Here is a 57,671-nt window from a genome sequence, read left to right on the forward strand (position 1 = left end):
TTAGCCGCAATTATAAATATGCGGGGGATTATGGGGTAGGCAGCCGCAATATCATTTCCATCCGAGATAATATAAAGCCCGGACGTGTTCAGTTCTATATCCACCTGGAAGAAAAGAACTCGCAGTGCAGTGGTGAACTGAAGGGAGAAGCCAATATTACCTCAGACAATACAATCATTTATAAAAAGCCGGGAGATCCCTGTGCCCTGCAGTTTGAGTTTGATAAAAACGGTGTAACACTGAAGGAGCTGGAGGGATGCGGATCGCGCATGGGTGCGTTGGATTGCACTTTCAACGGAAAATACCCTAAAAAGAAAGCTTCTAAAAAATAGAACTTATTGCCTTTGAAAATCTTTGGATAAGGCCTCTACGTCTGATGCGGGCATGTCTTTTGATGCTATGGAAATGCGGTATTTGAAAGTTACCGACCCATGTGGTTGGAGGGTGTAATTAAGCGTTTCTTTCCCGTTGCTAAAAACTTTTCTACCCAGCGGATTAGCAGCAAACAAACCGTAGCCGCGTGCATGCCAGTACGTAGGATACCCCGTGTTGCGGGGATGATCAAAAATGGCAATTGTAATATCTTTATTATCCTTAGTACCCTTCAACATAGCCCAGGGCGCTTTACTACTCCAGACACTGTCGCCTTTTACACCATGGCTGTTATAATACATGCCCGAGATATTCGCACCTGACGAAGGGTCTACTTTTGTTTTGTTGCCATGTGCGTCAACAAAAACACCTGGCTCTTTAGAGGGCATTTCCAGTTCTCTCGCTACACGTATGGCAATAAAACCATCTTTTACATCTTTAAAAACAACGGGCTCACCTAAAGCGGTAAGGGTGGTTGTCCTGTCGATGATCACAACATTGTTTTGAACCTTAAAATCGTAAATCGTTCTTTCTTTCAGGAAATGAGCGCCCTGGTTATTGAACCAGTTGGCGGTAGCTATAAGTTGTGCGTTGTTGATAGATTTTTTGGTTTTTTCTACTTTTTCATGCCTGATCGTACCATAAAGGTTCTTCTTATCGGCTGCGATTGCAGTAGAGTTGTTCCAGAAATCAATACCATTTACCGATTCATAATTTAACCAGATGCCCACATGATGCGGATGATCGGTTCTTTCACCTGTTCGCGGAGCAATAGGGTAACCCCTGGTTACCGTGACACCGTCGACTGTATTTACAGGGTAAAGAAAAGGTTTGGCAATAGAATCATAATAGCAGTAAGAAGTTATTAATTGACCGTTGTAAATAATGTCAGCACGCTTCTCGCCGGGTTTCGAGATAATATTAAAACCATTCTGGGCATCAAGCAGGGAAGTGCAGAGCAAAAGGTAAATCGCTGTGATCGTATGTTTCATGGCAATGATTTGAATTCTGTTTTTGAAGCTTTCAAGATAACCCTTTATGGCCTGATCAGCAAATTGGGTATGCCGGAACATAAAAAAAGCCGGGTATTTTGATACCCGGCTTCATTGAATAAGAAGATATATTAGCTATTAGCTGTTTCGGCTTTTGCCGCTGATGTATCATTTTTGGGTTTATCCTTACGGATACCACCTTTCAGATCTACCAGTACCGGTGCCGCAACAAATACGGTTGAGTAAATACCGGTAACCACACCAATCAGCATCGCAAATGCAAAGCCGCGTGTTACTTCACCGCCGAAGATGAACAGGATCAGGATGGTTAAGAATACCGTTAAGGTGGTCATGATGGTACGGCTTAATGTTTCGTTGATCGCTTTATTAACCAGGGTTTTCTGATCCAGGGTAGGATGCAGCTTCATGTCTTCACGAATCCTGTCAAAGATTACCACCGTATCGTTCATGGAGAAACCAATAACCGTCAATATCGCAGCAATAAAGTGCTGGTCAATTTCAAGTGGGAATGGAACGATTTCTCTTGCGAAAGAGAACACGATCAATGTAACCAGGGTATCGTGTATCAGCGCAAATATAGTACCCAGTGAAAACCTCCAGTCGCGGAAACGAATAAAGATATACAGGAAGATGGCGATCATTGCGAACAAGGTAGCTTTTAAGGCACCCTTCTTCAGGTCATCAGATATGGTAGGCAATACTTTCTTGCTTTCTTTCTTATGGAATGACTCAAACTGGTTGTAGGTAGTATTTGCAGGTAAATGCTTCTTCAAACCTTCAAAAAGTTTGTGTTCTACGATCGAATCTGCCATTTCAGTTTTTGGCTCCCTGATCAGGTAAGATGTAGTAATATCCAGGCTGCTTCCATCACCCACCGTTTTGATGATCGGGTTCTCATCATCAAAAGTAGCTTTCAGATCATCCCTGATGGCTTCTACATTTGCTTTTGAACCAAAGTCGATTTTATAGCTACGTCCACCATCAAATTCAACACCATAATCGAAACCATTAAAGATGGTTGCAACACCTAATATCAGGATGATCACTGAAATAACATAAGCTCTTTTTCTGAACTCGATAAATTTAAATTTAGATTTTTTCTCTATCGCGTTGCTTATTTTACTAAAGTAGTTCAGGTGTTTGTTTTTATTGGTAAACCAGTCACTCACCCAACGGCTTACTAAAATACCGCAGAACAGAGACAGGAACAGACCCAGGATTTGCGTAGTAGCAAAACCTTTAACCGGCCCTAACCCGAAGTAATACAATATAAAGGCAGTAAGCAAAGTGGTAACGTGACCATCCAATACCGGGGCTAACGAACGGTTATAACCGTCATTAATCGCAGGCAGGTAGGCTTTCCCTTTTCTCAGCTCTTCTTTTATTCTTTCATAAATAATTACGTTGGTATCAACCGCCATACCAATGGTTAACACCAGACCCGCAATACCCGGAGCGGTTAAAGTGGCGCCCAAACCAGCTAATACACCAATAGTGAATAGTAAGTTTAAGATCAACGCAATATTAGCTACCCAGCCACTGGTATTGTAGTAAATGATCATCAGGGTGAAGATCACTATAAAAGAGATGATAAATGACCACATACCGCCCTGTAATGCAGCCGCACCCAGCGTTGGTCCTACGGTTGTTTCATTCACAATTTTTGCAGGCGCCGGCAGCTTACCAATTTTTAAGATATTGGCAAGATCGCTTGCTTCTTCCTGCGAAAAGCTTCCTGAAATGCTCGAGCGACCACCTTCGATAGCTTCGTTTACATTGGGAGCAGAATATACGGTACCATCAACAACGATAGCGATAGCACGACCCACATTAGCCCTCGTTAAGTCGGCCCATAATTTAGCGCCGGTGTTGCTCATTTCCAGGCTTACATTGGTTCTGCCCGTTTGGTCGAAGTCGTAACCTGCATTAATTACCTGCTCACCTTCTAATTTGGCTTTTTGACGGCCAAATGTTTTAATTGCATATAAGCCTACAGCAGGGGATTTCTTTTCAGGTATTCCAAACATCCAAACCAGATCCGCAGGGAACTGGTTTTTAACAGTTGGCGATTCCAGTATTCTGCGTATCGCAAGGGTGTCTTTCGCTAATACCTGTCCAATCATACCATTATCGATCAGTCTTCCCTGTTGCTGATCCACTGAGAAGCCAATCCATCCATATAAATGTTTTTTTGCTTCAGCTTCCTGGTTGCTAGCTGCTGTATTGGCTTTAGGAGCGTCTTTTTTAGCCAGGTCTTTTAACTGAGCCTGAAGATTTCCCGTATCGGCTTTTGCAGTAGTTGCTGTTGCAGAGGTATCTGTAGTAGCAGCCGCTACTGCTGTAGTATCGCTGGCAGTACTGTCGCTAACTGCTTTTCCACCATTACCGGCGAAGAACAATTCGTCGGCTTTCTGAACGTTAGGCCATATTTCGCTGATATTGTATACTTCCCAGAACTGCAAATTCGCACTTGCCTGGAGGTTCTTTTTTACACGCTGTCTATCCTGAACACCCGGAAGCTCAACAGAGATAATTTGTTTTTCAGGATCGGGATTAATATTAGGTTGCGCCACACCAAACTTGTCGATACGGGTAGTAATCAGTCTCGAAGTATTGTCAAATGCGGCTTTAGCTTGTCTGTTTAGGTAGCCGATCACCTTACCATCGTCATCAGTAGCTTTTAATTCAGTATTGCTGGAATTGGCAAACAACGCAGCCAGTCTTCCGTTGGGAACCAGCTTTTTATATTCTTCTACAAACAGGCTTACAAAGTTGGCATCGCTATTGGCTTTCCTTAAATCTGCATTCGCCAGGGCCTTTGTAAAGTTGGGATCTTTGGAATTGTTGGCCAATGTAGATAACACGCCGCTCATTTCCACTTCCATAGTTACGTTCATTCCACCCTGAAGATCCAGGCCCAGATTTAGTTCTTCGCCTTTTGCTTTCTGGTAGCTGATAGGGCCTGTAATACCATAAGTAACAGTTACGTCGCTCGTGCTGTCTTTTAATTCAGCTAATCTCGCTTCATAAGCTTCATTCAGCCATTCCTGGTACACGGTCTGAGAATCTTTGTTGGCCGGATACTTTACCGCAGCAGCGGGATGAGTTCTGTCAACATAGCTGCGGGCTTGCTTTTCCAGCTTCTTTTCATGATTTCTTACAAACCAGGTAAATGATAATTGATACAGGGAATAAATGATAAGCAAAATCGTAAAAAAACGAACCAGGCCTTTGAGTTGCATACGAGTTTAATATTTATAATTCACTTAGTTTGGTAAAAGTTATTCGGCACGGTAAAGCACCAAAAAACCTTATCCGGTTTTTTTTTAAAGGCTGCAAAGATAAGGGTTAGGTGAATTGAAAGTTGATATGTTATGAAGTTGATATAACTATCTTCGAAAAAAAATAGTAAAAGGAGGTTTTCTATAAATTAACCTCAAACTTTTAAACTTTTAAACCAATCAACTATTACATTTGCATGATTTTTTATTCTAACAGAAAAATATTTTAAAAAATGCAATTATCATCTCTTTTAGAGCGCTTTGCAGAGCCGGAAACGCTTAAAATGGCAAAATTGGGGCGCGAATTAAGGGCGAAAGGTGTTGATGTAATTGACCTTAGCCTTGGTGAACCTGACTTTGATACACCCGAACATATTAAACAGGCCGCTATTCAGGCTATCAATGATAATTGGAGCCATTATACACCTGTGCCGGGCTTTTTAGACTTACGCGAAGCCGTTTGCACTAAGTTGAAGAGAGATAATAACCTGGATTATAAACCTGAGCAAATTGTAGTTTCCACGGGAGCTAAACAAAGTCTCGCTAATGTACTGCTGGCTCTGGTAGATGAAAATGAAGAAGTTGTTATTCCTACTCCTTATTGGGTAACGTATTCGGAGCTGGTAAAGATTGCCCGCGGTAAAGTGGTTGAGATCAGGACCAGTGTTGAAAAAGGGTTTAAAGCTACTGCTGAAGAAGTAGAGGCTGCGATCACTCCCAATACAAAAGCTTTCTTGTTTTCTTCCCCCTGTAATCCCTCGGGGGCAGTATACAATAAAGAAGAACTGGCAGCTTTGGCACAAGTCTTTAAAAGGCACCCGCAGGTAACCATTATCTCTGACGAGATCTATGAATATATTAATTATGTGGGCGATCATGAAAGCATTGCGCAATTTGAAGATATTAAAGACCGGGTGGTAATCGTAAACGGCCTGAGTAAAGGTTTCGCAATGACCGGATGGCGTATAGGCTATACAGCTTCTTCAGTTGCTATTGCCAAAGGGATGGAGAAATTGCAGGGGCAGTTCACCAGTGGAACCTGCTCAATTGCGCAAAAAGCAGGTGTTGCTGCTTTAACAACAGACCTGAAGCCTACGCAGGAAATGGCGGAAGAATTCACCAGGAGGAAAAAACGTGTTCTGGAACTCGTAAACGAAATCCCAGGGGTTATCTGTTCAGATCCGGATGGAGCATTTTATATTTTCCCGGATATGAGCTCTTATTTTGGTAAGACCGATGGCGAGACTTTTATTAAGGATTCTGCCGATTTATGTATGTATATATTGAATACAGCACACGTATCTTCGGTTATGGGGGCGGCTTTTGGAGAACCTAATTGCGTTCGCTTCTCTTTTGCCAATAGTTTACCTAATATCGAAAAAGGATGGGTGCGGATTAAGGATGCATTATCTAAACTAAAGTAAAAATCGTAATATCTTAAAAAGACTCCCTCATCGGGAGTCTTTTTATTTAATGCAGCTTTGCACTAACGATTGTAAAAAATATTGAATAGATTTGTAGTCGAAGGATGACTGATTCTTGAGAGGATTGCGTTAAATTGAAACTAAGCCATGAGCCTTCATACTAAACGTAGCGGTATTCTGTATACAGTGACTGTAACTGTGTTCCTGTTTATTTTTTGCTCATTATCTTACGCGCAGGATAAAAAAAATACCATTTTGCTGATGCCTGATAACAAGGCAAAGGTGGATTCTATTTTAAGTTATGTAGAAAAAAACGGGCGTGATGTATCGCGGGGAGTATTGTATGAAGAAGCTTTCAGGTTAGTGGACCAATTACACTACAGAGAAGTGGAGCCCCTGCTCTTCAATTCATATGGATATTTTAAAAGAGAACTTTCAGAGTATACAGAATCAATAGGCTTGCACATCAAGGCCCTGGAACTTTCGAAAAAACAGGAAAATATCCATGAGGAAATCAAGGCGTATAATAACCTGGGTGTTGCCTACAGGAGAATGGACGATTATAGTACAGCCCTGGAATACCTGATGAATGGACTTAAATTGTCCGAAAAAACCGGCGATACCTATAGTGCAACAATTGCTTTGAATAGTATTGGCAATATTCATTTAGCCCAGGGAAATTACAGAGCTGCTATTGACTATTTTGCCCAGTGTATGCCCCTGGCTATTAAAGCCGGTAACGAACGCGGAATTGCAATCAATCTCCAGAATATGGGAGAGTGTTACGAGAAATTGAATATAGCGGATTCAGCACAGCTATACTACGATCGGGCATTAGAGTATAACAAAAAAAGGAATGATTTGAAAGGAATTGCGATTTGCTATAATAGTTTAGGTAATATCCTTTTGGAGGAAGGCAACTCAGCTAAAGCTCTGGCATTGTACAAAAAAGCATTACCGATCAATATCCAACTGGGTGACAGGATTTTTATTGCCAACAGCTACAATCATATAGCTGCTGCGCATTTGAAAGACGGAGATCTTCCCATGGCCCGCAGGATGTATGATAGTGCTTTACATATTTCAACTGCGATACGATCGGTAACAGAAGCCAAGGAAGCTTACTGGGGGCTGATGAAAACATCGGAGGCCGAACACAATTGGGAACAGGCCTATACCTATAGCAGCCTGTATAAAGCGCTTTCTGATAGTATTACTAATGTGAAAAGTTCGCAGTCTGTAAGAGCCCGTGAAGTAGCCTATCATCAGAATAAAATAGCGTTGCTTGAAAAGGACGACAGGAATAAGAATATTATCATGGTGGGTAGCCTTATTTTATTTTTATTGCTGCTGGTGTCGGGTATTTTATATTATTTAAGGAACCGGCTGCTTGAACGAAACCGCTCGCTGCACAGGGAATTAGAGATCCGTTCACAGATCGCTTCAGATCTGCACGACGATATGGGATCTTCTCTAAGCAGCATTCATATTTTTAGCGAGCTATTGCGTAAAAACGGGAATAATTCCCATGACCTGTTGTCTAAGATAGAAGCTAATGCCAAAGATACCCTGGAGGCGCTGGACGACATCATCTGGCTGGTTAAACCCTCCAATGATAAGTTCAGTAACCTGAGCATGCACATCAGCGAATTTTCCATACCGTTATTTGAATCGAAAAACATTGCTTTCGAAATCGACTTTCCGGATACCATTTCCGAGATTCCGCTACCGATGGAAACCAGGCGAAATATATTCCTGATTATTAAAGAGTCTGTTAATAACCTGATCAAGTACTCAGAATGCAGCCAGGCTTCCATCAAAGCGTCCTTTGACCAGGGTGATTTATGTTTCACCATAAAGGACAACGGAAAAGGGTTTGATCCCCTGAAGCTTACTAATCGAAACGGGCTTAAAAATTTAAAAGCCAGGGCGAATCAAATTAATGCAGATATCCAGATTAATTCGGCCCCCGGACAAGGTACTGAAATCATACTGGTGGTGAGGGCCAGGGAACTTACCGTTTTGCATGCGGTATAAGTTATTGCTCCGTATACAGAATATCCGGATTGATTCTTTTCAAATGTTGCACAAAGGCTTCGCGTAAACGGGGTGCGATAATGACGCAACCATGCTCACTATATTCTATCATTAGCCGGTCTACTGAAAATCCCGGGCCGCTTAAAAGATGTCGCTTCATCCGGGTCACTTTTCTTATAGATTCGATATTTACAGATGCTGTGAAAAGAAATCCGCTTTTAATCGTTAGCGTGTTTTCGTAGATGATATAATGGGTGGTAAAAAAAATGTAGAGCGTAAACGCTCCGAATCCGGCTGTAACGGCAAGCAATGCTATGCTTTTTTCAACTAAGGCGATGATCAATAAAACAATTAAAACCGTTACGAATAATAGCTTAATCAGGAGGCTTGCTTTTGTTTTATATACAATCATCATAGTCAGAATTAATACTTCCTTCTAAGTTACATCAAAGTACAGGTAAAGTACTCAGAAAAGTATCATCTGAATCCGGGTGGGAGTTAGAAGCTGTTTCAAATGGCCTTTCTGGTCCGGCAAAACGTTAAAATCGATGCAGAATAGTTCTGACACGGTTGATATAAGGTTGCTCAAATAGAACTGCATGCGCCAAAAGAGGGTATAGCTGAGCGTAGGCAAGCCTGTTGTGCCATCCTTTTTCGAGAGGGTACCGATCGTTATAGCCTATGTAAAATTCATCCGGAAAGCCGCCAAAAAGTTTCGTCATAGCAATATCCATTTCGCGATGTCCATAATATACGGCTGGGTCAAAAATAGCTATTGAGCCGCTGGCGGTCCTCAAGTAATTCCCACTCCAGAGATCACCATGGAGCAGGGCGGGCTTCTCTTCGGGGAAGATGTTTTTAATGGAAGCGCAAAATTGATTGGCTTTGGCGACATCCCCGGATGACAGCAGGTGTTTGTCACGCAGTAGCTTCACTAACGGCAAGAGGCGGCAATTAGCATAAAATTCCGGCCAGTTTGAAGTGAGTGTGTTGATTTGGGGCAGACTGCCGATATAATTGTCATCCTTAAGGCCGTAATCGGGTTGACTGTTTAAGTGCATTTCTGCAATTTTTTCGCCGAATTGATAGAGAAGGGGAATTGTTGCTTTGTCTTCTTCGATCCACTCCAGTAATAGAAACTGATAATCATTCAGAACTCCGGTTTCAATAACCTCCGGCACTTTTAATTGACTATGGTTTTTCAATATATGTAAACCATTGGCTTCTCTTATAAACATTGCGGGGTAAAGTAATGCAGTGTTTATCTTAAGAAAATACCTTTGAGTTGCTGTTGTGACCGCATAGGCTTTATTGATGTCGCCCCCATTTAGTTGTATGATGCTTTTTGGGGTAATCGAAAGCTTATTTAGAATATTGTTTGCGACCATCTGCCTGGTTTTACCGGAACGGGGCTGCTGTTTACCGGTTTTTGGATTTTTTTATGAAAAAATGCGGCTCCTTCTTTTACTTTTAACGGTTACCATGTGCACCAATGTGTATTAAAAATAGCTGATTGAAAGCAAAATTGATGATATATTTATAATCGGATTAAGGCATATAGCATGGAACGTACAAGTATTAATGGATATGTATTAAAATATAAACTGGGCGATGGAGGCATGGCAGAAGTGTGGTATGCCGAAAATTACCTGCAGAAGCCGGCAGCTGTTAAGATCTTACTGAAAAAATTTTGCGAAGAAGCAGACCTCGTTGCGCGTTTTCAGAATGAAGCCCGGCTAATGGTGCATCTGAATCACCCCAATATCCGCAACATACAGGATTTTGGAATGATAGAAGGGCGGCCCTGCATGATCATGGAGTATCTTGAAGGCAACGACCTGTCGGCCCGTATGAAAGGTGGCGAGCAGTTCAGCGGTGATCAGCTGGTACAATGGTGGAACAGTTTGGTTGACGCGTTGCAGTATACTCATAGAAAGCATATTGTACACCGAGATATAAAGCCGGCCAATATTTTTGTAACGGATGATGGACAGGTAAAGTTGTTGGATTTTGGCGTTGCCAAAATAAAGGATAATATCACTGTTACCCAAACGGGCTCGCGCATGGGTACCTTAATGTACATGAGCCCTGAACAGGTATATGACGTCAAAAACCTCACGCACAAAACTGATAATTATTCGTTGGCGGTTACCTTCTATCACCTGGTTACCGGCAAAGCTCCATACGACAGCACTAAAATCTCTGATTTTGAAATACAGGAAAGTATTGTAAGAAAGGATATCGATACCTCTATTTTGCCGCAGCCCTGGCGGGATCTGCTACCCGGCTATTTCAACAAGAACTCCGAACAACGAAAGGAATTGCACCCGGTTCAGACGAATGCTGCAGAAGACAGTGATGCTACTTTGTATATCAATCCGGCTGAGCCGGTAAAACAAAGTCCGAAGCCTGATGCTTTGCCGCCCAAACAGGTATATCATCAACCAGTCACACCAAGGCGCAGTCCGTTTTATGTGTTGTTTCCCATTGCAGTGGTTTTAGGGTTGATCGCTTTTGCTTTGAATAAAGATAAAGTGACAGGCTTTTTTAAAAAAGATGAAGGACCAGTTATCAGGGAAGCTGTCGCAAAGCCGAAACCAAAGCCAAAAAAGGCAGAAGCAGATCCTTCAACAGATACACCCGTAAGTTTACCCGATACGATCATCTCCAATGGTGATGATGGAAGTCTGGACCAGGTGATTGTGAGTGCCGATCCTGCCCAGCTTGAAGCAGAAGTAAAAACCCTTATCAACAACTATTACAAAAACAGGAGTAATTGCAGCGGGCTCTCTGCCTATTTTAATAATGTAGTAAAGCAATATTATAAAAAAAGTAATGTTCCGCTGGGCGAGATCAAAAAAGAATGTGAAGGTTACCATGGAAAATGGCAATATACAGAAGCAGATATCAGCAACGATTCCTATATGTTCACACATAACCAAAATGGTAAAACGTATGTAGATTTTAATATGATCTACAAGATCCGGCAAAATGAAATGGATGACTGGATTCCTTACAATATTGACGTTTCTATGGTTATAGACGAAAACCATAAAATAGAAAGAATTGTGGAGAGACGAATTGAAAAGTTGTAGTGCAGCTATAGTAAATGAATAGCAAATAATTACAATCAAAATATTAACTCATAAATTATGCTCAATAAAATAAAAAAGTGGTTATTACCCGATGAAGAGGAGGAGGAAAAGAGGTTGACCAACCAGGTTTTGGTTAACCAGGTGGTCGCATCCTTTAAGGAGACTATTGAAAGAGAATCTTTTAATAAACGGATGATGTACGATTGTAGTTACCTGATTCTGATGCGCCCTGAAGATTATCATCATGCAGAATTAAGACTGGCAGGTATAACCGAGGGCATCCTGGACGAATTTTACAGTCACATCAACGAGAAAAAAAATCAGTATCCCCGTTATGATCCTATTGGCAGTTTCTGGGATTTTCAATATTGCCCCGCTGAAAAAGGAGTGGATAATACCGAGATAGAGCCGGGATCGGTTCAGGTGGTGAGCGCACCTACTTCAGAAAAATCGTGGATGGAATTGTCAAGTGAACAGATTAAAGTTTCGGTAAGCAGTAAGCATTCCAAGTATTCAAAATATGATCTGAATCCTAATACCTTTGCCAATATTGATATCTTATCAAAAGGGCATTTCCGGGTAAAGTTTAATAAAGAGCTTTTCGCTTCGGAATCGAATACAACATCGACAGGTACCAATACTTCTCTGACTCCGAAAAAGGACAAGTTAGCCACTTTGCAGTTTGTGATCAATAAACAGCGCTATAGCTTCCCCATGCGCGAAAAACAGCTAAAGATCACCCGGGCAGTAGAGGGACTTACCAGTACGGCTACTTTGCTTTGTATTAACGAGCCGTCAGGTTCTCTGCAAAAAGAACACGTGATGATAAAATATGAAGAAGGCTCAAGACTATTTTATATCGCCCTCTTTGCCGACGCTTTTGTAAATGAACAGAAGCTGGAGCTGAGTCGTACAGGTGAAACACCGGTATGGCATCCTTTAAAGAATGATTCAACCATAGTATGTGGAATTTTTCAGCTGGATTTTAAAGCGGAAGTGTGAGGAAAGAAAACGGATGACAGTGGACCGATGATGGAAGGGATAGTGCAGATGGCTGGGTAAAAAGGAGAGAGGATGTAAGACAGATGACAGAAGAGAGAAGCCAGATAAACGGGACAGAAGACAGAGGTAGAGTGTAACTGTACAGACAGCGATGTTTTTATGGTTTAATCTATTAATAAAACACGTATTATGACAAATTACAAAAATCTGGAGGTATGGAAGAAATCCATGGAACTTGTAAGGGAGATCTACTTACTTACAAAAACGTATCCCAAAGAAGAGTTGTATGCATTAACGAGTCAAACAAAAAGGGCTGCTGTATCTGTTCCCGCTAATATAGCCGAAGGTTCCGGCAGGAATTATTGAATTGGAAACATTATTAAATATTGCAGTTATGGTTGATATTATCTCTGAAGAGTTATTTGAGCCTTTTGTTTCAAGTATTGGTGAGTGTTTGAAAATATTAAATGGGTTGATTACGTATTATGAAAGGTCTTCTTTAAAGTAAAACTGCCATCTAAAACCTGTCATCTGTAACCTGTCAACTTTTTATGGTGCCTATTCTACTGATCGTATTTATAGTATTAGTGTTTTACCTGCAAACAAAAACAAAGAAATGAGCAGAGCTATTGTATCATATGTGCAAACGGATATTGGCCGCCGGCGCGATAATAACGAAGATAATTTCGTATGGCTATCCGAATTATGGGGAAAGTCTTCTATTGCATTAGTAGGCGCTATCGACGGCGTTGGCGGTTATGAGGGAGGAGAGGAAGCTTCTGCAATGACCAAAAACACTATCGAAAACTATTTGCAGAACTTTAGTTTTGGCGCTCCGCTACAGTTATTGAAAGAAGCGTTTATTAATGCCAACAATGCTATTCATACGCGCCGCGCAGAGGCTAATTTACAAAGAATGAGCTGTGTGGCATCTATGGCGATATTGGATGCTGAGAAAGAGCTGATGTATGTAGCCCATGTAGGAGATAGCAGGGGCTATGTTTTCAGGAACGGCGAGCTGATTAAAATAACCCAGGATCATTCAACGGTAGGTTTTAAAGAAGACAAGGGCTTTCTTACAGAAGAGGAGGCTATGCTACATCCCCAGCGTAATGAGATCAGTAAGATGTTGGGGGAGTATATGATCGACGCCAACGACACCGAAGGCTATTTTGATTTTTTCGAACATAGCTTTTTACCGGGTGATATCGTATTGTTTTGCAGTGATGGCCTTACCGACCTGGTGAACAGGCGAGGTATGATTCATATACTTTCAGGCAACGTAAGCTTAAAGGCAAAAGCACAACAATTAATTGATGCCGCTAATGAGTTGGGGGGCAAGGATAATATAACAATTGCGATAGCAGGTTACGCAGCAAAAGCCCCCGCAAAGAAACGTGCTTATAAGAATACTATAGAAGTGCCCATTAGCGAAGAAGAAGACCTTTTAACTATTATGGATAAAAAGCCTGCACGTAAAAAAAAACAGTGGTTGTGGTTACTCCCGGTAGCGTTCCTGGCGGGATTCCTGGCCAATTGGGCCGGAACAAAAAAAATCCTCCAGCCCGCAAGCGCAGACCGGGTTGACACGGTTTTCATAAAAGACACGATACCTTATTATGATAGTTTGCGAAGAGCCGATACATTGATACAGGCCACAGATACCATTTTCAGCGATACTGCCCGAAACCGTAATACAACCGGCTATTAAGATCATTATGAAGAAAAAACAAAAGATTGAATTATACGCCCGTAATATAGAGCGTTTATTATTGGCTTTTGTAACGCTGATAATGGCAGTGATGGCGTTTAGTTATTATAACCATATCAAAAAAGAGTTGCAGCAGGCGGAGCAGGGATATGTCAACGGCACCGTTATTAATATAACAGCGCCACTAGAAGTAGAAAAACTGAAAAGAATATTTACAAAAGGAGGTTATTTTACTGATGCGCGCTATATCAATTTTATAGCCGGTAATCTGAAACAAAAAGTTGATGAACAGCAGCATCTGCCTAACCTGGGCGCCTTGAATAAAGTCCCTATGTTACAGGATGCTGCTTCATTTTTACAAAGCGGAAGCGAATCGGGTAAGCTCAGGTTTATTAATTCATTGGCAAATTTGGGTGTAGACTCAGCATTGTATGAGCAGGAGAAAACAGCTCCTCAAAAATACCCTTCTCAAGTTAAAGCCGGTGTCACTGAAACCGGTGTATCCATAGGCGGCACCATTCAATTAAATGTAAAAGAAGATACAAGGGTGGGTGGGGTATTGGTAAGGCTTACCCGTATTTACCCGGAAGCCTATTTTGATACTTTGCCCGGAGACGCCTCCTCTATACCAACAGAGTTTTACGCGCGCACTGATGGCGACGGGGACTATGAATTTACCAACCTGGATCCCGACGGAAATTACAGCGTAACTGCTATAAAGCCGGGCTTTAATTTCGGGCCTGCAAAAGGAACTGCGGAAATTGGTTCAGACCGGATCTATGATTTTACGGGGAAGCCGCATCAGCTCAGGCTTTTGGATAAAGTAGAGTACCGGCAGATAAAAAATGACAAAGTACTTACCGTAAGAACGCCGGAGACGTTTCAGAAAGAGTTCTTTACTTATGTGATTTTATTTGTATTAGGTTTCTGGGTACTTCATACAGCGTTATACCTGAAGAATTACCGCAGTGATCAGTTTATACTACCCCTGATCATGTTTATTACCGGTATTGGCATCATGGTGCTTTATAGCGTACAGGATCCTTTGCGGGATGAAGTATATGGTACAGGGATGGCTAAATACATTGCCCTGGTGTTATTGCTGTTTGCTGTATTGGCATTTGTATTTAAGTCCAACCCAGTTAACCGGTTCTACCATTCCAAATGGTTTGACCCGGTTTATAACTGGTTTCCTTTTACCAATAAGTTAAAGGATCCCCGGGGTTTTACATGGTTACTGCTATCCATTGGTTTAATGCTTTTACTGGCTATGTTCGGCACCGGACCAGAGGGAAGTGGCGTGAAAGTGAACCTTTTCGGGTTCCAGGTAAGTGAACTGTCTAAGTACTTCATGGTGGTATTCTTCGCTGCTTACTTTACAGTCAACGCCGGGTATTTCAGAAATATACCGGATAATAGATGGTTAACGAAGAATAACCTGTTGATGTTGGGCCTCTTCTTGTTTTTACTGGCTATTTACGCGGTACTGGGTGATTTGGGGCCGGCGGTGGTTTTATGTCTTACCTTTTTATTCTTTTACTCTTTTGCCAAAAATGAGTTCTTTGAAATGATGGTCACAGCGGCTTTATTTGGCGTATTGTTAATTTTCACCGGTAAATTCCTGAATACTCCTGAACATAATTATCTGCCCTGGCTGGCATTACTGGCATGCGGAGGAACTTTAGCCTATGCTTTTATTAAAAAGAAGCATGAATCGGTATTCTTCATGGTATTGATCATGTCATCATTTATCTTACTCGCTACCTTACCCTTTAAATTTACACAAAGACTGGCCGATAGAAATGGCATGTTTGCCAATATATGGGAAAATCAACTGGTGGGCGGCGACCAGGTGGCACAGGGTGTATGGTCGTTAAATACGGGGGGGATAACGGGGCAGGGACTGGGAAAAGGTTTTTCTAATGTGATGCCGGCGCATCATACCGATATGATCCTGCAAAGCATTGGTGAAGAGTTGGGAACGATCACTTTAATAGCATTGTTTTTTGCGTTAGGATTACTGATGTACCGGTGCATACTCGCGGCAAGGAGAACGGGTAAACCTTTTATGTTTTATATGATGTCGGGTATTGCTATGGCAACCATGCTACAGTTTATGCTGATTGCAGCCGGAACTTTAGGTTTATTACCGCTAACCGGAATTTCCGTTCCGTTTTTAAGTAAAGGGAATGCTGGTGTAATAGTAACATTAATAGCCTTTCTTTTGGTATTGATCATGTCAAACGAGAAAGGTGATGCAATAGAAATGGAATACGTAAAAAAACATTTTGATAATGTAAACGCCTATGCTATTCTTACCTTCTTTACAGTAGTATTGATCTTTACCGGCAGCCTGATCTGGTACCAGGCTAAATCTAATGAATATATAGTAAAACCTGCCTTGGTGCTGAACCGGCAAGGGGCCTGGCAGTATAGTTATAATCCCCGGATTGGCTTAATGCTCAGGGAAATAAAAGCGGGGGATATATTTGATAAGAACGGCGTGTTGCTGGCTACATCCGCCAAAAGCACTTTTCAAAAGAATAAAACCAAATTGGTCAATCTGGGCGCCAATACTTCGTTATACAATGAGCAGTTATCAAGGGAGCAGGATCGTTACTATCCATTTGGCTCCGATCTCCTGTTCTGGCTGGGTGATTACAACAAAGAGATAGCCCGTGAAGAAAGTGCGGGATATGCAGCTGAGTTCAGGCATTTTACAGCATTAAGGGGTTTTGAAGTTCGTTATACTACTGTAGCACGTACCACCAACCGGTATAAGGAGAACAAGTTTTTACCTGAGACTACTGCCGACAATGAGCTGGCGCTTTATGATTACCGCGCTTTGGCTCCTTTTATAAAAGCAGGCAAAGAGAGCGCCTTAATAGCAGCACAAAATAATAAACAAAAAGATATATGGCTTTCGATAGATGTATTGATGAATGAGAAGATCAATGCTATTATCCAAAGTCAGGCTCCCTATAAGAATTTCAGAACTTCAGTCGTAGCCATCAACTCAAAAACAGGCGATGTGTTATCTTCTGCTTCCAACCCTTCGCCATCCTATAAAGATCAGAAACTGATCAGCAATATAGAGCCCGACGATTACCGTAATATTTACAAGCAGATATTCAACGACAGGACGGTAGTGCCACAGGATCTGGGTATTACTTATACGTCCCGGCCTGGATCAACCGTAAAGATCGTTGATGCTTACGCAGCTTTCAACCAGTATGGATTAGGAGCGGCTAACTTTAGCTTCTTTGTTTATCCGGCAGAAGTGATCCGTGCGGACGAACCTTCCAATGAAAATGTTGATATGCGCAAAGCGATCGTTCGCTCCAGTAATGTATATTTCATTAAGCTGGCTAATGAAAAAAAACTGCAGCCTTCGCTCTTTGAAATGTATGATATATTAGGCATGAATATTATTAACCGGGGTGGATTTAATTTTAGTAAACCGCTGGATTATAATAGGGAAGCTAGTTTTAAAGCCTGGGATGATTTTTTGGATAAGGGGCGCGGTATTTATAACACTAAAAGCGCGCGTTTGATGCATACGCGTAAACGCTTTCAATCCAATTACTCCAATATTGCCTGGGGCCAGGGTGAGTTGATGGCTACTCCTTTGCACCTGGCAAAAATGAGTGGTGGAATTGCGAATAAAGATTCTTTACAACCTTCCCGGTTTTTATATAAAGCATGGAACAAGCCCTTGCAACTGGAGCCGGCAGTGGCCTTGGCCAAAAATGCAGGTACAGCCGGCATCATTTCCGGGTTCCTGAAAGAACAATCCGCTAAAATAGCGGCAGCAACGGGTTTGGAAGTATATGGTAAAACGGGCAGTCCGGAGAGGGATAAGTTAATTAGGGTAAAAGACCAGACCATCCGAAAAAGAATTACGGATGCATGGTATACTTTTTATGTTCCGTCTCCAAAATTGGGCGCTCCTGTAGCTTTTGCCATCCGTATAGAAGAAATAGGTAACTCGGAGCACGCCAAACAATTGGCAATTGACATGCTGAAACAATTAAAGGCTGCCGGATATTTTTAGATCGGTTTACAGGTTGATATGTTGATAGCATAAAGGGATGAATATGATGCGCCTGACTTTTCAACTTGTAAACCCTGTCTGCCGACAGGCAGGTTTTCAATTTATAAACTTGACATCATGAGCAACTGGTTTAAAAAAAAGCTACAACAACTATCGGATAAATTGAATGCGGATGAGGAACCGGCTCTTCCCCGGCAATCCGAAGAAAATAATGTAGCGGTGGGTGCACAGACCGGCCGTACCGCATCATTAGATAACGTGGAAGAACTGAAAGAGGTGACAATTGGCGCCATCAACCGGGCCATTAAAATGATGGGCTATGGAAAGAGTACGGTATCTGGCTTTGCTTTTCATTCCCGGTTTGCCGATAACGCCATTGAGAATGTAGCGGTAAGTGCGCTTACTAAAGATGCCGATTTTGTTAAGCAGATCAAGCGTACTTTAAAATCAAGAAATATAGCTTATAAAGATAATTTGTCCATTGAGGTATTGAATAATTCTGCTTTAACGGATAAGGTTACGCCTATCATTGACGGGGTGGGCGTAGAGGTATTGATACCGGGAGAATCACTGCGTAAAATAAAGGCGAGGGTTATCGCTACCGAAGGTATTACCTGGGAGCCGGAGTACCTGCTGGAACCATCGGGTAAGACTTATTTCATCGGCAGGTGTAAAAACCCCAAGATAGATAACGGTCCGAAGATTCATAACGACATAGCTTTCATAGGCAGAGAAGAAAAAGATGAAGAACAGTATCAGATCAACAACTATATCAGCCGGGCCCATGCGCAGATCGTTTTTGATAAAGAACTGGGAGCTTTTAAGATCTACCGTTCCAAATTCCTGAATAATCCGTCGCATAAAATTAAAATATACAATGCGGGCAGGAATGATTTTTTGGGAGTGAGCCTGAACCAGTCTGCAGTACCACATGTTTTAAAAGATGGTGATTCCATTTGTTTCAATGATAAAGTGGTACTGGAGTTTTACTTATTGGAAGGATAGTAGAGTGGAGATGGAGACCAACAGTTCGTCAACCTGGCTTAAGTTGTGAAAAACTCCTTTGGAGACTCCGCCAGAGAATGTAGCGAAGTCGAAAGGTCTCTTTAGCAAAAATGACCATAGCGTTTCGAATTATATGAAAATAATGTATAGTGACAACAGAATCGTCACCTTGAGGGGGAAGGAAGTGGAGTCGAAAGGTTGCGATGGTTGAAAATGATGATAACTTTTGTGGCAATGAATGAATTAATTTTAAAGCTCAATGCTAAGTAAGCGTGTTATGACCGAATTATCTACATCATACGATATATTAAAAGTTTTAGGGCATGGTGGCTTTTCTGCGGTGTTTAAAGCACGTAGAAAAGCAGATGGCGATATTGTGGCCCTGAAACAGCTAGACCTGACTATTGAAAACGAAACCGAGAAAGAATACCGGGATTTCAAGGAAGAAGTGGATATTTTAAAAAAGTTGGATCATCCCAATATTGTAAAAGTTTACGAAGAGCATATACTGGATCATAAACCTTCCCTTGAAATGGAATTTGTTGACGGCGAAACGTTGGAGACGATCCTTAAAAAAGAGAAATATTTTTCGATTAATGATGTGCTGGACCTGACAGAGCAGATAGCCGGCGCGCTAAACTACTGTCATCACTATTACCTGCCTGGCAATACGGTACAGCATACAGAGTCGGCATTACTCAAGAGAAATGCCGTAATTCATAATGATATCAATCCTAAAAATATAATCCGTACACGTAACGGAGATGGTACTTATCGTTATGTACTCATCGATTTTGGACTTTCTTTTACTGACCCCAATGCGGTAAGGCATAGTAAGAAGGAAGAGGGCATGGCTGAGTATAAGTCACCTGAAAAGTGGAGTGGCGCCATGGTCGACGCGCCTTCAGATATCTATAGTTTTGGTATCGTACTTTACGAAGCATTAACAGGTGTGGTTCCTTTTCCCGTAAAAGATTATAAGGTAGCCGGTGATATGATTCAACTGGAGGAAAAGCACCGGAGCTCTGCTATACCCGATATGTGCAAAAGCAGGATTGCTATCCTGAGCGAAAATAATGTGGAAGCCGAATGCGATATCCCCGAATGGTTGGAAATGCTGGTGAAGAAATGCCTGGAAAAATTACCTCAGGATCGTTTTAAAACGGGCCGTGAATTAAGCCAGTTTTATTATGATGGCATTGAGGGTAAAGTAGAGGTCCCGCAGGCAAAAGAGCCGGAGGCAGAAGTAATTGATATCGATCCTCTTGCTGCTAATACTTTAATTTCAACTGAGGGAGCTTACCTGGAAGTGGTGCCTAACTTTCTTACCAGGCCACAACGTTACGCTTTAATAAAAGACAATACCATAGTGGGGCGCTGGAACGACGGAGGTTCTGAGCAAGTAGCTGATTTTGCCATAAAAACCGGGGATAAGTTTATTTCAAAAAATCACTGCCAGATCATCAGAAGACAGCTCTCTGATGGTAGGGTCATTTACCAGCTGGGCGATGCAGGACCGAGCAAAAACGGCACTTTTTATAACACGGAGCGCAACACACACAGGTTGGATCCCCATATTAAAGTATATCTGAAAGAAGGGGACTATTTCTGGATAGGTAATACCCAGGTCTTATTTCATCAGCAATGATCATGGGTAGCAATGTGTAGTAATCCGGAAGTGCGGGGTTATTATGACAGCTTTTGCCTGTTTTTATTATATAACGGTAACCCCACCAAACTTAATCCTCCCACTGCCAGCACCACTACAACCTGTAATAACCACAGCAGCCAGCCCAGAGCCAGGCCCAGGCCCGTACTTAACTGGTAGATAGTCATGGTTTTTTGTACCAGGAAAGCATAGGCTCCGATACCGCCGGGTGTGGCCGCCATAGCAAGCGTGCCCGCGCATAAAACAGTCAGTGCTTCTTTGAGACCATAGTGCATGGTCTCTTCCAGCATTAAAAAGCCAATGTACACACTGGCTGCATATAATACCCATATGGAGATACTTAAAAATACAAAGGCCCAACGTTTCTTTAATGCGCGTATCGAGATAAATCCCTGCCAGATATGCAAGCTGATTTTTCTGAAAATGGCCATGAGGTCGGAGAACTTCCTTTTGGTGATCAGCATCCACAGGAAGGTTAATACCATTACCACCAGCAATGCCAGGCCGATGTAGAACAATAAATTTCCGCTGCCAGCTCCCTCTTTCGCGGGAAAGAATGTAGTAAGGATATTTTGATAGAGATCGGGCTGTATAGCCAATGCCAGTAAAAAAACGGCCAGGAGGGAGACTGTGTCTACCAGCCTTTCCAATATAACGGTACCCACCAGTTTGTCCAGCGGGATTTTTTCGTAACGGGTCAAAGTGCTGCAGCGCAATACTTCGCCCAGGCGGGGCACTGCCTGGTTAGCCAGGTAGCCGATCATTACTGCAAAAAAAGTATTGATCCTGGTAGGAGAATAGCCCAGGGGCTGAATGATCAGCCGCCAGCGCAGGGCCCTTAACCAATGGCTGAGCACGTTGATCAGGATGCCCGGTATAATCAGCCAATAGCGGCCTTTTTCCAGCGCATGGGTGATCTGCAGCCTGTCTTCCGTAGTTAAATCTTTTAAGGACCACCAAATTAAAAACACGCCCAATCCCAAAAAGAATGCATATTGAGATAAGGTAGTTATTTTTTTGGCCATTCAAGAAATGCTGAGGTTATAACTTATTGCCCGACTTAGGGAATATAACTTTAGGCTGATGCGATTTCGCCTCTTCAAAATCCATGATCGCATAAGCTATGATCACGATGATATCGCCGGCCATTCCCTTACGGGCTGCAGGGCCGTTCAGGCAAATCGTTCCGCTTGCCCGTTTACCACGAATTACATAGGTTTCCAGGCGCTCGCCATTGTTGACGTTTACCACCTGAACTTTTTCATTCTCAATTAAACCTGCAGCGTCCATCAGGTCCTCATCAATGGTGATGCTGCCCATATAATCCAGGTTCGCCTCAGTGAGGGTAACGCGGTGGATCTTGGATTTTAAAACTTCTATTTGCATAGCGGCGCAAAGGTAGTGATTTGAATTAAACTGCCCCGTATATAACATCCCCTGATGCAAATTGTTGAAACGAACCCTTGTTGCGGGGTAATACTCAGTAAATCAATTTATTGGGTGGAAAGAAATCCTCCCGGCAGGGAAGAGAATAGTAATCAATACCACTATCAACAGGAAATTAAACTCAATACCATTGTTTCCCCCACCTACTACAAACCAGCCGTTGAGCAAATGAACCACAAAAACGCAGACAATTAATATCATGATCGTTATAATGCAGGCGGGCTTTACCCATTTGTTAATAACGAAACAAGCGGCTGCTGCGATATGGGAGAGCTTAATAGACCAGGCTGTGAATAAACCAACGGAGCTAAACCCAATTGATCGAGGTAGGCGCCAAAGTCTGAAATAGAATGATTTATAATACCCGGAATGCTGTGCATCAATAAAATAATACTTAAAGCTATCCGAAGGAGAAGGGTGTTTACCGGCATACAATCAGTTTTAAGATGAAAATAGCTTTCTAAAGATCGCAAAAAAAGAGCGGATAGTTGAAACCACCCTCTGAGAAAACGCCCGCAGGTAATTCTAACAACAGCTTACCGGGAGTATGCACTGGAAGGATATGATTTAAATGTGGTTGATTACATGCTGAAGTCAATCCAGTTTAATCGCTTTCTGGCGGCGGTTCATAAACTGGCTATGCCGGTACTCAGACCTGTTGCGGCTAATACAGGCGAAAAAGAGCGGCCTTTGCAAAAACAGATTTTCGTAAATATCAATAAAAAAATATCCGGAGTCACCGGGATGAAGTTATTTATATAGAAAGCCAGCGTGAGTATATCAGGATTGTAGCAGATAAGCAGGCCTACCTGGTGAAGTATCAGCTTTCAGATTTCGAAGCACTGCTCGGCCCAGTAGATTTTATAAGGGTACATCGTTCTTTTATCGTATCCAAAGCCCGTGTTAGGGCGTATACGGCCACCGAGATAGAGGTTGAGGCCGGTTCTATTCCCATTGGCAGGAACTTTAAGGAACTCGTTTTCAAAGCCCTGGAAGGCCCGATTTCTTAATTTTGAGACATATTTAATAAATAGCCTGTATTTGCCATTTATCTTTATTGTAAATTCGCGAAGCATTTAAAGGATCAATTTAGATATGAAGAAGTATTTTTTATTGGTAGGTTTTGTTATAACGTCTGGATGGGTAATGGCTCAAAGCGGCAGACTGGTCGCGGAAAAATCAGGTAAAGGTGCTGTGCTGGTGCATCAGGTGCAGCCTAAGGAGGGATTGTATTCGATCAGCCGGGCGTATGGTGTAAAAGTAGCTGATATAGCAGCAGCGAACGGTTTTGATAAAGACAAAGGGTTGTCGATTGGACAGAAAATAAAAATTCCTTTAACTGCCGAAAATCTTTCTAAGAGAAAAGGTAAGACGCCCGTGTATTATGAAGTGTCTGCCAAAGAAACATTAACAAGCATCAGCAGCCGTTTCAATAAGGTATCCGTAAAGGATCTGAAAAGCTGGAATAAAATTAGCGGGGATGCGATTGGCAGGGAAAAAAGTATTATTGTAGGATATTTTGATGGAGCAGCTCCTGCAGCGGCTGCTGAAAAAGAAACAGATCAAAAAGGCAACACGGCTAAGACCGGCACCAAAGCTATGGGGCAGGCGTTGGTTAAAGGAACCAACATTAATATCCGCAAAGGACCGGCCACAGATCAGTCGGTAGTAGGAACAGCCCGGCAGGATGAGGTGTTGGATATTCTTAAAAAAGTGGATGATGAGTGGGCCTGGGTTCGTACTAAAGATGGTGTAGAAGGTTTTGTGGCTTCCCAGTTTTTGGAGACAATAGAAAGGAAAGCCGAAGCTAAGCCAACACGCACCGCAGCAAAAGCTATAGGCACTGCGACGGTTTCCGGCACTAATATCAATATAAGGAAAGGCCCTGCAACAGACCAGGAAGTGATTGGCGTAGCACAGCAGGATGAAATAGTGGATGTACTTAAAAAGGTAAATAGTGAATGGACCTCCATTCGTACCAAAGACGGGACAGAAGGATTTGTGGCTTCCCAGTTTTTAGTTACAGGCGATAAAAAAGCAGCTGCTAAACCAGAAGCGCCTGTTGTTGTTAAGGCAATAGGTAAGGCTACTGTTTCCGGGACAAATATTAATATTCGCAAAGGCGCTGCTACCGACCAGGAAGTGGTGGGTGTAGCGCAGCAGGATGAAGAAGTGGAAGTGCTAAAAAATGTGAATAGCGAATGGACTTCTATTCGTACCAAAGATGGGGTAGAAGGGTTCGTTGCTTCGAGGTTTTTACAAGCCGGGGGCAAGAAGGCTGAACCGGCGAAAGCTGTTGCAGCTACCAAAACAGCCACCGCCTACGGCACCCGCATCAATATCCGTAAAGGTCCTGCTACCGACCAGGAAGTGATAGGTATGGCGCAGGCCGAAGAAGTGTTGACTTATATTCGTAAGGTAAATGACGAGTGGTCAGAAGTGCGCAATGCCGATGGCTCTGTAACTGGTTTTGTTGCAACCCGGTTCCTGTCATTTGATGGACAGCCTTCGGTAGCCGCAGTAGAAGCGGAGGCGTTGGCGAAATCCCAGGCTGAAGCCAACAAAGCAGCTGAGGAAGCAGCGGCTGCAGAAAGGGCGGTAGCAGACGCGAGGAAAAGAGAAGAAGATCAAAAAGCCGAAAGCCTGGTATCGGAAAAAATAACAGCCCGCAATGATGCTGAAACCTCTACGCCTGACGAGGCTGGTTATTTTAAAGCAGATTACCTGAAGATGGTGAATCCCAACCTGGCTTATGAAAAAACCTTTGCTTCGGGTATTTTTAAAACAGATCGTGGCTGGAATGATGGGAAATATTATTTGCTAATGGACAATGCGGCTCCTGGTAGCCTGGTAAAACTGACCAATCCGGCCAATAACAAAGTGGTGTATGCAAAGGTGCTAGGCAAAATGAAAGGTATTCAATACAGCGAGGGATTTGATATACGGATCAGCGAAGCGGCAGCTCAAAAGCTCCAGATTGGTAATACCGATAAGTTTAATGTAACGGTGACCTACTAAAGACCGGAGTTTAGATATCGCCTATATCTCTCCAGGATATAATACTGGTATGCTCGTTTAACGGTTCCGTTTTATTACCGCCGTAAACGAGCATGCTTTGCTTATGGTAGAAATTATTTTTCTGCCAGTAACGAATTCCTGAAAACATAGATGCATTAGTTGCGTGGGCCGCTTTTATTTCAATAGCCAGCGGCTGACCATCTTTCTCGTATACCAGGTCGATTTCATTTCCCGCACTATCCCTAAAGTAATACATCTCGCCTGATAGCCCCTGGTTAGTGTTGTTCTTCTTTATTTCGCTGATGATCCAATTTTCAAAAAGAGCTCCATAGGCATTGTGTTTTTTCAGGTGGGTTATATTGGGTATGCCCAGTAAACGGCATAATAATCCCGTATCATGAAAGTAGAGTTTTGGGCTTTTTAATATGCGCTTATTTAAATTATTATACCAGGGTTGCAGTAAAAAGATAACGTAACTGCTTTCCAACACGCCGAGCCAGGACAGTATCGTTTTGGTGTCTACCCCCACCTGTTTAGCCAGTTCTTCCCTGTTCAATATCTGGCCGGCGTAATTAGCACATAAAAATAAAAACCGGTTAAAGGCCGCCAGGTTATTAATGTTTTTCAGTAGGCGAACGTCGCGCTGTACATAAGTTTGTATATAGCTATTCATCCATATTTCGGGTTTCAGCTTTTCCTGCCATATTTCCGGGTATCCGCCGTTAAGGATATGTTTTAAGAAATTATCTTCGGCCAGTTGGGCATCTTTTAACTCGGCATAGCTTAAGGGCAGCAATGAGATATAGCCCGCGCGACCGGCAAGTGATTGAGATATCTGTTCCTGTAACAGGAAATTATTAGAACCGGTTAAAATGAACTGGCCCCGTTTAGTGCTTTTATCAAGAACTGTCTGCAGGTAGCGAAGTAGTTCAGGTACGCGTTGTACTTCATCAAGTATGGCGCCCCTTTTGTTTTGGTTCAAAAAATTTTCAATATTCTTCAGAACTTGATGTTCGGTAGCCGGACTTTCGAAGTTGAAATAAGCTTTGTCGGGGCATAAAAGCCGGCTTAATGTGGTCTTGCCGCTTTGCCTGGGTCCGGTAACACACAGGGCCCTGAACTGGTTTAGAGATTCTTTAGCTGATTGTAAAATTGCTCTTTCAATCATTAAATTCCATTTTTGCAAAAATATGTAAAAATGGAGTAAGATTCCATTTTTGCAAAAATATGTAAAAATGGAGTAAGATTCCATTTTTACAAAAAAGGCTTCAAAAGATTTAAAAAGATAGTACTGTAAAAGGCCAACCAAATTAAGTTAGAACCGGTAGCCGCGTAAGAAATCTTCTATAAGCATTCTTTTTTTGCCCTCCAGTTGTATTTCGAGCAGGTTCAGCGATCCATCGGAGCAGGCAAGGTGTAAATAAGTTTTCCCGTCTGTAGTAAATTCACCTGCAGCTACGCCGGGCACAACAGGCAACTTTTCAGCACGATAGATTTTTAGTTTTTTTTCTTTTAAAAATGTAAAGGCAGCAGGGTAGGGAGAAAGCCCGCGTATCAAATTATATATTTCTTCAGTCTTTCGTGTCGTGTTAATCTCACAGGTTTCAGTAAAGATCTTAGGTGCATGGCGCAGCGTTTGATCAGTGGACAGTAGCTGCGGCATTTCCCGGAGGCTGCCATCCGCCAGGCCTTTAACCGTTTTCAGCAGTAGCCCAGCCCCAACATGCATCATGAGGTCGTGTATGGTACCTGCGGTATCTGTTTCTTTAATGGGAAAACTTTCCTGCAATAATATATCGCCGGTGTCTATTTCGTGTTGGAGCTTGAAAGTGGTAACGCCGGTTTCTTTTTCCCCATTGATTACGGCCCAGTTAATAGGCGCGGCGCCGCGGTATTGAGGTAGCAGGGAGCCATGGAGGTTGATGGTGCCCATGGGAGGCATATTCCAAACTGCTTCAGGTAACATGCGAAATGCCACACAGATCTGCAGGTCGGCCTTTAATGCTTTTAATTTCTCTAAAAAGGCAGGATTTTTTAGCTTTTCTGGCTGAAGAACGGGCAGGTTTTTGCTAACGGCGTATTTTTTCACCGCGCTTTGCTGTAATTCCATACCCCGGCCCGCAGGTTTGTCGGGAGCTGTAATGACTGCAACAACATTGCAACCTGCTTCCACAAGGACGTTCAGGCTGGTTACTGCAAATTCAGGCGTACCCATATAAATGATACGTAATTTTCTGTACTGATCCTCATTCATGGGCGCGAATATCGTATGCTTTTTTGATAAAAAACAGGCGGCAAATTAAAAAGGCCTACCTTCGATTGCAGAGAAGACAGCTTTTGATATATTTCGTGTTGGGTATTGCACTGCTGTTCAACTGTGTGACGCCCCCGGCCAATAATTGAAAGCTGACATATAAACAACAAACAAGAAAACAATGCAACAAGTAAAAAAAGGTGATAAAGTAAAAGTGCATTATCACGGTAAGTTGACTACAGGTGAAACATTTGATAGCTCTGAAGGTCGTGAACCGCTTGAGTTTGAAGTAGGTAGTGGCATGGTGATCAAAGGTTTTGATGATGGTGTTACCGGTATGGAGGTGGGTGAAAAGAAGACCATTAATATACCCGTGGAAGAAGCATACGGTCCCAAAAACGACGAGATGTTAATCGATATGCCGAAGGATCGTTTTCCTGAAGATATGCAGTTGGAGGTAGGGATGCCACTAGTGATGAGTGACCCAAGTGGCCAGCAGTTCCAGGTGGTAGTTACGGAGATTAAAGACGACGCGGTGACACTCGATGGTAACCATCCGTTGGCCGGTAAAGATTTGATTTTTGACCTTGAATTAGTAGGCATTGAAGGGAAAGCTCCTTTAATTATAACTCCCTAATTCGTAGTATTGTATATATAAAATCCCCAAGGTATATTTGACGATACTTTGGGGTTTTTTTATGGTTGGATTTATTGGTTTCTTTAGCATGCAACCCTTAAATTTGCAAAGACCCTGGAAAGTACCCATAACCGATAAAATATTATTGAATGATCAGTGATTATGACTTTAGTGTTGCGAGCCGTTTTCTGAAATACGTTACCGTAGATACGCAAAGCGATCCCAATGCCGACCGCTTTCCTTCAACAGAAAAACAAAAGGATTTAAGCCGTATTCTGGTGAATGAACTGCAGCAGATGGGCGTGGCTGATGCGCAACTGGATGAGCATGGTTATGTATATGCGACCATACCAGGCAATACGGATAAAAAAGTCCCGGTGATTTGCTTTTGCAGTCATGTTGATACGGCGCCTGATTGTTCCGGTACGGGTGTTAAGCCCATTGTTCATAAAAACTTTGACGGGAAAGATATTGTGTTGCCCGATGATCCGTCGCAGGTGATCTCTATCAGGCAGCATTCGTATCTGAAAAAGCGTATCGGCGATGATATCATCACTGCATCCGGAACTACTTTATTAGGAGCTGATGATAAAGCGGGGGTGGCCATTATTATGGACCTGGCTAATTACCTGGTTACACATCCTGAAGTAAAACATGGCGATATCAAAATATTGTTTACGCCCGATGAGGAAGTGGGGCGTGGTGTAGAGGAAGTAGATCTGAAAAAGCTGGGCGCCGATTTTGGCTATACGCTTGACGGCGGTAAACGCGGGACATACACCGATGAGACCTTTAGTGCTAATGGCGTTACCGTAACGTTTTTTGGGATCAGCGCTCATCCGGGTTATGCAAAAGGCAAACTGGTGAACGCAATGAAGGTGGCCGGTACTTTTTTGGATTTGTTACCTAAAGATTCTTTTAGCCCGGAGAATACTGAAGAAAGGGAAGGTTTTGTGCACCCCGTGCAAATGGAAGGTACCGTAGAGAAAGCAGTCGTTCAATTTATCATCCGCGATTTCGATACTTCTATGCTGAAGCTTCACGAAAAGAGACTAGAGCAGTTTGCCAAACAAGCTACCGGCAGGTATGACGGCTCTACCTATACTTTTGAAAGCAGGGAGCAGTACCGCAATATGAAAGATGTGCTGAAAGACTATCCCCAGATCGGCGAGTATGTGAAGGAGGCTATGAAGCGCAGTGAGGTTGATTTCAGGCAGGATAGTGCCCGCGGTGGTACTGACGGATCCCGTTTGTCATTTATGGGCTTGCCTTGCCCGGATATTTTTACCGGCGAAATGGCTTTCCATAGCAAACAGGAATATGTAAGTGTGCAGGATATGCAGAAGTCGGTTGAAGTATTGGTTAACCTGGTACAGGTATGGGAAGAAAAGGGCGAGCTTTTGCCGGTGGTTTAAATACTGCTAACGTATCATCAGCTGGATTGCTGGTGCCGCTGGTTGTAAACCGGTGATTGCCCGATTCATTTATTTATCTCTATTTTTATAAAAAATAAACACTATGGAATTTTTAAGTTACTGGTGGGTGGTTGTTTTACTCATCATTGTATTTAGCGGCCTGTTTACGATTAACCAGGGGTATATAGGCGTTATTACCATGTTTGGCAAATACCAGCGTATAGCCCGCCCGGGTTTGCGTTTTAAAATTCCATTAATAGAGCAGCTCTTTAAAAGAGTATCTACACAAAACCGCTCTGTAGAATTAGAATTTCAGGCAGTAACACAGGATCAGGCCAATGTATATTTTAAGGCGATGTTACTATATGCTGTACAGAATGAAGACGAGGATACGATCAAGAAAGTAGCTTTTAAATTTATCAGCGATCGCGACCTGATGCAGGCATTGATTAAAACCATTGAAGGTAATGTACGTTCTTTTGTGGCAACTAAAAAGCAGGCAGAAGTGTTAGGTCTCCGCAGAGAAATTGTGCAATATGTAAAAGTTGAAATTGACCAAACGTTGGAGGAGTGGGGTTTTCACCTGCAGGATCTGCAGATCAATGATATTACTTTTGATAAGATGATCCTTGACTCGATGAGCAAAGTGGTGGCCAGTAATAACCTGAAAGCTGCTGCGGAAAATGAGGGCCAGGCTTTATTGATCACAAAGACCAAGTCGGCGGAGGCGGAGGGTAACGCCATTAAGATCAGTGCCGAGGCAGAACGTGAAGCGGCTAAATTAAGAGGTCAGGGTATTGCGCTTTTTCGCGAGGAAGTGGCAAAGGGGATGTCTTCTGCGGCTACGGAGTTAAGGCAGGCTAATTTGGATACTAATTTTATTTTATTTAGTATGTGGACGGAGGCGATCAAAAACTTTGCAGAATACGGTAAGGGTAATGTGATCTTCCTGGATGGCAGTACTGAAGGGATGGAAAAAAGTATGAAGCAGTTTCAGGCATTGATGATGAGACCGGCAGGTACAGATGAAGATTTTAATAAACCCAAAATTCAGGGGGTATAATTTGTATTTTGTATTCAAATTTTCATTAGCTTTGCCACCCCAAAACAGGCTGCCCGGGTGGCGATCCCGATAATTCGGGAGGTAGACGCAGGATATTATTAATTTCTGTTGTTTGAAGTCACCCAAGGAAATGCCCGGGTGGCGAAATTGGTAGACGCACCGTCTTCAGGTGGCGGCGTCCGAAAGGATGTGCTGGTTCGAATCCAGTCCCGGGCACGAAAAGAGGTTGTAAGTATTGACTTGCAACCTCTTTTGTTTTGTCGTGTGTCAAAAAGTGTCGCTTTTTTACGCTTGTTACCACTATTAATGACACATGACTTTTACGGGATTCGAACCAGCACTCCAGGCACAGATAGTGTGTTTTTTACATTCATCCTACACGCAAGCACGGCTCACTGCTTTTATCAAAACCCGGCAATCGTGCTCAAAATTATCGAAGGCTAAATGCTGTTCTGGTGTTACGGTGGCTTACAACACCAGACTGACACCTACACGCGTCAGGCTGGCAGCTCTGCCAGAACGATTCATGCAAAGCAAAAAAAATCTTTTGCTCGCTTGTTTTCAGTCTCTTTCGTTTTAAGCGAAAATTATTTCGAGTTGCCTTTTTAGGCATAGCGATTGTTCAACCCTATTTTATCACCTTTAAAATAATGTGGCTATGAATATCGGGAAAAGATTAAATGAAAAGGGCGATAATATCTTTATTACTTCGACCTTGGAAGAGGCAAAGGGCAGCGACCATCAATGCCAATTTTCTAGTTTAGGCTGCTACTAAATATGGGAGGACTTCAGTGCTTACTACTATTTGTTCTATAAGCTGTACAAATTTTGGGAATTAGCTTCCGACCCAAAGTTCTGGAGCGATTGGAAAGCTGCTGTTACGATAGCTGTTGCGGAAGTTTGGCTAGTCGCTTCTATTATAAAATATTTTATAACCGGTATTTTCATATAGATATTAAGCATCCTCTAGTAATTATATCGGGCATTATAATTTTTCTAATTAACTACTTGGCCTTTGCCCATACAGATAAATGGAAGGAGTATGTAAAAGAATTTGAACAATTACCCAAACGAAAAAATAAAATAGGCGGTTGGATTGTTCTTGGAGTAGTAATACTTGTTATAATCAACGTAGTGTTTTCCTTTTATTTAATAAGCCGCATAGATTGGAGCCAGTACAGGTAAATATAAAACGAATAAACATTTTGACAATTCATATGACGGATTAAATATTTTTAGCATGACATTTATAACAACTTGTTTCAACCATATTCGAAACTTTGAATTTGCAATAACTACAGCGGTTATACCTTTTTTAATTGGTATCCATTTCAACGCTGATGTAAGCAACTTTTCGAAGCTTAGGTCACTTTTAGTTGGCTCCTAATTTCTGAATTCACTGGTCAGGTGCCTGAGGTGCCTCCAAAGTCGCTAGCACCGCAAAATGATCCGAAGCAAAGCGGCCTTGCCAGGTGGGAGAGAGGGTCGCATGGCGGCTGACTTTCCATCGGCCTTTCAGGAATATAAAGTCGATCGGTGTATCGGCGAGCTCCTTGTTAGTGAAGCCGTTGAAGGTACCCATAGGACCGTAATGGGGCGTTGCTGAGATATCCTGGCTATTGATAAGGTGTTGCGGGTGGCTCTTACGGGTAAGTATCTGAATGGGTTCATCATGAGGATGGGCATTAAAATCTCCTGTCAGAATAGCAGGCTGTCCGGCTGCAATTTCCTGAATCGTTTTTAGCACGAGATGAGCGCTTTCACGGCGAGCTAACTGTCCCACATGGTCGAAGTGCGTATTAAATGCATAGAAAACACGCTTGTTTGCCCTGTCCCGGAACTGTCCCCAGGTTAAAACCCTGGTAAGTGCTGCATCCCAGCCTTTACTGGCGACCACATAGGGTGTTGAAGATAACCAGATGGTATTGGAGGAGATAAGTTCGAGCCTGGTAGTATCGTAAAACAGGGCGGAGTACTCCGCTTTTTGTCCGCCATCCCGGCCTGTACCAATGCCCTTATAGGTAGGCAGCTCCTTTCGCAGGTCCTCCATCTGGTCATGCAATGCTTCCTGTACTCCTAATATATGCACTTCGTGATATAAGATCTGGGATACCACTTTTTCTTTCCGAAATGGCCATGCATTCAGACTGTCGCCAGCATTATGATAACGAATATTAAATGACATCACATGAAGGTCTTGTCCCTGGGTACTAAGAGCGGACAGAAACAGACAGAAAAGAAAGTAGAAGCGTCTCATAACGTTTACATTTGAATATATGTGCAAATGTATGTACATTTACTCTCATAACGAAATGAGTAAAGATATGAAGTTACTTTTCATCTTTATCCTGGGGTGGATCTCCTGCATGCTAAATGCAAACGACCTGGTTGCCCAATCCACCAAGCGGCCTAATATCATTTTGATCGTTTCCGATGACCATGCTTACCAGGCCATCAGCGCGTACAACAGCAAATGGTTAAGCACACCCAATATCGACCGGATTGGCCGGCAGGGAGCCATTATGGACCGGGCCTATGTAACCAATTCAGTCTGTAGTCCCAGCAGGGCGGTAATTATCACGGGTAAGTATTCGCACCAGAATGGACTGGTAGATAACGGAACCTTTTTTGATAGTTCCCAGCAAACCTTTCCCAAAATATTGCAGGCGGCGGGTTATCGTACTGCGGTTATTGGAAAGTGGCACTTATGGTCTGAGCCTACCGGTTTTGATTACTGGAACGTTTTGCCGGATCAGGGACATTATTATAATCCGGGCTTTATCAAGATGGGAAAAGACACCACTTATAAAGGATATGTCTCAGATGTAATCACAGATCTATCTTTGGATTGGATAGAGCAAAACAGGAAATCCCCCTTCTGCCTGCTGCTTTTTCATAAAGCGCCACATCGCAACTGGATGCCGCCCCTCCGCTATCTGGACAGGTTTAGCGACAAGACTTTTGAGCTCCCGGCTAATTTCAGCGACGACTATAAAGACCGCATCGCTTTACAGCGCCAACAGATCTCTATATCCCGGGAACTCGATATCCGGTATGATTCAAAAGTTCCCTGTGATAGCTGCCCTGTTACGCCTGTCAATAGCTGGGCGCCGGCGGAATGGAAAAGAGAAATAGAAAGGTTGACACCCGAGGAACGCAGGGTTTGGGACGAAGCCTACCAAACCAGGATCCGGAAATTTCATTCGATAAAGACAAATGACCAGAGAATCCGTTTCCAGTACCAGTCATTGATGCAGGATTACCTGCGCTGTGTGCAGAGCGTGGATGATAATGTAGGCCGGGTATTGGATTACCTGGATCAACAGGGGCTGGCGGATAATACTGTTGTGATATACATGTCGGATCAGGGCTTTTACCTGGGAGAACATGGCCTGTACGATAAGCGATTTATGTATGAAGAGTCCTTTCGCACACCGATGCTGATCCGATATCCTAAAAAGGTCCGCTCCGCCCAAAGGAACAATAGCTATGTTCTAAATCTCGATATAGCGCCCACATTGCTGGACTGGGCAGGGCTGAAAGTGCCATCAGATATGCAGGGAGTTTCTATGAAAACACTTTTGAGTGGTAAGCAGGATAGGTCCTGGAGAAAGGAAATTTACTATCACTATTATGAACGGTCTTTTGGCCTGACACCGCATTATGGTATCAAAACTGATCGCTACAAACTCATACACTTTTATGGTCCCATCGATTCTTGGGAATTATATGACTTGAAAGTTGATCCGGCGGAAATGCGAAACCTGGCAAATGATCCGGAATATCAACAAAAGGTCAAAGACCTGCGGCAACGTTTGAATTACTGGAAAAAATACTACAGGGATCCGGTGCAATATTAAGCCGAATGGAGCTTTATTCCCGGCGACTTTCATTGGTGTAGATGAAAGAGTCCGCTTTATAATAGCCCAGGTTATACTCAATAGGACGGTCCCCCTGATCAAATACAAAACGTTTTCTGAACAGTACAGGGCTGCCGGCTTCGGTCTCCAGTTTGGATGCAATAAATTTGTCTGCCGCCTTGGCACTGATCTCTTCCTTGGAGAGGGTAGCGATGATCATATAGTCCTTGTCGAGGATATCATAAAGCGGCCTTTTAAAATCTTCTTCACCACTCAGGCCTACCCGTGGATGGAAGTAGGAAATAAAATAAACAAAAGGTTCTTCAGGTCTACCTCTTAAGCGTTCCAGTTTTAAAATTTTTTTATCAGCGTTGATCTCAAAAAAATGAGCGACAGGTTCCGGCGGAAGCACCCAGCTAACATGCAATTCAAAATTCTTGATGGGGATACCACGTGCCTGCATTTCCTGGGAAAAAGAAAGCCAGTTATTTGAACGGGAGCTGACCGACATGGCGGCCACTTTGGTACCGACCCCTTTCTTACGGATTAATAACCCTTCGTAAACCAGCTTATTCAATGCCAGGCGCATTGTCGTACGCGATATGGCTAGTTGCCGGGCAAGGTCCACTTCATTGGGTAAAAATTTACCGTCGGCATATTCCGGCTTGCTAATTAGGTCGCGTAATAATTCTTCAGCCTGGATATACAAGGGGACGTGACTTTTATGGTCGATACTAAATTTCATCTCAAATTTGAAATGAAGATAAAAAAAATTTTTTGTTTGTTAGTATGTATGTACATTTGTACATATTAACGGGGTAGTGTAGGATTTGCTTGCTCGAAGATCTTTAATTCCGCTCCAAATATATAAACGCTATAATTCAACGATGCATTCTGAAGGCCCGGATTGTGATTGCGCTGGTTTCTGATATATGAAAAATGGCGTTATATGTCTCTACATAGTTTTTTTCGATAGGTGGAAGACAGGTACGGTAACTAATAAATTTCCATAAAAATGATGCTTGTTTATGCAAATACAATCCAATTCCAAAAGGTCCAGTTGGCAGGCTATTAGCAAAAGGACACTGCCTCAACGAACCAGTCGACGCCCATGCCGCAGACTGGATTTAAAGCTTATGATCCGCTTCAGCCTGCTGCTCCTTATTCCGCTTCTCGGTATACTGCCTGCAATGGGCCAGGGGCAGCAGGTAACCGGGGTAGTGGTGAATGTCCGAGATTCGGCATTGAGTGGCGTTTCCATTGCTGTAAAGGGTACACAATCTGGCACTGCAACAGATGCTGAAGGCCGCTTTCAAATTGCTGCTGAGCCAGGTCAGATCCTTGTACTCTCAGCCGTAGGTTACCTGCCCCGGGAATATACTGTTACTATGGTAAGTGGATTACGAATTGTGATGACGGAGCAGGCCTCAGTGATGAACGAGGTCATTGTCGTAGGTTATGGAACGCAGAAAAGAGCTAACCTGACCAGTGCAGTATCCTCCATTTCAGGCGATCAGATTGTAACGACAAAAAATGAAAATATACTGAATTCTCTTACTGGTAAGGTACCCGGGCTAAGGGTGGTACAGAACACCAGTGAGCCCGGCGCCTTCAACACGTCTTTTGACATTCGTGGGATGGGAAATCCTTTAATTGTAATCGATGGGATTCCGCGACCGGATATTTCGCGCATCGACCCCAATGATGTGGAAACACTTTCGGTGCTTAAAGACGCTTCGGCCGCTATTTACGGGGCCAGGGCGGCCAATGGTGTAATTTTAATTACTACCAAAAAGGGAAAACGCGGGCCTATGGAGCTTAATTATGTTGGAACTTATGGTGTGCAGAGACCTATTGGTTTTCCAAAGTCGGCAGGGGCTGTAGAGTATATGACCCTTGTTAATGAGCTGAACATGCATAATGTTAATGGGGGAAGGAGAATTTATACGGAGGAGCAAATCCAGGAATATCGAAACGGCACCAAAACCGGAACCGACTGGCAACAGGCTACCATTAATCGCCAGGCCGCGCAAACCCAGCACAACCTGAGTGCTACCGGTGGCGGGGAAAATGCCAGCTATTTTGTGAGCCTTGGCTATACCGGGCAGGATGGCATCTTAAAATCAGGGGACTTATTTTATAAGAGGTATAGTATCCGTTCCAACCTGAGTGCTAAAATTTCAAAAAGTTTGACATTCGATTTAAACCTGTCTGCTGTTATGGAACGTAAAGATCAGCCAATGCAGGCAGCCTATTGGGCATTTCGCAGCATGTGGTATCAGCCTCCGGTAAATCCCGTGTATGCCAATAATAATCTGCAGTATCTTAACTCGTTGCCTAACCCGTTGCACCCGGTAGCCCAATCCAGTTCAGACATAGCCGGGTACCAGGTTTATAATAACAAATGGTTCCAGTCGTCTGCAGCCCTGAACTATGACGTTCCTTTTGTGCAGGGACTGAGTCTAAGAGGGATGTATAGCTTTGACTATACGCTTAATAACAATAAGATTTACAATAAAACTTATAATACCTATACCTACGATCCAGCCAGGGATGTTTATAATGTAACCGGTACGCAACAATCTCCATCCACAGTACGCAGAGAATTTTATGAGTATCCAACTGTGCTGGGTCAATTATCATTAAATTATACCCGCACCATTGCCGCCAGCCATCACATTGGTGCAGTACTGGTATACGAGCAAAGTAATCGCAGAGGCGATAACTTTTTTGCACAACGCGAACTGGCCATACCACTTGATCAGTTATTTGCAGGTAACAGCCTGAATCAACAGGGGAGTATGAGCTCCAATATTGCCAATTCATTCGATTACAAAAATGCAGCGTATGCAGGTTATGCGACCTATGATTATAAGTCGCGCTATTATGGAAAATTTTCATTTCGCTATGATGGTTCTTCCAAATTTGCACCCGCCAAACAGTATGGTTTCTTCCCGGGTTACGAGATAGGCTGGAAGCTCTCGCAGGAGCCCTTCTTTAAAAACAGCGAAGCCCTGGACTTTATTAACGAATGGAAATTCCGTGCATCTTATGGTAAAACGGGCGATGACGGCGCGCTGCGTTATCAATTCCTGACAGGGTATAATTACCCGGCAAGCGGTTCGGCATTGGGACAGCCTCCGGGTGCCGTATTCGATGGCATATTTTATAATGCCGCACAGGCTACGGGGATCGCTAACCCGCAGATTTCCTGGTTTACGGCCACGACCCTTGATCTGGGACTGGACCTGGAAGCCTGGGAGGGATTATTGGGTCTGACGATAGACTACTTCAGAAGAGACAGGACCGGCCTTTTGACCAGTCGGCAATTGACAGTACCAGATGTGGTTGGAGCAAATCTGCCTCAGGAGAACCTGAATGGAGACCGACATGAAGGGTTTGACATGGAACTGCGGCATGATCACCAGCTGGGTAAGTTCAGCTATAATTTGCGTGGCACCTTTGGATACACACGGATCTCAAATCGTCACATCGAAAGGGCCAGGGCAGGTAACTCCTATTTAAATTGGTTACAGAATAACACGAACCGCTATACGGGTGTGTACTTTGGATATGGTCAGGATGGACAATTTCAAAATTATGGGGAGATACAAAATAGCCCGATCTATGTAAGCCGGTCGACTGTTGTCGGCGATTACAGGTATCTGGATTGGAATGGAGACGGTCAGATAGGGGTAGATGACAGCCATCCGATTGCCAATACAGGTATGCCCCTGATTACCTATGGTTTTAACATCGGAGCGAACTATAAAGGCATAGATCTTAATGTGCTCTTTACAGGAGCAGCACTTGTGAACGCCACATATACGGAACAGTTAGGAGGTCCGCTCTGGGCCAACGGCAACGCTCTTACCATGTGGCTGGATCGTTGGCGCCCCCTCAATCCGGATGCTGACCCCTATGATCCCAGTACCGAGTGGGTTCCCGGGTATTATGCTTACACCGGTACCAACGCATTTACCAATACCAGGCATAACCTGCATAGTGCTTCCTATATCCGCTTGAAAAGCGCAGAGCTGGGTTATACCATATCGGAAAAGCAAACCCGCAAAATCGGGCTAAAAGCGGTACGGGTATTTTTCACCGGTTACAACCTGCTGACCATCACAGGCTTAAAATACCTCGATCCGGAACATCCTTCGGCTGTATCCGCCGTGGATCAGCAGTTCGGCTATGCTTACCCGATCGACCAGAAGTTTTTCTTTGGATTGAATATTAAATTTTAATCTGCTCCAACATGAAAAAAATAATAGCTTTAACGCTGATAGTACAGCTTCTGGTAACTATACCAGGCTGCAAACCGGATCTGGACGTCCCACCAACTAATATTGTCAATGATGCAGATCTGTTTTCAAATGTAGCCGGGGTCGATGCATTGATGGCCAGGATGTACAGTCAGGCCCCGATCGAGGATTTCAAATGGAATCCTGCTACTGGTTTTAAAACTTTCTTCAATGGCTCCACTGCAACCTTCACTGGAGAAGCCATCAGCAGGGATCAGGCCGGCGGAACAGAAACTTTTAACTACTGGGCTGATGCCTATATACTGGTCCGCGACTGTAATTACTTTATGGAGACCCTACCGCAATATGCGGGAAATTTCACTGAAGCGCAGCTCAAGCAATGGCAGGGAGAAGCCAGGTTCATCAGGGCTTTCACTTACTTTGCACTGGTGAAGCGGTATGGCGGCGTACCTATAGTTGATAAGGTTCTTACGCAACCGGGCCAGTCAATCGAAGAAGTTGCTGCCGGGATCGAGGCATTTAAAATCCCCCGTGCAGCGGAGGCATCCGTTTATGACTTTATCGCCACAGATCTGGATTTTGCCATTACTAATCTTACCGAAACCAGTAAAGGAGGCCGGGCTAACAGGTACGCAGCGGCAGCCTTTAAATCCAGGGTTATGTTATTTGCAGGAAGTGTAGCCAAATATAATGTCAGTAATTTAAGCAGCGGTTCTGTGCAGGTTTGCGGAATTCCTCAAAGCCGGGCCACTGAATATTTTAAGGCCGCTTATGATGCGGCGGGATTGCTGGACGGAAAATACAGTTTATATAAAACAAGTTGGGTGGCTTCGGATCGGGAAGCGCAGGCCGGTAATTTCGCTCAATTATTTCTGGATCCTTCCAGCAGCGAAAATATCTTTATCCGCATGTATAAATATCCTGATGCGGTCCACTGGTATGATTATAATAATGTACCAAGGCAATTATGGAATAACGGTGGGGCGGCTCAAACCAATCCTACATTAAACTTTGTGGAGCTTTTTGAAGGGTTACCGACAAATCCGGATGGCAGTTTTCGTACGACAGACGCAGGCGGAAAATACCTATTGTACGATGACCTGAATACACCGTTTGTTAATGCGGAACCCCGTTTGAGAGGTTCTGTCCTTTTCCCGGGGGACGTTTTTAAGGGGGTAACAATTGAAATGCGCAGGGGCATTTATACCGGACCCGTGGAGGGGGGGATCAGCAGGCTGTTGCCGTTAGGGTCTACAGCGGCATACCCGACTACCACACTACTGAGCCAGGCAGGCCCTGAAGTAACGACTGCTTTCGTGACACTTCCGAATGGAACCCGCATGAATGCTGCCGGGGCAAGCGGGTTTTACACAAATATCAATGGCGTAGCAGGAGGTATTTCAGGGTTTTCAGTCAGGAAATACCTCGTACCCTCTAAACCTACAGCTGAACTGGCCAATAACCGATCAGACCAGAGCTGGATTGAGCTCAGGTATGCAGAGGTATTACTGAACCGGTCGGAAGCAGCTTTTGAATTGTTTAGTGCAGGGCAGGGTGCCAGTTACCAGGTACAGGCTTTAACGGATTTAAACGCAATCAGGGAAAGGGCCGGGGCCACACTGGCCACGCTCGCTACCCTCAGTTCGGTAGAGCCGATTCGCAAAGAAAGAAGGAAAGAGCTGGCATTTGAAAATAAGATATGGTGGGATTTGAAGAGATGGCGCATTATCGACCGGGAGCAGAATGGAACCATTTGGAGGATCCTGAACCCGGTGTTTGCCGTGAATGCGTCTAAGTATTTCTTTGATGACCGGCCCGATGAAAGAAATAGTCGGTTCACATTTGACCCCCGGTGGTATTACCAGCGGATTCCGGATGCGGTAATTGCCAAGAGTCCCAATATTGTTCAGAACCCAGGTTATTAACCTTTAAAAATGGAAAGATCATGAAAAAGATTGTACCGCTATTTATACTTTTATCCAGCTTCTTTATTGTCCCGTCCTGCTCGAAGATTGACAATTACGAGGGCCCGACAGAAACCTTGCAAGGCCGGATCATTGACGCGGCCACCGGCCAGAATCTGCAGAGTGAGGTATCAGGAGACAACGGAAATGGAACGCGGATCAGATTGTTGGAAACAAGCTGGAGCGATAACCCCACACCTTTGTACCTGGCTACTAAGCAGGATGGTACCTATATAAATACCAAAATTTTCAAAGCCACCTATAAAATAATAGCTGAAGGAGCTTTCGTACCCATGGACCTGGCAGGAAATGATCAAATCCGGACAGTGGAAGTGCAGGGAGGTAATACTACCGTGGACTTTTCCGTAGAGCCGTTCTTAAGAGTAGAGTGGGTGAGTGATCCGGTAGTAAATGCCAATGGAACGGTTAGCGTTCAGGTGAGAGTAACCAGGGGGACACAACAGGCAGGTTATCAGCAAAACATTACCAATTTAGCTTTATTTGTCAGTCCTTCCGAATATGTCGGCAACAATAACTTCGACAACCGCTATAGCACCGTGCTCAATTATAACGGTGCAGCAGGCAATAGCATCCTTGGACAGCTGGTTACATTAACAACTACAGGCACCCTTCCAAAAAGAGACTGGTACCTGCGACTAGGGTCGAGAGTCGCCTTTGGAACGAACCGATATAACTACTCCACAATTAAGATGATCACCATTCCATAATCAACAATGAAAGATTATGGTTTTAAAATAAAGTTTATATAAAAATCACAAAAATTGAAATTTAAATAATAAATCAACGATGATTGAAATTATTAATGAGGTGTCAAATGCTGAATCGGATAATCAGGATTTACTCAGAAGAAGCCAGCAACCTCCTTTGCCACACCGGCTCACTAGGACAGGGAAAAGCGACAGATATGATATTTACCCAACCTTCAATATAGGTAGTGGCAAAATTTTTTACGGTTATGAGTCTCTGGCGGCCTGGTTGCTTCAGTATCCTTTGGTTATAATCGAAGGCTTTAGTGGCGTGTGGTGGAACCAGGTGCAGGCGCAGCTGGAACTATCGATTAGTAAACTGGGTAAGACGGTGAAATGCATTCAAATGACCAGGTTCCTAAAGCCGAGTGCTGAAATTCAGGAATTGGTTGCGCCATTTTTAGGTACGCGGGATGCAGTTTGGGGTACCAGGACAACTCTGGAAATATCCAATTTTTTCCAGGAGGAGCGGCTTAAGGGCTATCGACCGGAAGGCGGCTGCGACTGTGAGGTGGTGTTGGGCCCCGGTGCGGCATTACTGCATCCCGACGCACCTGTAATCTATCTTGATGTTCCAAAAAATGAAATACAATACCGGATGCGGGCCGGATCTGTTACAAACCTGGGGGTCACGGAAAGTGACGAACCTGCGTTCATGTACAAGCAATATTACTTTGTGGACTGGGTGGTACTGACCGCCCACAGGGACCAGTTGACCAGCCGTATTTCGATTTATGGGGACGTTCAATGGGAAAACATGGTTAACTGGATCCGCACCGAAGATCTTCGGGGAGCGTTGGGAGCATTGGCTAAGTCTGTGCTAAGGGTTCGGCCCTGGTTCGAGCCCGGTGCCTGGGGCGGTCAATGGATGAAGGAACGGTTTGCGGGTTTAAATCAGGATGTAGTGAATTATGCCTGGTCCTTTGAGCTGATTGTTCCCGAAAATGGATTGGTGTTACAAAGTGATTCCTTTCTACTTGAAATTCCGTTCAACCTGCTGATGGCGACGCATGCCCGTGAGGTATTGGGCAGACACGTAGAATATTTTGGGACAGAATTTCCGATTCGCTTCGATTTCCTGGACACCTGGGAGGGAGGCAATCTATCAATCCAGTGCCATCCCACACTGAATTATATACGGACACATTTTGGAGAGCGCATTACGCAGGATGAAACTTATTACATATTGGACAGTAAACCGGGTGCTAAAGTTTTCCTGGGTTTTCAGCAAGATGTGGATCCTGTGGGATTTCGAGAGGCGCTGGAAAGAAGCAAAACGATGGGCGAGAAGATCCGGATCACGGATTATGTTCAGGAGTTTAATGCTAACAAGCATGATCTGTTTTTAATTCCTAATTCAACGGTGCACAGCGCCGGTGCAGATAATCTGGTGCTGGAGATCAGTTCGACACCCTATATTTTTACCTTTAAAATGTACGACTGGTTGCGACTCGACCTCAATGGTGAACCACGCGCCATCAATATTGAGCATGCTTTTAATAACCTGAACTTCGATAGGCAGGGTGAACAGGTAACTAAAGAGCTCATTTCGAAGCCTGTTCTGATAGAACAGCATAAGGATGCGCAGGTTTGGCACCTGCCTACCCATTCGGAGCACTTTTATGATGTGCATCGCCTGGAATTTGAAGAAGAAATTACCGTATACACTCAGGATAGTTGTCATGTGCTCATGCTGGTGGAAGGGCAGTCAGTAACGGTTGTCTCAGATCGGTCCAGTGAAGACTTTCAATACGCTGAGACCTTTGTGATTCCTGCCGCAGTTCAAAGGTACCGCATCATTAACAACGGCCCCGGCAAAGCCAGGGTAATAAAAGCATTCATTAAAAACTCCATTGACAATCTGAAGTAGCTATGAAAAAATTTATAACAACATTATTACTGGGTTTTGTCACCGCTGCTTACGGGCAAAACCTGCAGCCGATAGACTATGCCGATCCATTGTTAGGTACCTCGGAATCCAGGTGGATGCTCAACCCGGGTGCCACGCTGCCATTTGGCATGGTACAGTTAGCACCGGATAACCAGGGTGGTGTATGGAAATCAGGTTATGAATATACGCTGGGTAATATAGGAGGCTTCAGCCATATTCATTCCTGGACAATGGCGGGCCTTTCCGTAATGCCAACCGTTAATGTGCTCAATGTACGCAGGGGGCCAGCGGACGGTCCCACGACAGGCTGGACCACGGGCTATCGTTCCAGGATCTACAAACAAACAGAAAAAGCAAGTCCGGGATATTATGCAGTTACCCTGATGAATGGAGACATTCATACGGAGTTGACAGCCACAACGAGAACCGGGTTTTTTCGTTTCACATTCCCCCATCAGGAAAATGCACACATTTTACTGGACCTGGATATACCTTTTGAGAATACCGCGGAAATACTGGATGCCCGGTTTACCCGGGTTTCAGACACACAAATAGAGGGATATTCCTTACAAAAGTGGAGCTGGAACGAGTATAAAGTTCATTTTGTGATCCGCTTCAATAAGCCCATGAAGTCGTTTGGAGGTTGGAAAAATAATTATGAGGTGACTAAAGATGTTGCTGAAATTAAAGGTAAGGGTCAAATGGGAGCTTTTGCAGACTTCGATACTAAACCAGGTGATCAGATACTTATGCAGACCGCCATTTCACTGGTCAGTATTGAAGGTGCAAGACAAAATATGAATCAGGAACTGGCTCCATTCGGCTGGAACTTTGATGCTGTCCACCAGAATGCCCGCAAGGTATGGAGTGGCCTGCTGAGTAAAATAAAAGTTGAAGGAGGTACAAAAGAAAATAAAAAGAAATTCTATACCAACCTATACCGGTCCTATGTAGCCCGCACCACCTGGAGCGATGTGGATGGTAAATATGTCGACGTCAACGAAAAGATTCGGCAGGTGGACCCGAAAAATCCTGTGTATGGCAGTGATGCTTTATGGAACACATTCTGGAACTTAAATCAACTCTGGCAGCTGGTTAACCCTGATCTGGCCGGCAATTGGGTAAAATCACTGCTGGAAATCTATCGAACAGGGGGGTGGTTGCCCAAGGGGCCGGCGGGCATCGAATACTCAGGCATCATGGAAGCGTCACATGAAATAGCTTTGATTGTAGGAGCTTATCAGAAAGGTATCCGTGACTTTGATGTGCCGTTGGCATTAAAAGCTATGGTACATCAGCAATCAACACCAGGAGTTGTGACTCCGGAAAATGGCTTTGCCGGAAATAAGTTTTTCGAATCCTATATGAAGTTGGGTTATGTACCTCAGGAAGAAGGACAGGTATCCAATACGCTGGAGTATGCCTATGATGACTGGTGTGTGGCTCAGTTTGCAAAGGCGGTCGGTAATGAGCAGGTATACCAGCAATTTATCAAAAGAGCGGGGAACTATAACAATGTATTTGACTCAGAGACCGGTTACATACGCATGAAGCACAAAGATGGCAATTGGGTCAAAGATTGGAATCCTTTCTGTTGTACCAGCTTCAGCGGACCTGGCTACCTGGAGGGCAATGCCTGGCAATACAGTTTTTTTAATCCACACGATGTACAAGGCATTTTGAACCTCATGGGCCGCAATGAATTCAACAAGCGGTTAGATGATGGTTTTGAAAAATCAGTAAAATATAATTTCAATGCAGATGGCGATTTATATGACCTGGTACCCATCAATCATGGCAATCAGCCCAATATGCAGGCAGCCTGGTTATTCAATTATTCTGGAAAGCCCTGGCTCACTCAAAAATGGACCCGCGAAATAATGGATCGGTATTATGGCGTAACGCCCTACCATGGATGGCTCGGTGATGAAGACGAAGGGCAAATGGGTGCATGGTTCGTAATGGCCGCCATGGGATTATTCCAAACCAATGGAGGAACCGGTGTGAAACCTTATTACGAGATAGGTAGTCCTTTGTTTGAGAAAATTACCATAGAGCTGGATCCAGCCTATTACAAAGGAAAGACCTTTACAATTGTGGCCAAAGGCAGTTCAAAGCAGAATCGCTATATCCAGTCTGCACAGTTGGATGATAAACTGCTTGCGCGTCCCTGGTTCTATCATGAAGACTTAGTAGATGGTGGTTCGCTCGTCTTGCAAATGGGGCCACGCCCTAACATAAAGTGGGGTAGCAAGCCTGGAGATGCACCACCTTCCATGTCTCCCAACCGGGAGTAATGATTCAATAATCATCAAAGAATTTTTATCTCATGCGATATAAAAAGATTTCTGTAACAGCCATTACTCTAATAGCCTCCCTGGGTGGATTTTTGTTTGGTTTTGACATGGCGGTCGTTTCAGGGGTATTGCCGCTGTTGAAAGACCAGTTCAATCTTTCTGCAACTATGGAAGGCTGGTTTGTGTCCTCTGCACTCGTCGGCTGTATCCTGGGAGTAGCAGTTTCCGGGGAGCTCACCGACAGAATAGGCCGTAAAAAGCCACTGCTCATAGCGGCAGTACTATTTTTGTTCTCGGCACTCGGATGTGCGCTGATGCCAACATTGAATGGGGTCATTACTTCGAGGCTGGTGGGTGGAATAGGAATTGGTTTGGCGTCTAATATAGTACCGCTATATATCTCTGAAATGGCTCCTGCAGGCAGAAGGGGCAGACTGATTACCTATTATCAGTTTGCATTGACCCTTGGCATCCTGGTGGCCTACCTGAGCAACGCCGGCCTTTTAAAATGGTCATTGGGGTATGAACCTACGGGTAATGACACTGGCTTCGCGATATCTCGTCTTACAACAGAAGTGTGGAGATTAATGTTAGGCCTTGGAGCCTTACCGGCAATAACTTTTCTTTTGGGTTTGGTCCGGGTTCCGGAAAGTCCATCCTGGCTCCTGCAAAGGGGACGCTTGACTGAAAGTTCAGCGGTCCTCAGTGCCCTTGGCAGGGATATGCCATCCAACCCGCAACCGGTGCATCATGATCACGGTTCCTATAGAGAGCTTTTTTCCCCGCGCTGGCGTAAGGCACTGTTAATAGGATTGCTCTTGCCCCTATTTTCCCAATTTAGCGGCATCAATGCCATTATTTATTATGGCCCGAGTATATTAAACGATGCAGGTATCTCACTAAGTAATTCCTTAATTAGCCAGGTGATTTTCGGAGCTGCGAACATGCTCTTCACATTGGTGGCTGTATGGAAGGTGGACAGCCTGGGTCGCCGTCCTTTATACCTGGCAGGTACATTGGGCGCTTTTCTCAGCCTCTTGGTAGTAGGAATGTTATTTAAAGTGGGTGCTACCACCGGTATCGGGCTTTTAATCGCAGTTCTCGCATTCCTGGCATGTTTTGCATTTTCAATTGGTCCTTTGAAATTCGTCGTTGCTGCTGAGATATTTCCCGCCAAGATCCGTGGGCGCGCCATGGCTGTCAGCATCATGGTTATGTGGATTGCAGATACGATTGTGGGACAGCTCACTCCGTTGCTGCTTAGAAACCTGGGGACCCCGATTACTTTTTGGATATTCTCGGCGTTTTGTATCATCGCTTTTGTGACAGTATACAGGCTGCTTCCTGAAACAAAAGGTAAGTCATTGGAGCAGATCGAAGCTGACTGGAAAGATGAGCATGATACAGATGTTTACAACAGATCACTATCCAAAAAATCAATGGTCAAAAAAACATATTAATGATGTCGGGCGATCAAGTTGTAATGGGGGTGGACATTGGTGGCACCCATATCACTGCTGCATTGGTCAATACAGTTTCCGGCCAGCTCATAAGGCACTCGCTTAGAAGGCGGCGGGTGAATGCAGCAGCGGCAGCAGAAACAGTCATTGCAGAATGGGTGCAGTGTATCCGCGAGTCGATGGTACAAGGTCCGGTTGATGTGATATCCTTTGCCATGCCGGGGCCGATCGATTACGATACCGGTATTTCTTATATGCGTGGCCAGGACAAATATGAATATCTTTATGGATTGAACCTGAAAGACCTGTTGGCGCAAGCATTAGGTTTCCCGAGATCCGGTTTATTCATGTACAACGATGCTTCCTGTTTTTTGCAGGGTGAAATATATGCAGGGTGCGCGCGAAGCTATGCAAAGGACAAAATGATAGGGATTACATTGGGAACGGGACTGGGCTCTGCGGTATATAATAATGGTGCAAGCACTAGTGCAGATAAATGGTGTGTCCGTTTTAAGGGAGGAATAGCCGAAGACTTTTTGTCTACCCGGTGGTTCACTGGCCGCTGGGAAGAAATCACAGGCGTTAAACTCAGCGGGGTCAGAGAACTGGGTCAGGTGGCTCTCGATGGTGATACGGCAGCAAAGCATATATTCAGCGAATTCGGCGATCATCTTGGGCAATTTGTGTTCGATTTTGCGCAGGCAGAAAAACCGCAGGCCGTAGTGATCGGAGGTAATATTGCCAAAGCGCATGCTCTGTTTATACCTTCAGCAGAAAAGGTCCTCCGTAGCCTTGGTCTTTCTTTGCGCCTATTGCCCGCCGCTATTGGCGAAGAGGCGCTCCTGTTAGGTGCTGTTAGTAACTGGAACCATCACTTGCGTAAGCAACCAGGTTAAAATAAATAGTAAAGAAACGATATGATTAGAAGCACCAGGATATGTGCTGCTGTTTGTTCCATGATTACAATTTTGCTCTGGAGCGGTACGCTTTTGGCACAACAAACCGATTATACACAATTTGTCGATCCTAACATTGGTACAGCACATTGCCGCTGGTTTCACTATACCCCGGGAGCCCAACCTTTCGGGATGGCAAAGCCAGCACCCTCCACTAATGGTAGTTATGGAACGATGCATGGATGGGACGCTTCTGGTTATGATTACCGGCACGAGTCAATTGAGGGCTTTGCTAATTTCCACGAGTTCCAATTGGGAGGTATTGTGTTTACAGCTACCACCGGGCCATTGCAGACTGTGCCCGGAAAACTGGAAGATCCTGAAAGCGGTTATCGGTCCAGATTTGACCGCAAGGATGAAGTGAGTACTGCAGGGTATTACTCAGTTTTCCTTAAAGACTATCAGGTCAGAGCAGAACTAACGGCGACTGAAAGGGTTGCTTATCACCGGTATACCTTTCCCGCAACGCGTCAGGCACATATCTTGTTTGATATCGGAAGTGTTTGGGGGGAAAGCGGTCCTGTCAAAGATGCAGAAGTTCGTTTGTTGCCGGATGGACGGGTAGAAGGTTGGGTAACTACTTTGCCCGTATATGTGCAAAAGTACCAGCCAGGTGCTGAAGTTACCATGTTTTTCTCAGCAGTACTTAGTAAAAAGCCAAAGGCTTACGGCACTTTTAATGGTGCCGACATTCATCAGCAACAAACAGTTGAGAAGGGGAAGGGCGCGGGACTATACCTTAGTTTTGCTACAAACGCTGACGAAGCAATTACTATAAAAGCAGGACTCTCATTGACCTCCGTTAAAAATGCACGGTTGAATCTGGAGCAGGAGGCAAAAAAATTGTCATTTGATGCGGCCAGGCAGCAATCTAAAAACCACTGGAATACCTTATTGGGTCGAATTGATGTGCAAGGCGGTGTCCATAAAGATAAAATTAAGTTTTATACGGGTCTTTATCATGCCTTATTAGGACGTGGTCTGGCCAGTGATGTCAATGGAGCTTATCCGATGAACACAGGGGGGATCGGGCAGATACCATTGGATGAAGCAGGTAAACCAATTCACGATCACTATAATACGGACGCCGTCTGGGGAGCTTATTGGAACCTCACGCAACTATGGGCACTGGCCTATCCGGAGTACTACGCTGATTTTATAAAGAGCCAGTTACTGGTGTATAAGGATGCTGGTTGGTTGGGTGATGGAATTGTAAACAGCCGGTACGTTTCAGGTGTGGGCACCAATTTCGTGAGCCTGATAATGGCGGGTGCTTACCTTGCAGGCATTCAGACCTTCGATGTGGAGCAGGCCTATGCAGCTTCGCGAAAGAACGAATTTGAGTCCGCCTCCAGGCCCCACGGGGCGGGGAAAATGGATGTGGATCGATTTCTAAAATATGGGTATGTCAATCATCTGGACAGCGGTAAAGGAAGTGGTGAACTCTGGCAATTTTCTGCCTCGCACACCTTGGAATATGCTTTTAGCAGCTTTGCGATGAGTAATTGGGCAAGGGCCTTGGGCAAAAGCGCAGATGCAAAATTATTCGACGACCTTTCCAGGGCATGGGAAAAACTATGGGACGCAGATCTGCAATTGGTACGGCCCAGGCTTGCAAATGGTCAATTCATTGAAAACTTTGATCCGGCGCAGCCATGGCGGGGATTCCAGGAAGGCAACGCTTACCAATATACCTATTTTGTTCCACATAATCCGGAACGATTGATTCAAAAGGTCGGTATGGCGCGTTTCAATATGCGACTCGATAGTACCTTTGTGCTGGCAGAAAAAGCTTTATTTGGAGGAGGAGCTCATATCGACGCATTTGCAGGTATAGCAGGTATTTATAACCACGGTAACCAGCCTAATCTTCATGTATCCTGGTTGTTTAATTACTCCGGTAAGCCTTCATTAACCCAAAAATGGGTGAGGGCGATATGTGATAAGTTCTATGGTACGGAAGGCGTTCATGGTTATGGATTTGGACAAGACGAGGATCAGGGGCAATTAGGAGCGTGGTATGTGATGGCAGCTATGGGTCTTTTTGATGTGAAAGGTTTGACTGCAAGCGAAAACACTTTTGGCCTGTCCGGACCCTTGTTTGATCGCATAACAATCAGTCTTAATAATGCCTATTACCCGGGTAAACAATTTGCTATCGTTGCAAAGAATGCCGGTGGGCAAAATAAATATATCCAATCCATCCGTCTGAATGATAAGGATGTTCATCAGCCTTTCATTCCGTGGAAATCTATTACTCAAGGGGCTGAATTAAGGCTTGAGATGGGAAAGCAACCGAGAGATCGCTATTGACATAAAAGTATATCACACATCCAGGAAACAATATTTAAACGATATGCTCCCAGCAGTAAGAAAGATTGTAGTGAAAGAAGGCTTTCAGCAGATCCGGATCAATAAGGTGGAGCGGATATCAAAGGTATCCCAAAAATGATCTATGAATATTTCGGGAATCTGGAAGGACTTGTCAAAGCCTGCTTGAACCAGGTTGATTACTGGAAGCAGGAAGATCAGAAAATGGACAGCGATGCCGCTTCAGACAGCCTTTTGGTCAATCAGGAATTTATGGCAGCATTGCTGCGTAATGACTTTGAGTACCTTTATAATTCTGCTGAAATGCAGGATATTACCCTGTGCGAAGCCTAAAGATGCTGCAGAGAAGCAACATAATATAGATACGAAATCACTTCTGACAATCAAGAAAGGGGAGGTAATACTAGATCAACAGGCAATTGGTACATTTTAATTCCTGATTCAATATTTCCGTACTTCTTGGCGTAGCTTTGAACCTGTACTTTTTCCCGCTCTTCAGTGGTGTAGGCCAGGTATTCCTCCGGGCTTACTTCTGTCCGATATACCTTCGACAGCGCACCTCCAAGTGAAATAAATACCTCGTAATTGGCGTCAGACTGCGTAAAGATCTCCGGCAACTTTGCTTTAAACACAATAGAGATGTCTCCGCGTCTGCTTAAAATGCAATCATGCTCAATAGCCATTATAGGAAATAAATCCTCGATCACTTGTTCCATACTCACTTTTACCTTGGGTTTCGAATACAAAGATGAGGTGGGAAGCAGGCGGATCAGTAGTCCGATCGGGTATTTATATGGCCATAATTGTTACAGCAATTTATAACCAGGCAGGAAAATATTCAAAACGCAAAAGTTTGGCATTGCAATTGTGTAGATGACAAATGTATTTGCATCCAAAGGATGGAAACACATACATTAAATCGGGTAAAACTTTTTTCATATAGCAAGCAATCGTTAGAGGTCAGTCTGTTTCTACAGGAGGACCTTTTTTAATTGTAGATAGGACAGTCATATTGCCTTTAAGGCTGCGGTGATGACGCTATTAATTAAGATAATTCCATACCAGTATGTCAATACCATCATCTATCCGATTATATCGATGCGCATTTTTTCAGCTAATGCCTTCAACTTAAATCTTTACTCTAGGGACCTCAGGGCAATGCGCAGCTTCATGCCTGTAGGACAATATCGCCTTAAATTCTTCAATCAGTTTAGAAGGGCAGGTTATTTTCGTGCTACCTTCCTTTTGGGGATTGATGCTACCGGGAGATTTGGAATGGATACTAAATTTCTTTTTCAGGCATTGAACCGGCTTTTGATCCAGTAGATAAATCCGGTGTTCTGTGACATCATCTTTCGTTGAACCCTCTGGTCCAGTTTCAAAAGACCATAAAGTTTGTCTCTTGAAAATAAAATAAGGAATGCTATCTATAGTAAAGAATTGATCTTCTGCATGGTGATGATCGTACTCTTGATATTTATGGGTAATCAAGCGCAGTGTTCCCTGGTACGAGTAAAAGCTGATTTCACCACTTTTTTCATCGCCACAGTGATAGGGGAAACGAACAGAATCCATCTTGGCTGCATTCAGGTAGGTTATTGTCGAATCATATATCTGCCGGATCCTTTCAATAGTTGTAGGAATTTGAGGTGGATCGCTGTGGTCTGTTGAAGGGATGCTAACCATGGCGTCCTTCTGTTGAGAATCGTAGGCACCTTTTGATGGCCGATCTTCGCAGGACGCGCAGATAAAGAGGAGTAGCAAAATGCTTATAAAGGATCTAAATATATGTGACGCATTCATACAATCATTTTCCCCGCTTGTAGAGCAAAAACGGTTCCATTCAGTAAAGTTGAATTCAATTTTTTATGAGGTTTCAGTGGTCATAGCCGAATATTCTTGACATTGACGTTGGTAAATCTCTCTATGAGATGTATTACCAGGCGTGCGCTAGAACCGAGCTGGCGTTGCATTTCCGGAGGTGAGCGCTTCCTGAAGGAGTGGCTTCATATAATATTCCCTTCAATTCTGGTAGGATATCATTCTCCTTTATTTGGCGGCCGATTATGATCATAAAATTACAAATAGGTTTTACCATATTCATTTTGATCACCCGCAATAATATTTTCCCAGTTGGTATTCAAATGACAAAACAGTAAAGGTAATTATTGTTGAAAATTATCAAAAAAATCAATTAAACATCGCATACGTTATCGCCTCATCGCAATATAGATAATTGTATGGAGGTTAAAGACGCATGATTCACGGCTCAGGAAATGCTCTTACCGGGCCTGAATATCTTTCGTAAGAATCAAATATTTCCGGGAGAGGTGCTGTTATTCTTGGATCGCCTGACCTTTGCAACTCGGTTACCAGGAGGTCTTTCATTTTATTTTCAATGGATTGGTAATCATCCAGCCCGGAAAGATTATGTAAACATCCGGGATCCGTTGATACCCGGTAAAGTTCATATTCGGGTCTTAATGCTGTGGACCAATCGAAGTAAGGTCTGATAGCTTTGTCTTTATAATGTTCAATTATAAAAGATTTGGAAGGGCTGGCATCAATATCAGTAAATGCCCATTCCGGGTGATGGATCCCACGAGTGTCAATTCCAAATTTTGGAAACAGATCTTTTCCGTCTAATGACTGAAGGCGCTGGGGATCTCCCGCCGGCCACCTTTTCGGTTTTATGTTCCAGATGAACAGGAATTCCTTGTTCCTGAGCGCTCTTTGCGGGTAACCCCAGTTATTGTATCTTGAATAGGAATGTCTTTCCCGGCCTGACAATGCGAAATGATCGCTCGAATCAGCACTATTATCAATTAGGCTTAAGAAACTTTTGCCTGAAATGGGCATCATTCCTTTCGTTGTAGTTTTTGTAAGTTCCAGCAGCGTTGGAGCAATATCTGTGAAGCTAACAGGCGCTTCGACAATTTTGCCAGCCTGTATCCCGTCAGGATAGCTGAATGCGAAGGGTACATGTATTCCATACTCATAACAGTTAGCTTTAGCTCTCGGAAAAGCCATGCCGTTATCTGAAGTTACAATTACGATCGTGTTCTCCAATGCTCCTTTTTCTTTTAAGAAATCCAGCATCTTCTGCAGATGGCAGTCAAACCATTCAATCTCGATAGCATAATCCAGCAAGTCTCCCCGAATCGTATCATTGTCGGGTAAGAATGGCGGTACCTGTACTTCTTTTAAAGTCTTACCACTCCGCTTCCAGGAGCCTCGCTCGAGCCCCCGGTGCGGTTCTGCTGCCCCATACCAAAAAAAGAAGGGTTCACTGGCGCCTTTGGCATTATAAAAGTTTTTAAAATTTTCGTAATAATTGATATCACTGATACCGCTGGCAGGTCTTGGATCGGTGCCATCTCCTTTTTGGTAACGTATGCTGTTATAAGCCTTGCCTGCGGCGTTGCCTTTCCTCCATAAACTGTCATTTTCGTTTCTGGCGTATTGGAAGGGATCTACACCTTTACCTGTATATCCGGTGTGATAACCATTCGAGGCCAGGAGATCAATAAAGGATATGTACTTTTTCATCCAGCTGGATGCATGTTGACCGGCCTGTTCGTTCTGCCACGGATATCTGCCAGTGACGATAGCGCTTCTTGATGGCGCACATCCGGGTGAGCCGGCAATGCAATTGGTGAAGAAAACCCCTCGTCTGGCGATTTGGTCAAAGGCAGGAGTTTTAACAAATGTGCATCCATTGATGCTGGTATGGTAATAGCTTTGGTCATCGCTTATGGCAAATAAAATATTAGGTTTGACCTTTGTATGGGCTGTCTGTGAGCTTACCTGCAAATTTATGCTAATGAGTACAAAGATGAAATAAAACCGGCATGTCTTTAAAATCATAGCTGGTAATTAGAAGGATTTGATTAAATGTAAATATCTGGGGCATTAAATGCGAATCGATTCTGTTCAAACCTTCAAATTAAAACGAAAGATTGAATACAGCAATTCAATTCTTAGTCCATTTGTGTCACCGGTTTAGGTACTCATGATAACTTCGATGATCTTAGAAAGGAATGGTAGGGGAGCTACATTGCAAGGTTCTCAAATTTGCTATGGTCGAGATGAGTTTGAAAGCTTTTCGCTTCTGGAGAGCAACTTGTTCGGTTAGATGAAATATCGAAATCACATGGCTAATAATTGTATGGGCGAGTGGTATAAAATGAAGTCCGCATTCCCCTGCAATTTACCAATTGGATAAAATTAGTGGAGATTTACAGGTTCTCTTATTACAACGAATGGAAGGCCGCTTTGGGTCAGTCATTTGGGGACTATATTGACCCTATATTCAATCTAATGCAATCGATTGCTATTGCATACTTTCATAAGGAACATGGCAATTGGTATTATTCATTGAATTTGGGGTTTATGAGCAAATTATAAAATTAATATATCTTCAGGTATGAACGGATTGATTGAATACTTTTCCGGCGGGACTGTTCTGACAGAACAAGCAAGACAGGACTTACTCGATAGTACAAAGGTAAAATCTTTTAGAAAGGGTACATCCTTGCTTAAGGAGGGGCACGTAGCACAGTACCTGTATTTTATAGAAGAAGGCTTGTTAAAGCTAAGCTTTACAAGGAATGGTAAGGAATTTATTATGAGATTTTTCCCGGAAAATAGTTTGTGCACCGGATTGGATAGTTTTCTGACAAAAACAAGGTCTGGCTATGGATTGGTAGCTTTAGAAACAACAATGGTGCATTACATAAGTCATCGTGACATAGACCATTTATGCCGGAAACATCATTGCGTTGAAACCGCATTCAGACAATTTTTAGGTATGGCTTCTGTCAATATGATGGCAAGGGTCAGTGAGATGTTGGAAGAAGACGCAATTAGACGTTATGAAAACTTTCTGCAACAGAACAGTTCTCTTTTGCAGCGCATTAGTCTGGGTGATCTGTCAGGTTATTTGGGCATAGCCCAGGTTTCTTTGAGCAGGATCAGGGCTAAAAGATAATTACTTAACATATGTAAAATAATGCGTTCAATTTCAGGTAGATCTTTGTCTGAAATCTGAAATATGCAACAACAATTAATTACTCTTAATGACAAGAATGAGTTTCCCTTAGTAAATCTTCAACAGCCCCTAAGTAGTTTCTTCCTGTTAATTGCAGCTGAAATTGATAGTAGTCCGTTTCCCTTTTTTCTTTCTTCTAGTAACGCCAAAAAAAAGCTAATAGAGGTAACGATTCAGTGGCGCGATCAGGTGCAGTCGGCTTTCCCTGCAGCTAAGATTGTCGTCTTCAAAGGCCTGGTAATTCCGCCAGGAACCAGCCCGTTGATAAAAGATCCTTCTTACCAATTTAAATATGCCCGTTATGATCTTGTGATTCTGATAGAATCTGATGAGAAGGAGTTGATAGAAAAAATATTGGTCAGCGATAGCTATAAAGTTCTTAATGAAAAGATTCATTGGAGTTCCAGGTCGACCTATGTGACCCATGCAGTAAATGTAAAACGAATTTCAAATGTGGATCATGCAAGACCTGGTGTTTTTCTTTTCAACTTTTTTCAAGCTGTAGACACACAACAAAATCTTGACGTTTGGCATTACACAGCCGGTTGGTTTCAACAAAAAACGGGGTTGGATAACTCGACTGTGCTGTTGCCCCGGGGCGGTGATGATACTTATGCAATCGTAAACCACTGTAGGTGGGATAACCTGATGCAGGTATTACCAGCTCTTGTTTTTTTCAGGTCTTTCAGGCAATATGTGCTGCGGCATTTTTTGGCAAATAGGGTGGCTCCTATGCCGGTTTTATATAGGATGGTTTAGAGTATGCTCCAGTGGCAAACGTGAATGTAACCGGATCCTTACCATCTTGCTCGACTTTGATGCTCCTCAACTGGTTCAGACCGCCACGCAACACCTGCGCTTTCCGCAGGCAGACCAATACAGAATGGTATCAGTTCTTCGACGCATGCATGGCTTGGTTGTTCGACAACGGTGATTTGAGAGGAGATCAGAAGGATTTCTCCCTAAAAGTTAATGAATGTAAAAAGCTTTGCACGGATCTTTATACTGATATGTGATGTTCATACATCAAAGTATATACATATTGGAGTTATTAAGACCTCAGGTGAAACTGGTCTCCATATTCATGATTAGCTTTAAGCTTCTGCACTCGTCTAATCTATTGCCTATCGGGTAACAGAATATTTAAAATGATAATGTTGGCTTATGTTGATTGATATATGCTCTGAAAGATTGCAGGCTCGAAACATCCTGACGGAATAACGGTCACTTTGCAGGACAAAAGCTATTTTTTTAGCTGAGGTTTACTTTAAATCAGATTCGGTATGCATGGCACAACGCCATGTGTTATCATCTTTGATCCAGGTGGAGGTACAGGCGCATTTCATCGATGAAGTTTTTCCTTCTGCTGAATGCTCTAACTCAATAAGGTAAGCAATCACTGCATTGTTGTCAAATATTTGTGTCTCCACTCCGGAAATGTCTAAAACCGTCCAATTGACACCGGCACCAGATTCAAACATTTTTTTAAAAGATGCTTCGTCTACATTTCTCACGCCGTCTTTTCCCGCGGTAATACAAGGAAAGCGAGTGAGATTTTTAACTGTTTCAAAATCGTGAGCTTCCATTGCTTCCCAATATTTTTTTTCAAATCCAAGAATTTCATTTTCCATAATAATTACGTTTACAGGATTAATTGCGTCTACATGATTTTTATTTATGGTTCCTCAACCCTCACTTTTCATTATAGTCCTCTTAATAGCTGGGGGCCTGCCTGCATTGTTCAGCACAATTATTACAAATTTCAGCGCAGGCTTTGCAGTGCTCGTGTTCGTGTTTATTACATTCATCGGCGCAAGCCCTGCAGATCTCTTCGCAAAGTAGCAGGGACGCTTGATCGGAAAAACCATGTTCGAGCGATAGGGCAGTGGTACGGCAAACCGACGCGCAAACGATACCGGTTTTGATGCAGGTTGTTAAATGCCCCGCATGTTCTTCATTTAAACATGATGCCACGCAATGTTCACAAGCCGCGGCGCATTCATTAAGTAATTTGATTAGCCTATTGTATTTCTTCATAGCTTATGATTTAGAATTTTGGAATATTTATCGACAATACGTTTCTGCGTTCAATATTACCTATCGGCCTTTTCCGGCTGCTGTTTGGAAGCTGTTATCCTGAGCTTCTTTTGGGGAGAAGGACAACTTTAGCCCATTTTCCCTTGCTGCTGACATGGCGATTACAATGGTTTGCTTATGAATTTAAATTCCCTTCCTCAATTTATGTGTTACTGTTCCCTTTTTATTGCCGCCTTTGATGTCTTTGTCATGATATTCGATTTAGTGACAGGGTTATTATCGCTTACAAATAATATT

The 57,671-nt window shown here is 43.5% G+C and carries 44 protein-coding genes and 1 tRNA gene (1 of these 45 running past the window's edge); 30 read left to right on the forward strand and 15 right to left on the reverse strand.

Going from position 1 to position 57,671, the window contains the following annotated elements; genetic code table 11:
* Nucleotides 1-332, forward strand: partial view of a hypothetical protein gene (locus U0035_RS00615; RefSeq protein WP_245957743.1) — the end only. Its footprint begins 580 nt before the window's first position; the window shows 332 of its 912 coding nt (coding positions 581-912); its start codon lies off the left edge, out of view; the stop codon is at nucleotides 330-332.
* A 3-nt stretch (nucleotides 333-335) separates the two neighbouring features.
* On the opposite strand, the gene U0035_RS00620 is transcribed toward U0035_RS00615, so the two are convergent.
* Both U0035_RS00620 and secDF read right to left on the reverse strand, forming a co-directional pair.
* On the reverse strand, nucleotides 336-1,364 hold the full coding sequence (locus tag U0035_RS00620; protein WP_114791382.1) for a DUF6807 domain-containing protein: 1,029 nt from the start codon (nucleotides 1,362-1,364) through the stop codon (nucleotides 336-338).
* 131 nt (nucleotides 1,365-1,495) lie between these two features.
* The gene (secDF, locus tag U0035_RS00625; protein ID WP_114791383.1) at nucleotides 1,496-4,627 is read right to left on the reverse strand and encodes a protein translocase subunit SecDF; all 3,132 of its coding nucleotides are present in this window, start codon (nucleotides 4,625-4,627) and stop codon (nucleotides 1,496-1,498) included.
* A gap of 272 nt (nucleotides 4,628-4,899) precedes the next feature.
* Between secDF and U0035_RS00630 the strand changes: the two genes are divergently transcribed.
* Nucleotides 4,900-6,090, forward strand: a complete 1,191-nt coding sequence (locus U0035_RS00630) for a pyridoxal phosphate-dependent aminotransferase (RefSeq protein WP_114791384.1) — start codon at nucleotides 4,900-4,902, stop codon at nucleotides 6,088-6,090.
* 147 nt (nucleotides 6,091-6,237) lie between these two features.
* Nucleotides 6,238-8,127, forward strand: coding sequence for a tetratricopeptide repeat-containing sensor histidine kinase (locus U0035_RS00635; protein ID WP_114791385.1), 1,890 nt, complete (start codon nucleotides 6,238-6,240; stop codon nucleotides 8,125-8,127).
* 1 nt (nucleotide 8,128) lies between these two features.
* Here U0035_RS00635 and U0035_RS00640 read toward each other — a convergent pair whose 3' ends face one another.
* A complete protein-coding gene (locus U0035_RS00640) occupies nucleotides 8,129-8,542 on the reverse strand; it encodes a PH domain-containing protein (protein WP_114791386.1) in 414 nt (137 codons plus the stop codon).
* Nucleotides 8,543-8,666: 124 nt separating this feature from the next.
* Entirely contained in the window at nucleotides 8,667-9,515 is an 849-nt protein-coding gene (locus U0035_RS00645) for a fructosamine kinase family protein (protein WP_114791387.1), read from the reverse strand.
* A 174-nt stretch (nucleotides 9,516-9,689) separates the two neighbouring features.
* Between U0035_RS00645 and U0035_RS00650 the strand changes: the two genes are divergently transcribed.
* The 7 genes from U0035_RS00650 (at nucleotide 9,690) to U0035_RS00680 (ending at nucleotide 20,642) form a co-directional block, all read left to right on the forward strand.
* Nucleotides 9,690-11,222 (forward strand): serine/threonine protein kinase, encoded by a 1,533-nt coding sequence (locus tag U0035_RS00650; RefSeq protein WP_114791388.1) that lies wholly within the window; start codon nucleotides 9,690-9,692, stop codon nucleotides 11,220-11,222.
* Nucleotides 11,223-11,279: 57 nt separating this feature from the next.
* On the forward strand, nucleotides 11,280-12,224 hold the full coding sequence (locus tag U0035_RS00655) for a hypothetical protein (protein WP_114791389.1): 945 nt from the start codon (nucleotides 11,280-11,282) through the stop codon (nucleotides 12,222-12,224).
* Nucleotides 12,225-12,413: 189 nt separating this feature from the next.
* Nucleotides 12,414-12,590 carry a four helix bundle protein gene (locus U0035_RS00660; RefSeq protein ID WP_114791390.1) on the forward strand — a complete coding sequence of 59 codons (177 nt, stop codon included), beginning with the start codon at nucleotides 12,414-12,416 and terminating at the stop codon, nucleotides 12,588-12,590.
* 250 nt (nucleotides 12,591-12,840) lie between these two features.
* Entirely contained in the window at nucleotides 12,841-13,935 is a 1,095-nt protein-coding gene (locus tag U0035_RS00665) for a protein phosphatase 2C domain-containing protein (protein ID WP_114791391.1), read from the forward strand.
* A gap of 7 nt (nucleotides 13,936-13,942) precedes the next feature.
* On the forward strand, nucleotides 13,943-17,989 hold the full coding sequence (locus U0035_RS00670; protein WP_114791392.1) for an FtsW/RodA/SpoVE family cell cycle protein: 4,047 nt from the start codon (nucleotides 13,943-13,945) through the stop codon (nucleotides 17,987-17,989).
* 117 nt (nucleotides 17,990-18,106) lie between these two features.
* Nucleotides 18,107-18,994 carry a hypothetical protein gene (locus U0035_RS00675; protein WP_245957744.1) on the forward strand — a complete coding sequence of 296 codons (888 nt, stop codon included), beginning with the start codon at nucleotides 18,107-18,109 and terminating at the stop codon, nucleotides 18,992-18,994.
* 277 nt (nucleotides 18,995-19,271) lie between these two features.
* Nucleotides 19,272-20,642, forward strand: a complete 1,371-nt coding sequence (locus U0035_RS00680) for an FHA domain-containing serine/threonine-protein kinase (RefSeq protein ID WP_162817899.1) — start codon at nucleotides 19,272-19,274, stop codon at nucleotides 20,640-20,642.
* A 41-nt stretch (nucleotides 20,643-20,683) separates the two neighbouring features.
* On the opposite strand, the gene U0035_RS00685 is transcribed toward U0035_RS00680, so the two are convergent.
* Together U0035_RS00685 and panD are read right to left on the reverse strand one after the other, a co-directional pair.
* Nucleotides 20,684-21,688 (reverse strand): lysylphosphatidylglycerol synthase transmembrane domain-containing protein, encoded by a 1,005-nt coding sequence (locus U0035_RS00685; RefSeq protein WP_114791394.1) that lies wholly within the window; start codon nucleotides 21,686-21,688, stop codon nucleotides 20,684-20,686.
* Nucleotides 21,689-21,704: 16 nt separating this feature from the next.
* Nucleotides 21,705-22,049 carry an aspartate 1-decarboxylase gene (panD, locus tag U0035_RS00690; protein ID WP_114791479.1) on the reverse strand — a complete coding sequence of 115 codons (345 nt, stop codon included), beginning with the start codon at nucleotides 22,047-22,049 and terminating at the stop codon, nucleotides 21,705-21,707.
* A gap of 54 nt (nucleotides 22,050-22,103) precedes the next feature.
* On the opposite strand from panD, the gene U0035_RS00695 reads away from it, so the two are divergent.
* From U0035_RS00695 to U0035_RS00710, 4 genes are all read left to right on the forward strand, one after another.
* Nucleotides 22,104-22,304 carry a hypothetical protein gene (locus tag U0035_RS00695; protein WP_162817900.1) on the forward strand — a complete coding sequence of 67 codons (201 nt, stop codon included), beginning with the start codon at nucleotides 22,104-22,106 and terminating at the stop codon, nucleotides 22,302-22,304.
* 390 nt (nucleotides 22,305-22,694) lie between these two features.
* Entirely contained in the window at nucleotides 22,695-22,871 is a 177-nt protein-coding gene (locus tag U0035_RS00700; protein WP_162817901.1) for a hypothetical protein, read from the forward strand.
* A gap of 23 nt (nucleotides 22,872-22,894) precedes the next feature.
* Nucleotides 22,895-23,119: a LytTR family transcriptional regulator DNA-binding domain-containing protein gene (locus tag U0035_RS22890; protein ID WP_394365427.1), complete on the forward strand. Its 225-nt coding sequence runs from the start codon at nucleotides 22,895-22,897 to the stop codon at nucleotides 23,117-23,119.
* 85 nt (nucleotides 23,120-23,204) lie between these two features.
* Entirely contained in the window at nucleotides 23,205-25,127 is a 1,923-nt protein-coding gene (locus U0035_RS00710; protein ID WP_114791396.1) for an SH3 domain-containing protein, read from the forward strand.
* A gap of 10 nt (nucleotides 25,128-25,137) precedes the next feature.
* Here U0035_RS00710 and U0035_RS00715 read toward each other — a convergent pair whose 3' ends face one another.
* On the reverse strand, nucleotides 25,138-26,295 hold the full coding sequence (locus U0035_RS00715) for an ATP-binding protein (protein WP_162817902.1): 1,158 nt from the start codon (nucleotides 26,293-26,295) through the stop codon (nucleotides 25,138-25,140).
* A 147-nt stretch (nucleotides 26,296-26,442) separates the two neighbouring features.
* Nucleotides 26,443-27,381 (reverse strand): methionyl-tRNA formyltransferase, encoded by a 939-nt coding sequence (fmt, locus tag U0035_RS00720; protein ID WP_245957746.1) that lies wholly within the window; start codon nucleotides 27,379-27,381, stop codon nucleotides 26,443-26,445.
* A 181-nt stretch (nucleotides 27,382-27,562) separates the two neighbouring features.
* On the opposite strand from fmt, the gene U0035_RS00725 reads away from it, so the two are divergent.
* The 4 genes from U0035_RS00725 (at nucleotide 27,563) to U0035_RS00740 (ending at nucleotide 30,712) form a co-directional block, all read left to right on the forward strand.
* Entirely contained in the window at nucleotides 27,563-28,018 is a 456-nt protein-coding gene (locus U0035_RS00725; protein WP_114791398.1) for an FKBP-type peptidyl-prolyl cis-trans isomerase, read from the forward strand.
* Nucleotides 28,019-28,167: 149 nt separating this feature from the next.
* Nucleotides 28,168-29,433: a peptidase T gene (gene pepT, locus U0035_RS00730; RefSeq protein ID WP_114791399.1), complete on the forward strand. Its 1,266-nt coding sequence runs from the start codon at nucleotides 28,168-28,170 to the stop codon at nucleotides 29,431-29,433.
* 103 nt (nucleotides 29,434-29,536) lie between these two features.
* Nucleotides 29,537-30,496: an SPFH domain-containing protein gene (locus U0035_RS00735; protein WP_114791400.1), complete on the forward strand. Its 960-nt coding sequence runs from the start codon at nucleotides 29,537-29,539 to the stop codon at nucleotides 30,494-30,496.
* A 132-nt stretch (nucleotides 30,497-30,628) separates the two neighbouring features.
* Nucleotides 30,629-30,712: transfer RNA gene (locus tag U0035_RS00740), tRNA-Leu, on the forward strand.
* A 1,180-nt stretch (nucleotides 30,713-31,892) separates the two neighbouring features.
* Here U0035_RS00740 and U0035_RS00745 read toward each other — a convergent pair.
* Nucleotides 31,893-32,753 (reverse strand): endonuclease/exonuclease/phosphatase family protein, encoded by an 861-nt coding sequence (locus U0035_RS00745; RefSeq protein WP_162817903.1) that lies wholly within the window; start codon nucleotides 32,751-32,753, stop codon nucleotides 31,893-31,895.
* A 67-nt stretch (nucleotides 32,754-32,820) separates the two neighbouring features.
* Here U0035_RS00745 and U0035_RS00750 point away from each other — a divergent pair, with 67 nt between their 5' ends.
* Nucleotides 32,821-34,356 (forward strand): sulfatase family protein, encoded by a 1,536-nt coding sequence (locus U0035_RS00750; RefSeq protein ID WP_211316451.1) that lies wholly within the window; start codon nucleotides 32,821-32,823, stop codon nucleotides 34,354-34,356.
* Nucleotides 34,357-34,369: 13 nt separating this feature from the next.
* Here U0035_RS00750 and U0035_RS00755 read toward each other — a convergent pair whose 3' ends face one another.
* On the reverse strand, nucleotides 34,370-35,101 hold the full coding sequence (locus U0035_RS00755) for a GntR family transcriptional regulator (protein WP_114791402.1): 732 nt from the start codon (nucleotides 35,099-35,101) through the stop codon (nucleotides 34,370-34,372).
* Between the two features lie 391 nt (nucleotides 35,102-35,492).
* Here U0035_RS00755 and U0035_RS00760 point away from each other — a divergent pair, with 391 nt between their 5' ends.
* From U0035_RS00760 to U0035_RS00800, 9 genes are all read left to right on the forward strand, one after another.
* Nucleotides 35,493-38,603: a SusC/RagA family TonB-linked outer membrane protein gene (locus tag U0035_RS00760; RefSeq protein ID WP_162817904.1), complete on the forward strand. Its 3,111-nt coding sequence runs from the start codon at nucleotides 35,493-35,495 to the stop codon at nucleotides 38,601-38,603.
* 11 nt (nucleotides 38,604-38,614) lie between these two features.
* A complete protein-coding gene (locus U0035_RS00765) occupies nucleotides 38,615-40,546 on the forward strand; it encodes a RagB/SusD family nutrient uptake outer membrane protein (RefSeq protein WP_114791404.1) in 1,932 nt (643 codons plus the stop codon).
* Between the two features lie 20 nt (nucleotides 40,547-40,566).
* A complete protein-coding gene (locus tag U0035_RS00770) occupies nucleotides 40,567-41,313 on the forward strand; it encodes a DUF3823 domain-containing protein (RefSeq protein WP_114791405.1) in 747 nt (248 codons plus the stop codon).
* A 79-nt stretch (nucleotides 41,314-41,392) separates the two neighbouring features.
* Nucleotides 41,393-43,222, forward strand: a complete 1,830-nt coding sequence (locus tag U0035_RS00775; protein WP_114791406.1) for a class I mannose-6-phosphate isomerase — start codon at nucleotides 41,393-41,395, stop codon at nucleotides 43,220-43,222.
* A 2-nt stretch (nucleotides 43,223-43,224) separates the two neighbouring features.
* Nucleotides 43,225-45,540, forward strand: coding sequence for a GH92 family glycosyl hydrolase (locus tag U0035_RS00780; protein WP_114791407.1), 2,316 nt, complete (start codon nucleotides 43,225-43,227; stop codon nucleotides 45,538-45,540).
* Between the two features lie 32 nt (nucleotides 45,541-45,572).
* Nucleotides 45,573-47,000, forward strand: a complete 1,428-nt coding sequence (locus tag U0035_RS00785) for a sugar porter family MFS transporter (RefSeq protein ID WP_114791408.1) — start codon at nucleotides 45,573-45,575, stop codon at nucleotides 46,998-47,000.
* Nucleotides 47,000-47,896, forward strand: coding sequence for an ROK family protein (locus U0035_RS00790; protein ID WP_114791409.1), 897 nt, complete (start codon nucleotides 47,000-47,002; stop codon nucleotides 47,894-47,896). The genes U0035_RS00785 and U0035_RS00790 overlap by 1 nt, the downstream gene beginning before the upstream one ends.
* 21 nt (nucleotides 47,897-47,917) lie before the next feature.
* Nucleotides 47,918-50,269 (forward strand): GH92 family glycosyl hydrolase, encoded by a 2,352-nt coding sequence (locus tag U0035_RS00795; protein WP_114791410.1) that lies wholly within the window; start codon nucleotides 47,918-47,920, stop codon nucleotides 50,267-50,269.
* A gap of 135 nt (nucleotides 50,270-50,404) precedes the next feature.
* Entirely contained in the window at nucleotides 50,405-50,620 is a 216-nt protein-coding gene (locus U0035_RS00800) for a hypothetical protein (protein WP_114791411.1), read from the forward strand.
* 50 nt (nucleotides 50,621-50,670) lie between these two features.
* On the opposite strand, the gene U0035_RS23065 is transcribed toward U0035_RS00800, so the two are convergent.
* From U0035_RS23065 to U0035_RS00820, 3 genes are all read right to left on the reverse strand, one after another.
* Nucleotides 50,671-51,003, reverse strand: a complete 333-nt coding sequence (locus U0035_RS23065; protein WP_211316452.1) for a DUF3875 domain-containing protein — start codon at nucleotides 51,001-51,003, stop codon at nucleotides 50,671-50,673.
* 412 nt (nucleotides 51,004-51,415) lie between these two features.
* Nucleotides 51,416-52,090 (reverse strand): hypothetical protein, encoded by a 675-nt coding sequence (locus U0035_RS00815; protein ID WP_162817906.1) that lies wholly within the window; start codon nucleotides 52,088-52,090, stop codon nucleotides 51,416-51,418.
* 459 nt (nucleotides 52,091-52,549) lie between these two features.
* A complete protein-coding gene (locus U0035_RS00820) occupies nucleotides 52,550-54,100 on the reverse strand; it encodes a sulfatase family protein (RefSeq protein ID WP_245957750.1) in 1,551 nt (516 codons plus the stop codon).
* A 613-nt stretch (nucleotides 54,101-54,713) separates the two neighbouring features.
* Between U0035_RS00820 and U0035_RS00825 the strand changes: the two genes are divergently transcribed.
* Complete coding sequence (locus tag U0035_RS00825; protein ID WP_114791414.1) at nucleotides 54,714-55,277, forward strand: Crp/Fnr family transcriptional regulator; 564 nt, start codon at nucleotides 54,714-54,716, stop codon at nucleotides 55,275-55,277.
* Between the two features lie 63 nt (nucleotides 55,278-55,340).
* Nucleotides 55,341-56,096: a hypothetical protein gene (locus U0035_RS00830; protein ID WP_114791415.1), complete on the forward strand. Its 756-nt coding sequence runs from the start codon at nucleotides 55,341-55,343 to the stop codon at nucleotides 56,094-56,096.
* Between the two features lie 503 nt (nucleotides 56,097-56,599).
* Here U0035_RS00830 and U0035_RS00835 read toward each other — a convergent pair.
* Nucleotides 56,600-56,968, reverse strand: a complete 369-nt coding sequence (locus tag U0035_RS00835) for a nuclear transport factor 2 family protein (RefSeq protein WP_114791416.1) — start codon at nucleotides 56,966-56,968, stop codon at nucleotides 56,600-56,602.
* Nucleotides 56,969-57,050: 82 nt separating this feature from the next.
* Entirely contained in the window at nucleotides 57,051-57,374 is a 324-nt protein-coding gene (locus U0035_RS23085; protein ID WP_114791417.1) for a four-helix bundle copper-binding protein, read from the reverse strand.
* Nucleotides 57,375-57,671: the final 297 nt, after the last annotated feature.

It is taken from the genome of Niabella yanshanensis (assembly GCF_034424215.1).
Lineage (GTDB): Bacteria > Bacteroidota > Bacteroidia > Chitinophagales > Chitinophagaceae > Niabella > Niabella yanshanensis.

Excerpts from the sequence above, each read along its gene's own strand:
- U0035_RS00620 (WP_114791382.1), bottom strand. The coding sequence starts at position 1,364 with ATGAAACATACGATCACAGCGATTTACCTTTTGCTCTGCACTTCCCTG.
- secDF (WP_114791383.1), bottom strand. The coding sequence starts at position 4,627 with ATGCAACTCAAAGGCCTGGTTCGTTTTTTTACGATTTTGCTTATCATT.
- U0035_RS00630 (WP_114791384.1), top strand. The coding sequence starts at position 4,900 with ATGCAATTATCATCTCTTTTAGAGCGCTTTGCAGAGCCGGAAACGCTT.
- U0035_RS00635 (WP_114791385.1), top strand. The coding sequence starts at position 6,238 with ATGAGCCTTCATACTAAACGTAGCGGTATTCTGTATACAGTGACTGTA.
- U0035_RS00640 (WP_114791386.1), bottom strand. The coding sequence starts at position 8,542 with ATGATGATTGTATATAAAACAAAAGCAAGCCTCCTGATTAAGCTATTA.
- U0035_RS00645 (WP_114791387.1), bottom strand. The coding sequence starts at position 9,515 with ATGGTCGCAAACAATATTCTAAATAAGCTTTCGATTACCCCAAAAAGC.
- U0035_RS00650 (WP_114791388.1), top strand. The coding sequence starts at position 9,690 with ATGGAACGTACAAGTATTAATGGATATGTATTAAAATATAAACTGGGC.
- U0035_RS00655 (WP_114791389.1), top strand. The coding sequence starts at position 11,280 with ATGCTCAATAAAATAAAAAAGTGGTTATTACCCGATGAAGAGGAGGAG.
- U0035_RS00660 (WP_114791390.1), top strand. The coding sequence starts at position 12,414 with ATGACAAATTACAAAAATCTGGAGGTATGGAAGAAATCCATGGAACTT.
- U0035_RS00665 (WP_114791391.1), top strand. The coding sequence starts at position 12,841 with ATGAGCAGAGCTATTGTATCATATGTGCAAACGGATATTGGCCGCCGG.
- U0035_RS00670 (WP_114791392.1), top strand. The coding sequence starts at position 13,943 with ATGAAGAAAAAACAAAAGATTGAATTATACGCCCGTAATATAGAGCGT.
- U0035_RS00675 (WP_245957744.1), top strand. The coding sequence starts at position 18,107 with ATGAGCAACTGGTTTAAAAAAAAGCTACAACAACTATCGGATAAATTG.
- U0035_RS00680 (WP_162817899.1), top strand. The coding sequence starts at position 19,272 with ATGACCGAATTATCTACATCATACGATATATTAAAAGTTTTAGGGCAT.
- U0035_RS00685 (WP_114791394.1), bottom strand. The coding sequence starts at position 21,688 with ATGGCCAAAAAAATAACTACCTTATCTCAATATGCATTCTTTTTGGGA.
- panD (WP_114791479.1), bottom strand. The coding sequence starts at position 22,049 with ATGCAAATAGAAGTTTTAAAATCCAAGATCCACCGCGTTACCCTCACT.
- U0035_RS00695 (WP_162817900.1), top strand. The coding sequence starts at position 22,104 with ATGCAAATTGTTGAAACGAACCCTTGTTGCGGGGTAATACTCAGTAAA.
- U0035_RS00700 (WP_162817901.1), top strand. The coding sequence starts at position 22,695 with ATGCTGAAGTCAATCCAGTTTAATCGCTTTCTGGCGGCGGTTCATAAA.
- U0035_RS00710 (WP_114791396.1), top strand. The coding sequence starts at position 23,205 with ATGAAGAAGTATTTTTTATTGGTAGGTTTTGTTATAACGTCTGGATGG.
- U0035_RS00715 (WP_162817902.1), bottom strand. The coding sequence starts at position 26,295 with ATGATTGAAAGAGCAATTTTACAATCAGCTAAAGAATCTCTAAACCAG.
- fmt (WP_245957746.1), bottom strand. The coding sequence starts at position 27,381 with ATGAATGAGGATCAGTACAGAAAATTACGTATCATTTATATGGGTACG.
- U0035_RS00725 (WP_114791398.1), top strand. The coding sequence starts at position 27,563 with ATGCAACAAGTAAAAAAAGGTGATAAAGTAAAAGTGCATTATCACGGT.
- pepT (WP_114791399.1), top strand. The coding sequence starts at position 28,168 with ATGATCAGTGATTATGACTTTAGTGTTGCGAGCCGTTTTCTGAAATAC.
- U0035_RS00735 (WP_114791400.1), top strand. The coding sequence starts at position 29,537 with ATGGAATTTTTAAGTTACTGGTGGGTGGTTGTTTTACTCATCATTGTA.
- U0035_RS00745 (WP_162817903.1), bottom strand. The coding sequence starts at position 32,753 with ATGAGACGCTTCTACTTTCTTTTCTGTCTGTTTCTGTCCGCTCTTAGT.
- U0035_RS00750 (WP_211316451.1), top strand. The coding sequence starts at position 32,821 with ATGAAGTTACTTTTCATCTTTATCCTGGGGTGGATCTCCTGCATGCTA.
- U0035_RS00755 (WP_114791402.1), bottom strand. The coding sequence starts at position 35,101 with ATGAAATTTAGTATCGACCATAAAAGTCACGTCCCCTTGTATATCCAG.
- U0035_RS00760 (WP_162817904.1), top strand. The coding sequence starts at position 35,493 with ATGATCCGCTTCAGCCTGCTGCTCCTTATTCCGCTTCTCGGTATACTG.
- U0035_RS00765 (WP_114791404.1), top strand. The coding sequence starts at position 38,615 with ATGAAAAAAATAATAGCTTTAACGCTGATAGTACAGCTTCTGGTAACT.
- U0035_RS00770 (WP_114791405.1), top strand. The coding sequence starts at position 40,567 with ATGAAAAAGATTGTACCGCTATTTATACTTTTATCCAGCTTCTTTATT.
- U0035_RS00775 (WP_114791406.1), top strand. The coding sequence starts at position 41,393 with ATGATTGAAATTATTAATGAGGTGTCAAATGCTGAATCGGATAATCAG.
- U0035_RS00780 (WP_114791407.1), top strand. The coding sequence starts at position 43,225 with ATGAAAAAATTTATAACAACATTATTACTGGGTTTTGTCACCGCTGCT.
- U0035_RS00785 (WP_114791408.1), top strand. The coding sequence starts at position 45,573 with ATGCGATATAAAAAGATTTCTGTAACAGCCATTACTCTAATAGCCTCC.
- U0035_RS00790 (WP_114791409.1), top strand. The coding sequence starts at position 47,000 with ATGATGTCGGGCGATCAAGTTGTAATGGGGGTGGACATTGGTGGCACC.
- U0035_RS00795 (WP_114791410.1), top strand. The coding sequence starts at position 47,918 with ATGATTAGAAGCACCAGGATATGTGCTGCTGTTTGTTCCATGATTACA.
- U0035_RS00800 (WP_114791411.1), top strand. The coding sequence starts at position 50,405 with ATGATCTATGAATATTTCGGGAATCTGGAAGGACTTGTCAAAGCCTGC.
- U0035_RS23065 (WP_211316452.1), bottom strand. The coding sequence starts at position 51,003 with ATGGAACAAGTGATCGAGGATTTATTTCCTATAATGGCTATTGAGCAT.
- U0035_RS00815 (WP_162817906.1), bottom strand. The coding sequence starts at position 52,090 with ATGAATGCGTCACATATATTTAGATCCTTTATAAGCATTTTGCTACTC.
- U0035_RS00825 (WP_114791414.1), top strand. The coding sequence starts at position 54,714 with ATGAACGGATTGATTGAATACTTTTCCGGCGGGACTGTTCTGACAGAA.
- U0035_RS00830 (WP_114791415.1), top strand. The coding sequence starts at position 55,341 with ATGCAACAACAATTAATTACTCTTAATGACAAGAATGAGTTTCCCTTA.
- U0035_RS00835 (WP_114791416.1), bottom strand. The coding sequence starts at position 56,968 with ATGGAAAATGAAATTCTTGGATTTGAAAAAAAATATTGGGAAGCAATG.
- U0035_RS23085 (WP_114791417.1), bottom strand. The coding sequence starts at position 57,374 with ATGAAGAAATACAATAGGCTAATCAAATTACTTAATGAATGCGCCGCG.